This window comes from Streptomyces sp. NPDC005423 (genome assembly GCF_040606415.1).
Classification (GTDB): Bacteria; Actinomycetota; Actinomycetes; order Streptomycetales; family Streptomycetaceae; genus Streptomyces.
The window spans coordinates 113,704-162,387 of sequence record NZ_JBEXET010000016.1 but is presented as its reverse complement, the minus strand read 5'-3'; the positions used below and the strand labels follow the sequence as shown (position 1 = coordinate 162,387).

Here is a 48,684-nt window from a genome sequence, read left to right as displayed (position 1 = left end):
AACACCACCGGCTTGGTGTGCGGGTTGTCCACCCGGAAGATCCGCACCCCGTGCCCGGCCCAGAACCGCAGCACCCGCACACTCTCCGCGACCAGACCGTCCATGTCCTGGTCGAAGGCGACGGGATAGATGTCCTGGTACTTCTTCGGCGGGTTCTCCGCGTAGGCGATCGTCCCGTCGGCGCGGTGGTGGAACCACTCCGGGTGCTTCTCCACCCACGGATGGTCCGGCGAACACTGGAGCGCGAAGTCCAGCGCGATCTCCATGCCCAGCCCGTGCGCCCGCGCCACGAAGTCGTCGAAGTCCTCGATCGTGCCCAGCCGGGGATGCACGGCGTCGTGACCGCCCTCCGGCGAGCCGATCGCCCACGGCACCCCCACATCCTCCGCCCGCGCCGACAACGTGTTGTTGGGGCCCTTGCGGAACGTCGTGCCGATGGGATGGACCGGCGGCAGGTAGACCACGTCGAAACCCATCGCCGCGATCCCCGCCAGCCGCCGCGCCGCCGTACGGAACGTACCGTGCGGCTCCAGCACCGTCCCCTCCGAACGCGGGAAGAACTCGTACCAGGCCCCGTACAGCGCCCGCTCCCGCTCCACCAGCAGGGGCATCTCGGCCGAGGCGGTGACCAGTTCGCGGAGCGGGGCGCCGGCCAGCGCGGCGTCCACGGCCGGCGTCAGCGCGGCGGCGAAGCGCGTCCCGACCGGCAGGGTGTCGTCGCTCAGTGTCCGCGCGGCGGCCCGCACCGTCGCGCGCGCGGTCCTTCCGGCCGGCCCGGCGGCGGCCCGCGCGTACAGCTCCGCGCCCTCCTCCAGCATCAGCCCGGTGTCGATCCCCGCCGGGATCTTGATGCGGGCCGCGTGCCGCCAGGTGGCGACCGGATCGCTCCACGCCTCCACGCTGTACGACCACAGGCCCGGCGTGTCCGGGGTGACGTCCGCGCCCCAGCGGTCGCTGCCCGGCGCGAGCTCCCGCATCGGGGTCCACGGGCCCGGCCGGCCCGCGGGATCGCGCAGCACGACATTGGCGCCGATCACGTCGTGGCCCTCGCGGAAGACGGTGGCGGTGACCTGGAACGTCTCGCCCACCACCGCCTTCGCCGGACGCCTGCCGTGCTCCACGGCAGGACGGACGTCCCGTACCGGAATGCGGCCGATGGCGGCCGCCGGAGTCGCACGCATGGGTCTCACCTCCGCCGTGCTCACGGCCGGGCCGGGTCGGCCGGCCTCGGGTCCGGCCTGCGCCGGAAGAGTGCCTTACCTCGTGGCGGGGGAGCGCCGGTCGACGGTCTTCCCCCGATGGGTGACCACGGCCGTGCGCGGCTGTCCCTCGCGCTCCGGGCGGCGGCCGGCCCGTCCCTTGAGGAAGGCGCCCGCGCCGGAGAGCAGATAGCGCTCGGCCGCGTCCGCCGCCTCCCGCGCGCAGCGTTCGCCCATCAGGACGCAGAGCGTGTAGCCGGTGTCCTCGAAGGCGGTCCGTACGGTGCGGTCGGCCGGTGAGGCGAGCATCAGGCGTTCCCAGGCCCGGTAGCGGCGCAGCTGCCGGGCGACTTCGGCTCTGGCGGGTAGCAGCATGGCGTCGTTCACCTCCGCGGTCGTGTTTTCACTCATGGTGCACATCCGATGACCATGCGTCTTGTTGGTTTTTCAACCGTTGCGGTTGGTGCTCCTGGTGCTCGTGTTGCACGAATGGCGTAGCTCTCGCACTCTTGAGGTGACTCAGAAGCGTCGACCGTTCACGCTTCGTGTCCGGTGTCCGGCCCCGTCGGGGCGTGGAGAAGCGTCAGCTTCGCCGGTGAGGAGCCAACGAAGATGAAGACCGCAGCACCCTGCTACTACCACCTCGACGTGGAGATCAGCCCCGAACGGGTGGGACACGTCCGGCGCATCCTCGCCGCCCACCTCCGGTTCTGGGATCTCGAAGTCCTCGTGCACCCGGTCTGCCGTGGCACCGAACTGCTGTTGCGGGCCATCGACGAGCACGCCGCGGACAAGCACACGTCGATCGAGATGTGGTGGAACGGCCAGCACCTGATCACCGCGATCGGCGGCAACGACCGTGATCTCCGCCCCGACCCGGACCTGCGCGCCTGCCTGGCCCGGATCGCCGTGATGAGTGACGGGTGGGGCTGCTGTACCGCCGACACCGGAAGCAAGATCATCTGGTTCTCGCGGCGGGTCCGCAGCGGCGAGCGCGTGCCGCGCGTCCCCACCGCCCCCGCGCCGTCGCTGCGGGAGACGGTCCTGCCGCCCCGCGAAGTACCCGCCGCCGCCCCCGTCTCCCAGGGGCGCGGCATCCTGGAGGACGCCCGGTGACCGCGCGTCCGTCCGGCAAGGGGGTGCCCGTCTGGCGCGGGCACCCCTATCCGTTGGGCGCCGCCTTCGACGGGGCGGCCACCAACTTCGCCCTCTTCAGCGAGGTCGCCGAGCGCGTCGAACTCGTCCTCGTCGGCGACGACGGCTCCCACACCACCGTGCCGCTCACCGAGGTCGACGGCTTCGTCTGGCACTGCCGCCTGCCCGGCGTCGGACCGGGACAGCGCTACGGCTACCGCGTGCACGGACCGTGGGACCCGGACGCGGGCCACCGCTGCAATCCGGCGAAGCTCCTCCTCGATCCCTACGCCGGCGCCGTGACCGGGCAGATCGACAACCACCCTTCGCTGTACGAGCGTTCGGCCGCCGGCGCGGCCCCCGGCGACAGCGCCGCGCACACGCTGCTCGGCGTGGTGACCGACCCGGCCTTCGACTGGGGAGACGACCGCCCGCCCCGGCGCCCGTACGCCGACACCGTGATCTACGAGGCCCATGTGAAGGGCCTCTCCCGCACCCACCCCGAGGTTCCCGAGGAACTCCGCGGCACCTACGCCGGGTTGGCGCACCCGGCCGTCGTGGAACACCTCACCACGCTCGGGGTGACCGCTGTCGAGCTGATGCCCGTGCACCAGTTCGTGCAGGACGGCGTGCTCCAGGACCGCGGACTGGCCAACTACTGGGGCTACAACACCATCGGCTTCTTCGCGCCGCACAACGCCTACGCCGCCCACGGCACGCTCGGACAGCAGGTCGGCGAGTTCAAGTCGATGGTGAAGGCGCTGCACGCGGCCGGCCTCGAAGTCATCCTCGACGTCGTCTACAACCACACCGCCGAAGGCAACGAGAACGGCCCCACCCTCTCCTTCCGGGGCATCGACAACGGCTCGTACTACCGCCTGGTGGACGGCGACTGGGCCCACTACTACGACACCACCGGCACCGGCAACAGCCTGCTGATGCGGCACCCTTACGTCCTCCAGCTGATCATGGACTCGCTGCGGTACTGGGTCACCGAGATGCACGTCGACGGGTTCCGCTTCGACCTCGCGGCCACGCTGGCCCGGCAGTTCCACGAGGTGGACCGGCTCTCGGCGTTCTTCGACCTCATCCAGCAGGACCCGGTGATCAGCCGGGTGAAACTGATCGCGGAACCGTGGGACGTGGGCGAAGGCGGCTACCAGGTGGGCAACTTCCCGCCCCTGTGGTCGGAGTGGAACGGCAAGTACCGTGACGCCGTACGGGACTTCTGGCGCACCGGCGAGCACACCCTCGCCGAGTTCGCCTCCCGGCTCACCGGCTCCTCCGACCTGTACGCCCACTCACGCCGCCGGCCGCGCGCCAGCGTCAACTTCGTCACCGCGCACGACGGCTTCACCCTGCGCGACCTGGTCTCGTACAACGACAAGCACAACGAGGCCAACGGCGAGGAGAACCAGGACGGCGAGAGCACCAACCGCTCCTGGAACTGCGGCGCCGAGGGCCCCACGGACGACCCGGCCGTCCTGGAGCTGCGCGCCCGCCAGCAGCGCAACTTCCTTGCCACCCTGCTCCTTTCGCAGGGCATCCCGATGCTCGGCCACGGCGACGAGATCGGCCGCACCCAGGGCGGCAACAACAACGGCTACTGCCAGGACAACGAAATCTCCTGGATCGACTGGGAGTTGACCGCCGAGCAGCGCGGCCTCGCCGACTTCACCCGGTACGTCATCGGGCTGCGCGCCGCCCACCCCGTGCTGCGCCGCCGCCGTTTCTTCCGCGGCGAGACGCCCACGCACGCCGGACAGCCGCTGCCCGACCTGGTCTGGCTGCTGCCCGACGCCCGGGAGATGACCGAGGGCGACTGGGAGCGTTCCGACGCGCACAGCGTGGGGGTCTTCCTCAACGGCGACGCCATCGCCGAACGCGACCCGCAGGGCCGGCCCGTCATCGACGACTCCTTCCTGCTGCTGCTGAACAGCTACTGGGAGCCCGTCGACTTCCGGCTGCCCGGCGCCGCCTACGGCGAGCGCTGGACGACCCTGATCGACACCGCCGAACCGGCGGGCGCCCCCGACGGCACGGAGCACGGGGCCGGCACGGACCTCGCCGTCGAGGCACGCAGCCTGGTCCTGCTGACCCGGCCCGCCCGCCGGAAGGAGTCAGCCGGCCGAGCGTGACATCACGCTGAAGCGGGCGCCGTCGGGGTCGAGCAGCACGGCCTCGTCGGCGCTCGCCCGCAGGACGTCACCGCCGTTGGCCGCCGCCGTCCGCGCGCAGGCCGCCACGTCGGAGACGGCGAAGTGCACCTGCCAGTGCGGCCTGACCGTGGGGTCGGGAGCGGCCTCCAGGGCGCCCGACTCGATCCGGGCCACGACCCGCCCGCCGCTGCGCAGGACGACCTCCCCGCCCTCGTAGCGGACCTCGCAGCACTCCGGGCGCGCCGTCGCCCAGTCGAGGACCTCGCCGTAGAAGATCGCGGCGTCGAAGGCGTCGCGGGTGTGCAGCCGGATGAAGGCGGGCGCGGATCTGCGCCAGGTCTCCCAGCCGGCCGCCAGGACGCCCTCCCAGACGCCGAAGGTCGCGCCGTCGCGGTCGGCCAGCAGGGCCGCGCGGCCCGGCGGGAACGCGAGCGGTCCGACGGCCACCGTGCCGCCGCGTTCGCGCGTGCGAGCGGCGGCCTCGTTGGCGTTGGGCACGGCGAAGTAAGGCGTCCAGACCACCGCCGTCCGCCACATCGAGGCCACCGCGGCGAGGCCGGCGACCGGGACGTCGTTCGCCGTGGCGATCCGGAAGCGGTCGCCGAGCGTGGCCTGGCGCCACTTCCAGCCGAACACCGCGTGGTAGAAGCCCTCGGAGGTCTCCACGTCGTGGCTGGTCAGACTCACCCAGCAGGGTGCGCCGGAGACCGAACGGGTGGAGACGGCGTCCGGCTGCCGGGCGACGAACGGCTTGCTGTCCTGATCCATGGCAGTCGCGTCCCCATCTCGTGGACCGGCGGCCACCGGTCGTCCACTCCAGTCTCCAGCCGGGAACCGCCGGAGTGCCTGCCGGGCGCTCCGCTTGACCATCTTTTGGGATCGTTACCTCTGCTAAAGAGGTAATCTGTTCATATGGGAACGGAGACCTTTCCGGACGAGCTGGCCGACGCGCTGCTCGGTGTCCAGCGGCTGATCCGCCGCCGGCTGCGCAGCGAGATGACCCTGCCCAGACTGCGCGGCGCCGAGGTGGAACTGCTCCGTCTGGTCGAGGCCAGGCCGGGCATCGGCATCTCGGACGCGGCCAAGGAGCTGTACCTGGCGGGCAACTCGGTCTCCACGCTCGTCAACCAGCTGGCCCGGGACGGCCTGCTGATCCGCGAGACCGACCCCGCCGACCGGCGGGCCGCCCGTCTCGTGCTGACCGAGTCGGCCAGGACACGGCTCGACGACTGGCACGAGCGGCGCGCGGCACTCGTCCGCGCCCAGGTGGCCCGTCTCGACGACACGGACCGGGACGCGCTGCTCGCGGCGGTGCCCGCGCTGCGCAGGCTCGCCGCCCATCTGCACGAGGAGACCGAGGAGTCATGACGCCGGACACCCACACAGGCCGCCCCGAAGCCCTCAGCTGCACCGGCCTCACCCACGTCTTCGGTGAGACGAAGGCGGTGGACGGACTCGACCTGTCCGTGGGGGAGGGCGAGGTCTTCGGACTGCTCGGCCCCAACGGCGCCGGGAAGACCACCGCCATCCGCTGCGTCACCACCCTCCTGCCGGTCCCGGCGGGCATGGTGCGCGTCTTCGGCCACGACACGGCGAAGGAGCAGATGGCCGTCCGGCGGCTGCTCGGCTACGTGCCGCAGCAGCTCTCCGCCGACGGCGGCCTCAGCGGCCGGGAGAACGTGGCCCTCTTCGCCCGCGTCTTCGACGTGGCGCGACGGGAGCGCGCCGAACGCGTCGCCCAGGCGCTCGCCGCCGTCGACCTCACCGACGCCGCCGACCGGCTCGCCAACACCTACTCCGGCGGCATGGTCCGCCGTCTCGAACTCGCGCAGGCCCTGGTCAGCGCGCCCCGGCTGCTGATCCTCGACGAACCCACGATCGGCCTCGACCCGATCGCCCGGACCAGCGTGTGGGAGCACATCAACGCCGTACGGGAAGCGACGGGCATGACCGTCCTGGTCACCACGCACTACATGGACGAGGCCGACCAGTACTGCGACCGCGTCGGCCTGATGCACCGCGGCCGCATCCGCGCTCTCGGCACCCCCACCGAGCTCCGTGAGGGGCTCGGCGCCCGCCGCCGCGCCGAGGGCGCGTCCGCCGGCGAACCCCTGCCCAGCCTGGAGGACGTCTTCCGGGACGTCGCGGGCAGCGGGCTCGACGACCGTACTGGAGGTTTCCGCGATGTCCGAAGCACCCGCCGCACCGCGAACCGCGTCGGCTGACGGCGGCACCGGGCCGGACCTCAGTCTGCTGCTGACACCGCCGCGGCCCCGCGCGGGCTGGCGGCTGCTGCCCGCCCGCGTGGTCGCGATGTGCGCCGTGGAACTGCAGAAGCTGAGCCACGACCGCACCGAGCTGTACACCCGCGCCGTCCAACCGGCCCTCTGGCTGCTGATCTTCGGCCAGACCTTCACCCGCATCAAAGCGATCCCGACCGGCGGCATCCCCTACATCGACTATCTGGCACCGGGCATCATCGCCCAGTCCGCGATGTTCATCGCCATCTTCTACGGCATCCAGATCATCTGGGAGCGCGACGCCGGCATCCTCAACAAGCTCCTCGTCACCCCGACCCCGCGCTCCGCGCTGATCACGGGCAAGGCGTTCGCGGCCGGGGTGAAGTCACTGATCCAGGCCGTGGTCGTCATCGTCATCGCCGCGATCCTCGGGGTGGCGCTGACCTGGAACCCGCTGAAGCTGCTCGGTGTCGCCGCGATCGTGATCCTCGGCTCCGCCTTCTTCTCCTGTCTGTCGATGACCATCGCCGGCATCGTGCTCAGCCGCGACCGGCTGATGGGCTTCGGACAGGCGATCACGATGCCGCTGTTCTTCGGCTCCAACGCCCTCTACCCGGTGGCCGTGATGCCCGGCTGGCTCCAGGCGGTCAGCAAGGTCAACCCGCTGAGCTACGAAGTGGACGCGCTGCGTGGGCTGTTGCTCGGCACCCCGGCCCATCTCGGCGCCGACTTCGCGGTCCTGGTGGTGGCCGCCGTGCTCGGCGTCGCCGCGGCCTCCTCCCTGCTGGGCAGGCTGGCCCGCTGAGCCGCCCGTGGACGTGATGTGCGGCACGCCGTGCCGCGCCTGACGCGAGCCGTGCGGCGGATTCTTCCTGCGCACGGCTTGATCAGTGATCTAGGGGAGAAAATCCCTGGCCACGGCGCATTCCGCTCATTTGACAGTGCGCTGAGCACACAGATAGGAAGCAGCTCTCTGGGGTCGAGAGGTGCACTGTGTACGAGCCGAACGTGGTCGGGGACTGGCACGAGTACGACGAACATGCCGGTCTGCGGGTCCGCGTCCACCGTCTGATGCCGGCCGAGCCGCCGCGCGGACGGGACGACGCGGCCGAGGGTCTGACGTACTTCACGCTGCGCGTCACCGTGGAGAACCGGGGAGCCCGGCACCTCGGCATCCATCTGGAGGACGGGCAGGTCGACGTCCGGCTCGGCCCCGACGGGGAGAGCGCGTTCGTCGACTGGCGCAGTTCGCAGTTCATCGAGGGGTTCGACGTCTATCCGCTGCGCCGGGCCACCGCCGTCCTCTACGCGGCCGGTGCCGAGGCCGCCCTGGCCCAGGTGGCCGTCCAGGTCCAGCTGCGGGTCGAGGAGGAGTGGACCGAACGGCGGCTGTGGGCGGGCGGTGTCGGGCTGCACGAGGAGGTCGTCGCGGCCGGTCCGTGCGCCGCCGGCCGGGAGGGCCTGGCCCACCAGGTGAGCGACTACCTGCGGGACCAGGCGGAACCGGGCACCGCCTGACACCCCCGCGTCAGTGCGGGATGCCGTCGATGATCTCCCGGGCGCCCTGCCGCAGCAGCGCGACGGCGACCGATGTGCCGAGCGTGGCCGGGTCGAGGCGGCCCGCCCACTCGTGGGCGTTGAGCCGGGTCTTGCCGTCCGCGGTGAACACGCAGGCGCGCAGCGACAGTTCACCGCTCCGGTCGACCCGGGCGAACCCGGCGATCGGGCTGTTGCAGTGGCCCTGGAGAACGTGCAGGAACATGCGCTCCGCGGTGGCCTCGCGATGGGTCTCCGGGTGACCGAGCGAGCTGACCGTGTCGATGACGTCGGTGTCGCCCGCGCGGCACTGGAGGGCCAGGATGCCCGCACCGATCGGCGGCATCATCGTCTCGGGCGCGAGTACCTCGCTGATCACGTCACGCCGGCCGATCCGGTCGAGGCCGGAGACCGCGAGCAGCAGCGCGTCGGCCTCGCCCGCTTCCAGCTTGGCGAGCCGCCTGTTGGCGTTGCCGCGGAACGGTACGCACTCCAACTCGGGGTGGCTGGCGGCCAGTTGGGCGACCCGCCGGACCGAGGAGGTGCCGATCCGGGTGCCGGCCGGGAGTTCGTCGAGGGTGAGTCCGCCCGGGTGGACGAGGGCGTCCCGGATGTCGTCCCGCTCTAGGAAGGCGGCGAACGTCGTCCCGGCCGGCAGCGGCCGGTCGGCCGGCACGTCCTTGACGCAGTGCACCGCGAGATCCGCGACGCCGGCCAGCAGCGCCGCGTCGACCTCCTTGGTGAACGCCCCCTTGCCGTCGACCTGGGACAGCGCGCCCATCCACTTGTCGCCGGTCGTCCTCACCGGGACGACCTCGGTGCGCACCTGGGGATGGAGGACGGCCAACTCGGCCCGGACACGCGCCACTTGGGCCAGTGCCATGGGGGAGTCGCGGGAGACGATGCGGATCAGTTCGGGGACGGACATGCGGGACACGATAGACCTTCCGGCTCGTCCGCCGGTGGTGCACCGTTCAAGTCAGGTGCCGTCGGGGGAGAAGCGCGCGGGTGTCGGCCGGGCGCCGGTCGGCCTCCGCCGGCACGAGTCCGGGCCCGTGGTCTCCGCTACGGCCGGCCGCCGGCCGCGATCACAGGCTCCCGGAGTCCGCGTGACTCCGGGAGCCGTGGGAACGGCCGTCCCGCCGAGGAGGTGGCGGCTCAGGCGTTGGGGTCGAACGTGATCCCGGACGGTTTGGCCGAGGTGAGGTGGGCGGCGAAGTTGGCGTCCTTGAGGCCGAAGTTGGCGCTGCCGAAGTCGTAGGCGCTCAGCTTGTCGCGCACTCCGGCGGGGTAGCCGTTCCAGCCGACGAGCGGCGGGTACTGCCAGGTGTGCTTGGCGTTCTCCGGCGGCTCGTCGTTGGTGTTGGCCAGCCGGAAGTCATGCGTCCCGATGCCGTCCTTGTGGTAGACGATCTTCGCGTGGCTGCCGTCGAAGCGGACCTCGGACGCCGCGTGCACGGTGAACGACCCGTGGTTGGAGGTCGACACGTACTGGATCTGGCCGTTCTGCACCCACACGACCACGTGCTCCCAGTCGTTGCGGTGGCCGCCGATGCTGCTTCCCGCGATCGCCTGGTCCTTCTCGAAGTACAGGCCGTACAGGTAGGCGCACCAGCCGTTGTTGCACTTGTAGCGTGAGTAGCTGTTGGTGTTGTCGAGGTCCGAGGCGTCGTGACAGTTGCCGTTGAGGGCGCCGGTCGGGTTGAGGCCGCCGTTGACGGTTCCGTCGGGGCCGATGGCGGGCGTCGGGTAGCAGCCGTCCGTGTCGTAGTCGAAGGCGGGCTGGTACGTCTGCTCGGCCGGTTCGGCGTTGGCGGGCAGCGCCTGGGGCGGGGCGGCGAAGGCGGTGGCGGGGACGGCGATGACGAGCGCCGCGGCGCCGGCCAGGCCGGTCAGCCAGGTTCTCCGCCGGATTCGGGACGTGGGTGACGGCACGGCGTCCTCCTCGTGGGGCGCAGCCGGGGGGCTGTGGGGGCAAGGGGGTTCAGCTTCCCGGGTTTTCATGTACGCGCCAAGAGGGCGGTGGCGTCCCAACGATGAAGATCCGCCCAATAGTTGACGCGCGCGGCGATCTACGGTGACTGCGGTGAGCTGGGGCGCCTCACGGCCGCGGCAGGTCGGCCGCCGAGTCCTCGGGCGCGAGATCCGGGCGCAGCCGCAGCCAGGACGGCTGGCGCAGCATCCCGGCCCGGGTACGGGTGGTGCGGCGCACCTCGCCGACCAGTCGGGGCAGCACCCAGCGCGCGCCGGCCACCCGTGGCACCGGGTCGAAGGGGCACACGTCCGTCCCGGCCGCCACGAGCAGCGCGGTGAGTTCCGTCCGTTCCGCCTCGTTCCAGCCGGTGCCCACGTTGCCGACGTAGCGCAACCTGCTGTCCGCGCGCTGGCCCACGAGCACGGCGCCGAGCCGGCCCGACAGCCTGCCCCTGCCGGGCACCCATCCGCCGATCAGGACGTCCTCGGTGCGCAGGTTGCGGATCTTGATCCAGGACCGGGAGCGCGTCCCGGCCTCGTACACCGAGTCCAGCCGCTTGCAGACCAGGCCCTCCAGCCCGTGTTCGCGGGTGGCCCGCAGGGCCTCGCTGCCATGACCGGTCAGCGCGGCCGGAGTCGACCAGCACGGGCCGCCGAGACCGAGCCGCTCCAGCTCAGCCCGCCGCCGGACATAGGGGAGCCGGACGAGGGAGTGCCCGAGGTGGGGTACGTCGAACAGCACCAGATGGACCGGTGTCTCCGCGGCCCGCCGTACGGCCAGGGCCGGTGACCCGGCCAGCCCCATCCGGCCCTGGAGCAACTGGAAGTCCGCGCGGCCCTGCCCGTCCAGGACCAGCACCTCCCCGTCGAGGATCGCGGGCGTGCTGCCCAACTCCCTTCCCAGGAGCAGCAGTTCGGGGTAGGCGGCGGTGATGTCCGCCCCGGAGCGGGCGCGCAGCAGCACACTGCCGTCGCCGGGGAGGTACGCCATCACCCGCTGGCCGTCCTGTTTGGTCTCGTAGGCCCAGCGGGTGTCCTGCGCGGCGGGCGGCAGGGTCCCGGGGGTGGCGAGCATGGGCGGGATCAGCGGCAGGGTCACGGCACACATGTCGACGCACCCCGCTGCCGTCACGCCCCTTTCCCGGCCGGTTCCCCTGAACGGCCGCCGTCCGCGCGGCGCCTCACGCGTTCCGCAGATACGCCAGCACGGCCAGCACCCGGCGGTGCCCGCTGTCGCTCGGTGGCAGCCCCAGCTTCAGGAACACGTTGCCGATGTGCTTGCTGACCGCGCGCTCCGTGACCACCAGGTGCCCGGCGATCGTCGTGTTGTCGTGGCCCTCGGCCATCAGCGTCAGCACCTCGCGCTCACGCGGGGTCAGCGAGTCGAGCGGCGAGTCCCGGCGCCGGGTCAGCAGCTCGGTCACCACCTCGGGATCGAGCGCCGTACCGCCGGCCGCCACCCGCTCCAGCGCGTCGAGGAACTCGTCCACCCGGCCGATCCGGTCCTTGAGCAGATAGCCGACCCCGCTCGCGCCGAAGCCCAGCAACTCGGCGGCGTACGACTCCTCCACGTACTGCGACAGCACCAGCACCGGCAGCCCGGGGATCCGCTCCCGCGCGTCGAGCGCGGCGCGCAGCCCCTCGTCGCGGAAACCGGGCGGCATCCGTACGTCGAGCACGGCCACGTCCGGGCGGCGGTCGAGCAGCGCGGGCAGCACCTCGGGGCCGCTGCCCACGACGGCCACCACCTCGTGCCCGGCCGAGGTCAGCAACAGGACGAGTCCCTCCCTGAGCAGGGCGTTGTCCTCGGCTATCAGCACTCTCACGAGGGCCCCACTTCGGTCACCACACGCACGGCAGCTCCACTTCGATCACGGTCGGTCCCCCCACGGGGCTGGTCACGGCCACGGTGCCGTCGAGCGCGGCGATCCGGCGCCGCATGCCGAGCAGGCCCGAGCCACCGCCCGCCCCCGCGGAGCCGGGAACGGGGGAGGGGGTCCCGGCCCCGCCCCGGCCGCGGTCGCGCACCCGGACCCGCAGTCCGTCCCGGACCCTGGCCAGATGGACGTCGGCGTGCTCGGCGCCGCTGTGCCTGGCGGCGTTGGTCAGCGATTCGGCGATCACGAAGTACGCCGCAGCCTCGACCGCCGCCGGGGCGCGCGGTCCTTCGTGCCCGCCGTGCCTGTCGTGCGTGTCGTGCTTGTCCGTGAGTCCGTCCACGGTCACGCTCACGTCCAGCGCGCATCCGGCGGCCAGCGCGCGCACCGCGCCGACCAGCCCACGGTCGGTGAGGATCGGCGGGTGGATGCCCCGCACCACGTGCCGCAGCTCCGTCAGCGCGTCCTCGGCCAGGGTCTGCGCGTCGTCGAGCATCCGGCGCGCGGCGGCCGGATCGCTGTCGTAGACCCGCTTGGCGAGGCCGACGCGCATCGACAGGGAGACCAGACGGGCCTGCGTCCCATCGTGCAAGTCCCTCTCGATCCGGCGCAGTTCGGCCCCGTGCGCGGCGATCGCGCCGGCCCGGGTCTGGGTCAGCTCCTCCACCCGGACGGCGAGCCGCGCCTTCGGCGAGGGTTTCAGCAGGGCCGTCGACCAGCGCGCGTCGAGATCCGCGAGCCGGGCGATCAGCGGCAGTACGACGGCCCGTCGCCCCAGCAGGCCGCACCACACCCCGTCCACCACCAGACCCAGCGGCCAGAGCGGCACCATCAGCAGGGGCAGCGCGCCGTAGCCGTAGCCGGCGCAGAGCCAGCGCAGGTCGGTGGCGGTACCCGGATCGCGGACCGCCGTACGGACCCGCTCGCGGACGGTGCCGGTGAGCGGGGCGTAGGCCTCGGGAATCTCCCGGCCGGTCCAGCGGCTCACCTGGCGCCGCTTGGCACCGGCGATGCGGCGGATCAGCAGCACCGTCTCGGGCAGCATGAAGGCACCCACCACCGAGGCCGTGGCGATCATGGTGATCAGCAGCACGGTGATGAAGAGGTACGCGCCGAAGGTCATCGCGACGGCCAGGGCCAGCCGCACGCTCGCCCGCCCCGCCTGCCGCAGGGTGTCCCGCAGGCCGCCCGGGCCGGTCAAGGGCTCTGCTCGTCGAAGGTCACGACGACCTTCTCCGCGGCGCCCGGCGTCATGGCCAGTTCGAAGGCGTGCCCGGCCGCCGCGAACGGCACCCGGTGACTGATCAGCCGCGCGAACCGCTCGTGGTGCTCGACGAGTTCGGGCGTGACCTCGAAGATCTCGGTGGGGTAGCCCTGCGAGGCGATCAGCGTCAACTCACTGCGCAGCATGCCGCCGAGGTCGATCGCGTCGGACTTCTTCTGTACGGCGACCATCACCAACCTGGCATGCCACTTCGCGGAGTTCACCGTCGCGGTGAAGACGGCGGGCGCGCCGGCCGCGTCGATGTAGATGTCGGTGCCGGCGCGCGGCTGCCCGAGCGCGTTGGCGGCCTCGCCGTGCAACTCGGTCAGCCGGGCGGTCACGTCCTCCTCGGCCGGGTTCAGCACCGCGTCCGCGCCGACCGCCAGCGCGGTCTCCAGCCGTGAGGGGATGACGTCCGCGACGACCACGTGCTCGACCCCGCGCAGCTTCAGCCAGATCGCCGCGCCCAGCCCGATCGGTCCGGCACCGAAGACGACCACCTTGTCACCAGGTGCCGCCCCCGAGCGGTTCACCGCGTGCCGGGCGACGGCCATCGGCTCGTTCAGGGCGGCGACGTCGAAGGGCACCGTGTCGGGAAAGACGGCGACGCTCCTGCCGGGCACGGCGTTCTCGACGAGCAGGTACTCGCTCATCCCGCCGTACCGGCCGCCGCAGCCGATGATGCCGGTCGGGGCGTCCTGGGGGTTGACGACGACCCGGTCGCCCACCTTCAGACCGGTGACCTCGGCGCCCACCTCGACGAGCTCGCCGGCCGGCTCGTGTCCCAGCGGCACGGGCACCACCTCGCCGCCCAGGTGCGCCCGGGACGGCATCCCGCCCATGTGCAGGAAGGTGACGTCGGTCCCGCAGATGCCGCAGGCGCGGATCCGCACCAGCACGTCCTTCGGACCGGCCACCGGTCGCTCGACGTCCACGGTGTCGATCGTGCCGACGGCACCGGTCTGTACGGATTTCATGGTGACCACGGTGGGCTCGCTCTCTCGGGGGCGCGAAGAAGGGAATGTCCTCGGGGCCGGCGCCGGCCGGGGGAGTGGCCGGCCGCCGGGCCCGAGGACCGCGCCCGTCCCCGTCCCCACGGGTAGGGCGCTGGGGGCGCCTTCCGCTCAAGGCGTCCCCGGTCTTGCTTGAGTTAGGCAATCATATGAGACTTACTTGAGTCAAGCAATGATTGTCGGGCGAGGTGAGGCGAGGCGAGGGGTGAGGCGAGGTGAGGCGGGTGCGGGTGCGGGTGCGGGTGCGGGTGCGGGGCGCTGGTCGCGTCGCGGATCGGCGGGTCCAGCCGGTGACCGTCGAGCCGGTGATCGCCGTGGGGGCGTTGTCGCTCTGCCGTTCCGTCGCGCGCCACTGCCTCGGCCGGAACCCCGCGCGACCGGAACTCCAGGTCGGCTGTGGCACCCTCTACCGACGTATCCCGCCCCCGCGCCTCGCCGCCCCGGCCGAGCAGAGGAACAGAGGACACAGCCATGCGCGTGCAACTGCTGGAACTGCTTCACCTGCTGGAACCGGGCGGACCGAAGCGCGTCGGCGCCGGCCGAATCGGCCAGGACGTAGGGGAGTTCGAGGCGGCTGATCCGTCCGCGGTGGCCCGGCCGGTGCGGCTGTGAAGCGGGTCGTGATCGTCGGGGCCTCCGCCGCCGGGCTGGCGGCGGCCGAGACCCTGCGCCGTGAGGGCTACGCCGGCACGATCACGCTCGTCGGCGACGAGCCGCACCCGCCCTACGACCGCCCGCCGCTTTCCAAGCAGGTCCTGGCCGCGGACTGGGAACCGGAACGGGTGACTCTGCGCGCCCCGGCCGACCTGGCCGCACGCGACCTGGACCTCCGCCTGGGCTCCGCGGCGACCGGCCTCGACCTCGCCGGGCGCACGGTACGTCTCGCCGACGGCACGGAACTCCCGTACGACGGGCTGGTGGTGGCCACCGGGGTACGGCCGCGGCGGCTGCCGGGGGAGGGCGCGCACGTGCTGCGCACGCTCGACGACGCCGTGGCGCTGCGCGACCGGCTCGGGCCGGGCCGGCGGCTGGTCGTGGTGGGCGCGGGTTTCCTCGGCGCCGAGGCCGCCGCCGTGGCGTGGCGGCTGGGCGCGCGGGTGACGCTGCTCGAACCCGCTCCCGTACCGCTGGCCCACGCGGTCGGCGTCGAGGTCGGTCGCGTACTGGCCCAGGCGCACCTGGACCGGGGCGTGGATCTGCGCACCGGGGTCACCGTCGGCGAGGTGACCGACGAGGGGGTACGGCTAGGGGACGGTGAGGAGATCGCGGCCGACGAGGTGCTCGTCGCGATCGGGTCGCTGCCCAACACCGAGTGGCTGGCGGGCAGTGGTCTGACGGTCGGCGACGGCGTGGTGTGCGACGAGTACAGCGAGGCCGCGCCCGGTGTGTACGCGGCCGGTGACGTCGCCCGCTGGCACAACCCCCTCTTCGGGGTGTCGATGCGCGTCGAGCACCGCACCAACGCGGCCGAACAGGGCATGGCCGTCGCCCGCAACCTGCTCCACCCCGACGCCCGCAAGCCGTTCGCACCGGTACCGTACTTCTGGTCCGACCAGTACGACATGAAGGTCCAGGCGTACGGCTACCTGCGCGGCCACGACGAGGTCGCCGTGGTCGACGGCGACCTGGCCGAGGGGCGCTTCGTCGTCGCGTACCGCACCGGCGAGCGGGTCAGCGGAACCCTCGCCGTCGGTATGCCGCCCAAGGCGATCCGGGCGTGGCGGCAGACCATCGTGGACGGCGTGGCCTGGCACGTCGCGGTACAGCGCGAGGCGTCTCCCACGAAGAGCGCGCAGGGCGCCCCGACCGGCTGAGCGACCGCGCGCCTCCGTCCTGCGCCTGGCCGTGGTCGCGGCGCGAGACCAAGTCGCTTGCCCCGCAGCCGCGTTCGCGCGTCAGGAGCCGGCGCGGCGGCCGCTCAGGCGCGGGTGGCCAGTGCCGCGTCGATCAGGACGGCCGCCGCGGTCCGTGCCGCGAGGGCGGCGGAGGGGTCGCGGTCCATGCGGGCCGACACCCCGCCCCCGTCGTACAGGAGGTGCAACTGCTGGGCGAGCGCCGCGGGTTCGGGGGCGCCGGCGTCCCGCGCGAGGCCGGTGAACAGGTCCCGGATCCAGGTGCGGGAGGCGTCGGACGCCTCCTCGATGGCGCCGCCCTGTCTGGCCTCGGCGCTGGCCGCCACGAAGGCGCAGCCGCGGAAGTCCGGCCGGGAGAACTGCTCGCCCTGCGCCTCGAAGACCGCCAGGAGCCTTGCGCGCGGACCGTCGGCGCGGTCGACGGCGCCCAGCAGGCGCTCGGACATCCTGGCGTGCCGTGCGTCGAGATAGGCGTGGATGAGCTGTTCCTTGCCGCCGAAGGTGTTGTAGAGCGATGCCTTGGCGACCCCGGCCCGCTCGATGATCCGGTCGATGCCGACCGTGTGCACGCCCTCGGCGTAGAACAGCTCGTCCGCGGCCGAGAGCAGTCGCTCACGGGCAGTCGGACTCTTGGCGCTCCGCGTCTTCGTCATGCCGCTCACCTTCTCGACAGGGTCCCAGATTAGTCGTCGCCCGGGCCGGTCGGCCCCGACCGGGGGCCGTTGCCGCCCGCTCCGGCCGCCGCGGTCAGGAGACGCGTTCCGACAGCTCCTCCTCGGCCGCGGCCTGGCCGGTGCCGTCCGCCGGGGTCCGGCCGGCGGCCACCAGCACCCCCGGACCGGTGGGCGATCCGCCGCGCAGCAGCAGCGCCGCGAGCGCCAGCAGGGCCAGGGCGATGACGACGGCGCCGTACTCCTCGGAGGTCGGGACCAGGCCCCCGCCGTGCACCACGAGCACGCCGGCGATGACGGAGGGGACCCCCATGCCCAGATAGGAGACGACGAAGAGGAAGGACAGCACCCCGGAGCTCTCGTGCGGCCGGGTCAGCGGCAGCACGGTGCGGATGCCGCCCTGGAAGCCGCTGCCGAAGCCGAGGCCGGCCACGGCCGTGCCGACGAAGAACAGGACCGGCGCGTCCAGTCCGACGGCGAGCAGGGTGAGCGCCACACCGGCGATGAGCGCGGCGATGCCGGTGAACATCACGGTGGAGGCGCGGACCGTGCGGAGGGCCAGCACGGAGAGGGCGGCGACGAACGCGAGGACGAAGAGTCCGAGTCCCCCGAAGACCGCGGAGGAGGAGCCGACCAGGGTGCGGACGAGGGCGGGGCCGAGGGAGCCGTAGAAGCCGGCGAGGGCCCAGACGGCGAAGATGACGGGGGCGACCGCCAGGACCGGGCCGCGGACCGTCCGGGGGAGCCTGATCTCGGGCACCAGGGCGGCCAGCGCGCCGGGCTCGCGGGTGACGGTCTCGTCGATCAGCGTGATGGCGATCGCCTGGGCCGCGAAGACGGCGAGCAGACCGAGGTAGACGCTGTGGGTGGGGGCAGGCAGGTACTGCACGACGAAGCCGCTGACCAGGCTGCCCGTCGCGGTGCCGAGACCGGGGGTGAAGGCGTTGGCGAGGGTGCCGCGCGGCCGGTCGATGTCCATCATCGCGGCGCCGACCGCGCCCAGCGCCGCGCCGGTCGACAGTCCCTGGACGATACGGGCGAGGAGGAGTTCGCCGACGCCGGAGGCGGTGGAGAAGAGCAGCATCGCCGCCGCCTGCGCGATGATCGCGGTGATCAGGACGGGACGCCGGCCGACGTGGTCGGAGAGCTTGCCGAGGACCAGCAGGCCGGACAGGACGGCGATCGCGTAGATGCCGAAGACCGTCGTGGTGGTGAGCGGCGAGAATCCCCACTCGGCCTGGTAGGTCGCGTAGAGCGGGGTGGGCGCGCTGGAGGCGGCCAGGAAGGAGACCACGACGGACGCGAGGACGTAGAACGCCGCCCTCGGCGGTATCGGCCGGCTCGATGCCGTGCTGCGTTCCTGCTGTTCGAGGCGGTTCATCACAGACCCTTCGCGGGGACGGGGGCGAGGAGAGCCGGGCTCCGGCAGGCGGCTGCCGATGACGCCGAAGACGCCGGCTACTGCGACTCCTCAGTGAGTAGACCTGTCTGTCTACTCTGCTGACGGTCAACGCGGCGGGCGGCCACGTCTATTCCCGGCCGCGTGCCCGCAATACCGCAGACAAAATTGTTGACAATCTTGTTTCGCTAGATTTAGGTTCGACAGGCACTCACTCAGGGAGGGCAACGATGCCGAAAGAAGCCCGTCCGAGCACCGGAGAGCAGGCCAAGCAGCACGCGCTCGCGCAGCTGCGGCAGGCGATCCTGCACGGCGATATGGCCCCGGCACAGCGGCTGGTGGAGAACGAGCTGGCCGAGCAGTTCGATGTGACGCGGGCCAGCATCCGGGCGGCGCTGATAGATCTGGCGGCCGAAGGGCTGGTCGAGCGGATCCGCAACCGCGGTTCGCGGGTGCGGGTGGTGACCGTGGAGGAAGCGGTCGCCATCACGGAGTGCCGCATGGTCCTCGAAGGGCTGTGCGCCGCCAAGGCGGCCGTCGCGGCCAGCGACGAGCAGCTGACCCAACTCGTGGACCTGGGCGCGGCGATGACCAAGGCCGTGGCAGACGGTGAGCCGGTGACCTACTCCGAGCTCAACCACGAACTGCACGACCGGGTACGGGAGTTCTCCGGCCAGCAGACGGCGGTGGCGCTCCTGGAGCGGCTCAACGCCCAACTGGTCCGTCACCGCTTCCAGTTGGCGTTGCGTCCGGGGCGTCCGCAGCAGTCCCTGAGTGAGCATCTGGCGATGATCGAGGCGATCACGGCCAGGGACCCGCAGGCGGCCGAGACGGCCGTCCGCGCCCATCTCGTCAGCGTGATCGAGGCGTTGCGCGACTGACACGCGCGAGGCGGGCGCCCATCCGTCCAGCAAGGAGACTCAAGCATGACGCACGGCAACGCGCCCGCCACCCCACGATCGACCCTCGTCGTCACGGCCCACGCCGGGGACTTCGTCTGGCGGGCCGGCGGAGCCATCGCCCTGGCCGCCGCCCGCGGCGAGCAGGTCACCATCGCCTGTCTGACCTTCGGCGAGCGCGGCGAGTCCGCCAAGGCCTGGCGCGAGGGCAGGCAGTTGGAGGAGATCAAGGCGATACGCCGGGACGAGGCCGAGCGCGCCGCCGCCGTCCTCGGCGCCGGCATCCGCTTCTTCGACGCGGGCGACTACCCGCTGCTCGCCACCGCGGAGTTGACCGACCGGCTCGTCGCCGTCTACCGCGAGACCCAGCCGGACGTCGTGCTCACCCACCCCACCGAGGACCCGTACAACGGCGACCACCCGGCCGCCAACCGGATGGCGCTGGAGGCCCGCGTCCTCGCGCAGGCGATCGGCTACCCCGGCGAGGGCGAGATCATCGGCGCCCCGCCGGTCTTCTACTTCGAGCCGCACCAGCCCGAGATGAGCGGCTTCCGGCCGGAGGTCCTGCTCGACATCACCGACGTCTGGGAGACCAAGCGCAAGGCGATGGAGTGCCTCGGCGCCCAGCAGCACCTCTGGGACTACTACACCGACCTGGCCGTCCGCCGCGGCGTCCAGCTCAAGCGCAACGCCGGCCCCAACCTGGGCCTGGCCCACAAGACGATGGCCGAGGCGTACATGCGCCCGTACCCGCAGATCGCGAAGGAGCTGGCATAACCATGGGCGGCGTCATCGTCACCAACCCCCCGAAGGCAGACGCGAAGGACGTGGAGGCGCTGGCCGCCTTCGGCGTGGCCACCGTCAGCGAGGCCCTGGGCCGTACCGGTCTGCTCGGCCCGGAGATCCGCCCGATCCAGCAGGGTGTACGGGTCGCGGGCACCGCGGTCACCGTGCTCAGCTGGCCCGGCGACAACCTCATGATCCACGCGGCCGTCGAGCAGTGCGGCGAGGGCGACATCCTGGTCGTCACCACCACCTCCCCGTGCACCGACGGCCTGTTCGGCGAACTCTTCGCCACCGCGCTGCGACAGCGCGGGGTGCGCGGTGTCGTCCTCAACACCGGCATCCGCGACACCCAGGAACTGCGCGACATGGGCTTCGCCGGATGGTCGCGCGCCGTCTCCTCCCAGGGCACCGTCAAGGCCACCGGAGGATCGGTGAACGTGCCGATCGCCATCGACGGCCAGGTGGTCCGCCCCGGTGACGTCATCGTCGCCGACGACGACGGCGTGGTGGTCGTACCGCGTGAGCGGGCCGGCGAGACGGCGGAGCGGTCCGAGGCCCGCGAGGCGAAGGAGGCCGCCACCCGCGCCGCCTTCCTTGAGGGTCAACTGGGCCTGGACCGCTACGGGTTGCGCGACACCCTGGAGCGTCTCGGCGTCACCTACGCGACCCACGCGGAGTACGCGGAGCAGACCGGAGCCGGGTCGTGACCGGCGCCGGGGAAGTGCGCTGCGCCCTGCTGCGCGGCGGCACCTCCAAGGGCGCCTACTTCCTGGCCCAGGACCTCCCCGCCGACCGCGCGGACCGCGACGACCTGCTGCTGCGGGTCATGGGCAGCCCCGACCCGCGCCAGATCGACGGCCTCGGCGGCGCCCACCCGCTGACCAGCAAGGTGGCCGTCGTGTCCGGCTCGGACGACCCGGAGGCGGACGTCGACTATCTCTTCCTCCAGGTGGCGGTGGACCGCCCCGAGGTCACCGACCGGCAGAACTGCGGCAACATCCTGGCCGGTGTCGGCCCCTTCGCCGTGGAACGCGGTCTGGTCGCCCCCGGCGACGAGGAGACCACCGTACGGATAAGGATGCGCAACACCGGTGAACTCGCCGTCGCCCGCTTCCCCACCCCGGGCGGCCGCGTCGACTACATGGGCACGGCGGAGATCTCGGGCGTGCCCGGCACCGCGGCGCCGGTGGTGATCGAATTCCCGCCCGGCACCGGCCCGTTGCTGCCCACCGGCCGGGTCCGCGACGTGGTCGCGGGCACCGAGGTGACCTGCGTCGACAACGGGATGCCGGTCGTCCTCATCCCCGCCGCGGCGCTGGGCGTCACCGGGTACGAGACGCCCAAGGACCTGGAGGAGGACCTCGGCCTCGCCGACCGGCTCCGGGAGATCCGGCTCGCGGCCGGGAAGCTGATGGGCCTCGGCGACGTCGAGGGCACCACGATCCCCAAGCTCAGCCTGCTCGCACCGCCCAGGGACGGCGGCGCGGTCATGACCCGCACCTTCATCCCGGTGCGCTGCCACACCTCCATCGGTGTCCTGGGCGCCGCGAGCGTCGCGGCCGGGCTCCTCGTCCCCGGCGGGGTGGGGGAGGGCATCGCCGACACCGGCGGACCGGGCGACCGGATACGCGTCGAGCACCCGACCGGCTTCCTGGACATCGAGACCCGCGTGGAGGCGGGCGCCGACGGTGCCGCTCCCGTGGTCCGCCGTACCGCCGTGGTGCGTACCGCACGAAAGATCTTCGACGGAACGGTCTTCCCCCGGCCGCCCGCCGCGATCCCCACACCCGCACCCCCTCTTGGAGGCAACGATGGCTCCGCCTCTCGGTGACATCGCCCACATCGGTCACGCCCAGCTCTTCACCCCGGACCTGGACGCCAGCGTCGCCTTCTTCACCGACTACCTCGGGCTGACCGTCAACGGCCGCCGCGGCGACACCGTCTACCTGCGGACGTTCGACGACTACGAGCACCACAGCCTGGTCCTCACCGCCCGCGAGCAGCCCGGCCTCGGCCGGCTCGCCCTGCGCACCTCCAGCGAGGAGGCACTCCAGCGGCGGGTCAGGGCGGTCGAGGAGACGGGCGCCACCGGTACCTGGGTGGAGGACGAGCCCGGCCTCGGCAAGCTCTACGTCACCACCGACCCGGACGGCCACGAGCACGCCCTGTACTGGGAGAGCGAGCACTACCGGGCCCCCGACGAGCTGCGGCCCGCGCTGAAGAACCAGCCGCAGGCGAAGCCCAACCGGGGCGTGGGCGTGCGGCGTCTGGACCACATCAACTTCCTCGCCGCGGACGTGCTCGCCAACTCCGAGTTCCAGGAACACGTCCTCGGGGCACGCCCCACGGAGCAGATCCGCCTCGACACGGGGACGGTCGCCGCCCGCTGGCTGACCTTCACCAACAAGTCCTACGACGTCGTCTACACGTCGGACTGGACGGGCTCCGCGGGCCGGCTGCACCACATCGCCTTCGCGACCGACACCCGCGAGGACATCCTGCGCGCGGCCGATCTCGCCATCGACACGGGCGTGTTCATCGAGACGGGCCCGCACAAGCACGCCATCCAGCAGACGTTCTTCCTCTACGTCTACGAGCCGGGCGGCAACCGCATCGAGCTCTGCAACCCGCTCACCCGGCTGGTGCTGGCCCCCGACTGGCCGCTCATCACCTGGACCGAGGAGGAGCGGAAGAAGGGGCAGGCCTGGGGCCTGCGGACCATCGAGTCCTTCCACACCCACGGCACTCCGCCCGTCGCCTGAGGCCCCGCCGTCCAGGGGGTGTACGCGCATCTCCGTGTGCGTGCACCCCTCTTGTGCACGAGGTGCCTGAAAAGTGTCAACAAAAGTGTTGACACTTGTGAAACGGGTCCTTAGCGTCTAGCGCACCACCCGGGTCAGCCCGCCGGAACGAGCCGCGTCGACCCGATCACTGAGCCCCTCCAGGTCACTCCTCCTGGACGAGAGGAAAACAACGATGTCCTCCTCCCCGACGCTGTCCGCCCGCGGCAGCAGACTGGCCCTCCTGGTCGTCGGCCTGTGCTGGCTCGCCGTACTCTTCGACGGCCTCGACATGTTCATCTACGGCTCGGTGCTGCCCCACATGCTGGCGTCGAAGGCCCTCGGCCTCACCGCCGGCCGGGCCGGCGACCTCGGCAGCTACGCCACCTTCGGCATGCTCGTCGGCGCCCTGGCCGCCGGCACGATCGCCGACCGGATCGGCCGCAAGAAGCTGATGATCGCCTGCGTCACGCTCTTCTCGCTCGCCTCCGGCGTCTGCGCGCTGGCGGGCAGCGTGAGCGTCTTCGGCCTCGGCCGCACCCTTGCCGGCGTCGGACTCGGCGGCCTGCTCCCGACCGCGATCAGCATGGTCTCCGACTACGCCCCGCGCGGTCGCACCGCGCTCACCATCGGCGCCCTGATGACCGCCCACCACGCGGGCGGGATCCTCTCCGCCTATGTCGCCAAGTGGGTTGTGGAGCCGCACGGTTGGGCCTCCGCCTTCTGGATCTGTGTCCTCCCGCTGCTCTTCGTCCCGGTGTTCTGGAAGTTCCTGCCCGAGTCGCTGAGCTTCCTGCTCGCCAAGGGCCGCGTCGAGGAGGCCGGCGCCCTGGCGAGCCGCTTCGACGTCGAACTGCCCGCCCACAGCGGCCGGAAGACCCCCGCCGACCGCTGGAACTCCCTCCTCGCGCTCTTCCGCGACGGCGAGTGGATACAGACCCTGCTCTACTGGTGCGCCTCCTTCGGCGGCCTGCTCCTCGTCTACGGCGTCGCCACCTGGCTGCCCACCCTGATGCGCGGCGAGGGCTACAACCTCGGCTCCGCCCTGACCTTCGTCGTCCTGTTCAACCTCGGCGGCATCGTGGGCATGCTCGTCGCCGGCCGGGCCGCCGACCGCTTCGGCGCCCCGCGCATCTCGGCCGTCTGGTTCGCGCTCACCGCCGTCGGCGTCTTCCTGCTCAGCGTCCACATGCCGCTGACCGTCACCTTCGTCGTGGTCTTCCTCACCGGCGTCTTCCTCAACAGCGCCCAGACCATGATCTACGCGACGGTGTCCATCCGTTCCACCGCCGACAACCGCGCCACCAGCGTCGGCTGGACCTCCGGCATGGGCCGCTTCGGCGCCGTGTTCGGCCCCTGGCTCGGCGGCCAGTTGCTGGCGTCGGACCACGGCGACTGGGGCTTCACCGCCTTCGCGCTCGCCGGACTCTCCTCCATGGTGTTCATCGGCGTGGCCGCCGCACGCACGGCGAGGCGACCGGCGGACAGCGGCGCGCCCCAGACGCTGCTCGGCGCCCACTGACCCGGTACGGCAGGGAGAGGCACATGGCCGGACGCCGGCCGCCGCGTCCCGCGCGGCGGCCGGTGTCCGGCCGACGGTGTCCGGCCGTGGTGCCGGGGTCAGTCCCGGCCCATCCGGTCCTCGGGCGAGAGGTGCTCCACCGTCCTGCCGGTCTCGGTGAACGTCCGCGTCACGTACCCGGAGGAGTACACCCACAGGATGCGCAGCGGACCGTCGCCGACGTTGCGGAACAGGTGCGGGACCGGCGACGGGACGTAGGTGGTGTCGAACCGCTCCAGCCGCGTCACCTCGCCGTCGACCACGACCTCCGCCTCGCCCTCCAGGACCGTGACGTGCTCGTCGCAGTTGTGCGAGTGCAGCGGCGCCCCGGACCCCACCGGATACACGCTCATCCCACTGGTGATCCGGTTCTCCCCGCCCGCCGACGAGGTGGTGACCAGAGGTGTCGTCACGACCGCGCCGCCCCGGTCGAGCAGGGGCACGGAGGCGACCTTGATGATCGTGGTCATCCGGATTTCCTTTCACTTCTCCCATTGCTGCGTCTGTCGACGTTAGGTCGCGCGCGCGTCGGCCGGCGCCCTCCAACGTGCAGTTTTACGTTGCACGCGGAGGTGGGTGAGCTTTCCCGGCCCGGCTGTACGGTCGGCTCCTATCGCACGGATCAACGATCCGTGCCGGACGCACGCCGGAAAGACAAGGCAGGTATCGGTCCCATGAGGCTCCCCGTTCTCACCGAAGAGGAATTGGACCCCCGCCAGCGGGAGCTGGCCGCCCGCATCGCCGGCCGGCGCGGCGCGGTACGCGGCCCGTTCCGGGTCTGGCTGCACAGCCCGGAGATGTGCGAACGCGCGGAGTCCCTCGGCGCCTTCGCCCGCTTCGACTGCTCCCTCCCCGAGCACCTGCGCGAACTCACCCTGCTGATGGCCGCCCGCAACTGGGACGCGCAGTACTCCTGGAACGCCCACGTGCGCCAGGCGATCGAGGCCGGCATCCCGGAGGCCGCCGTCAAGGCCGTCGCCGAGAAGCGCGAGGCGGTCTTCGACGACGAGGCCGACCAGGCGTTCTACCAGTTCTGCCGGGAGATCCTCGACGAACACTTCGTCACCGACGGGACGTTCGCCGCCGCGCTCGCGCACTTCGGACCCAAGGGCCTGGTCGACACCATCGGCGCGCTCGGCAACTTCACCATGCTCGGCATGTGCCTGAACACCTTCCAGGTGGACCTCCAGGCCGACAAGGAGCCCCCCTTCCCGGACATCCGCGGTTACGGCCGGGTCGCGCCGGACGATTCCGACGAGGACGAACTCCGCGACGGCCGTCCATAAGACCGCGGTAAAGAACGCGATCGGTCCGCTGGACGGGCAAAGGTTGACAAGATTGCGAACATTCCTCTTTTGTTGGTCACCGAGGACAACGTGAGCAAGACCCCCCAGTCCGGCCCGAAGCAACCGGGCGGGCGCCGGTCTCCGGCGCACTCCCGAGCCGCCGTCCGGCACGATGCCGGAACGTCGCCGTAGAGCCGCTACGGATGTTCCGGCCCGGCCGGACCCATCACGTACGACCGGCACCGCCGCCGGGGCCCACCCCTGGCAGACGTGGGCCACCGGAGGAATCATGGATCGTCTGCTGCTCATGCACAGCTTCGTCACGGTCGCGCAGGCCGGCAGCTTCAGCGGAGCCGCCAAGAAGCTGGGCTCGTCGGGGTCGCTGGTCTCCCGCCACGTCGCCGAGCTGGAACGGCAGGTGGGCGTCCGCCTGGTCAACCGCACCGCCCGCTCGGTGAGCCTCACCGAACCCGGCCTGCGCTACGCGGAGTTCGCCGCCCGCATCCTCGACGAGATAGAGGCCGAGGACGCCGTCATCTCCCATCTGCACGACCGCGCCGAGGGCACGCTCAGCATCATCTGTCCCAAGTGGATCGGCAGCCTCGACCTCGGCGACGCCATCGCCGCCTTCTCCGCCGCCCACCCCAAGATCCAGGTCCGGTTCGAACTCGGCGGCATGTCGGACCGCACCTACGACTTCCTGGACAGCGGATTCGACGTCGCCTTCCACACCCGTGACCTGCGCGACTCCAGCGTGCGGCTGAAGAAGATCGCCTCGCTGCCGTTCGTGCTCTGCGCCTCCGACACCTACCTGGAGCGCGGCGGCCCGCTCACCGAGCCCAACGCGCTGGCCCACCACGACTGCCTGGTCCACGTCAACGACCCGGTCTGGCGCATCGGCCACGGCCACGCCAGCACCCTGCACAAGATCCGCAACATCGCCTTCTCGTCCAACTCCTACATCGCCCTCCAGAAGGCGGCCGTCCACGGACGCGGGATCGCCCTGCTGCCCCAGCGGCCGGCCTACGAGGACCTGATGTCCGGCGCCCTCAAGGTCCTGCTGCCCGAACTGGCGGTCCCCGACCGCCCCTTGTTCGCGATCTACGGCCCCGGCCAGGCCACCCCGCGCAAGGTCAGCGTGTTCCTGGACTTCCTCGCCGAATGGTTCGCACAGAATCCCATTCCGGCCATCCGGTCGTAGCCGCAAGAAACGATTGCGAATTCAGTCGAGCCCGGACCATTGAGGCCTTCCCGACCCGAAATCTAGGCTCGCCGGGCGACCCGCGAAACGAGGCACCCATGGGAATCCAGAGAATCGAATCGGTCACCTACGGCATCGACGACGTAGACGAATGCGCCCGCTTCTTCGGCGACTTCGGGCTGTTCCCGCTGGAACGGACCGACGAACACGCGGTGTTCGAGACCCTGACCGGACAGACCCTGCGCCTGGACACCGAACCAGGCCCCCTGCTGCCGCCCCCGGTGGAGCCGGGCCCGACCCTCCGCGAGGTGGTGTGGGGCGTGGACGCCCCCGGCGAACTGGCCCGGCTGGTCGCCGCCGCGGGCCGCGACCGCGAGGTGCGCGAGAGCGCCGACGGCGTCCACCACACCGTGGACGAGAGCGGTTTCGGCGTCGGACTCACCCTGGCCCGCCCGAAGCCCGCCGACGTCACGCCCCGGCCCGTCAACGCGCACGGCAGCGTCGCCCGCTGGAACACCGCCCTCGAACCGCTCACCCGCGCCCACCCCCTGCGCATGTGCCACGTCGCCCTCAACATCCGCAGGGAAGGCCGCGAGAGCGCCGTCGCCTTCTACACGGAACGGCTCGGCTTCCGGCCCACCGACATCGTCGAACCCATGGGCGTGTTCATGCAGGCGCCGGGCGACGACGACCAGCACACCATGCTGCTCTGCCACCGTCCCGACCGCGCCGGCGTCAACCACGTCGCCTACGAGGTGCCCGGCTTCGACGACGTCGTCGAGGGCGGCAACCACATGATCGACCAGGGCTGGCGGGAGGCCCGCAGACTCGGCCGCCACACGGTCGGCTCCAACGTCTTCCGCTTCCTGCACGCTCCGTGCGGAGGCCGCGTCGAGTACGCGGCGGACATGGACCGGGTCGACGACGGCTACCAGACCCGGGTCCACGAGACCACCCCGCCCCACCACATCTGGGCCCTGCGCACCAACCGCGACCAGGACGCCTCCGCCTCCTGACCCACCCTTCAGCCAATCGGCAAGCCTGAGAGGGCACCCACTGATGACCACCGACCACGGCTACCCCGCCGTCCGCATGTACATCGCGGGCGAGTGGTGCCAGGGCGGCACCGGACGTACCGCCCCGATCGTGAACCCGGCCACCGAGAAGGTGATCGGAGAGGTACCCCTCGCCACCCCGTCCGACCTCGACCGCGCCCTCGACGCCGCCGCCGAGGGGTTCCGTGTCTGGCGCTCCACCCCGGTGGCCGAGCGCTCCGCGATCCTGCACACCGCCGCCGGCCTGATCACCGAACGCGCCCCCGAGATCGCCCGCGTCATGGCCCAGGAGCAGGGCAAACCGCTCCGGGAGGGCACCACCGAGGCCCTGCGCACCGCCGACACCCTGCGCTGGCACATCGAGGACGCCCGCCGCGCCTACGGCCGTATCATCCCCTCCGCCCCCGGCACCCTGCTCACCGTGCGCCGCGAACCGGTCGGCCCGGTCGCCGCGTTCGTCCCCTGGAACTTCCCCGTGGGCGGCCCGAACCGCAAACTCTCCTCCGCGCTGTCGGCCAGCTGCTCGATCGTCATCAAGGCCGCGGAGGAGACCCCCGGCACCGCCGCCGCGCTGGTCGCCTGCTACGCCGACGCCGGGCTGCCGGCCGGGGTGCTCAACCTCGTCTTCGGTGAACCGGCCGACATCTCCGCCCAGTTGATCTCCTCGCCGACGATCCGGCTGGTCGCCTTCACCGGTTCCGTCCCGGTCGGCAAACTGCTCGCCGCCCGGGCCGGCGAGTTCATGAAGCCCACCCTGATGGAGCTGGGCGGCCACGCCCCCGTCATCGTCTGCGGCGACGCCGATCCGGTCCGGGCCGCCCGCAAGGCCGCCCAGGCGAAGTTCTTCAACGCCGGCCAGGTGTGCACCTCGCCGAGCCGCTTCTTCGTCCACGAAAGTCTGGTCGAGCCCTTCACCGCCGAGTTCGTGAAGGCCGCGCGGGCGGTCACCGTCGGCGACGGCCTCGACGCCGGCACCACCATGGGACCGCTCGCCAACGAGCGGCGGCTGAAGACCGTGGAACGCCTGGTCGCCGACGCCGTCGCGCGCGGTGCCGAGGTGCTCGTGGGCGGTCAACGCCTGGACCGGGACGGCTGGTTCTTCGCCCCGACCGTCCTCACCGGCGTCCCCGCCGACGCGGAGATGATGCACGAGGAACCGTTCGGCCCGCTCGCGCCCATCGTGCCGTTCACCGACCTGGACGCGACCCTCGCCGTCGCCAACGCCCTCCCCTACGGCCTGGCCGCCTACGGCTTCACCGAGTCCGCCGCCACCGCCGAGAAGCTCTCCGCCGGACTGGAGGCGGGCATCCTCTCCATCAACCACTGCGGCGGCTCCGTCGGCGAGGCCCCCTCCGGCGGCGTCAAGGAGAGCGGCTACGGCAGGGAGGGCGGCCCCGAGGCCCTCGACGCCTACCTCGTCACCAAGCGCGTCTCCCACCAGCTGGCGGGCTGAGGCGGATGAGGTACACCCGGGTCTCGGCCGGCGGACGGCCGGTGTGGGGCCGCGTGCGGGAGGAGGAGATCGAGCTGCTCTCCGGCTCCCCCCTGCGAGGCGACCCCACCGTCATCGGCACGGTGCCCGTCGCCACCGCCCAGTGGCTGCCCGTCGTCGTCCCGCCCGTGTTCTACGCGGTCGGCATGAACTATCCGCGCCACATCGCGCACGCCGGGGTCGAGACCCCCGCCCGGCCCGAGGTCGGCTATCGCGCCAACAACGCGCTCACCGGCCATCTCCGGCCCATCGTCAGACCGGCCGGCGTCGAGGGCCGGTTCGAGGCCGAACCCGAACTCGTCGCCGTCATCGGCCGCACCCTCAAACACGCCTCGCCCGCTGAGGCCCGCGACGCCGTCTTCGGCTGGACGATCGGCAACGACGTCAGCGCCCGCACCTGGCAGCACCAGGACCGCTCGTTCTGGCGCAGCAAGAACAGCGACACGTTCAAGCCGATGGGCCCCTGGATCGAGACCGACGTCGACGCGCTCGCGCAGACCACCACCCTCCGGGTGAACGGCGAGGTCCGCGCCTCGTTCGCCACCGGCGACATGGTCTTCGACCCCTACGACCACATCGTCGAGCTCACCAAGTACGTCACCCTGCACCCCGGCGACGTGCTGTGGATGGGAGCCGAGTCCGCCTGCCGGCTCGAACCCGGGGACACCGTGGACATCGAGATCAGCGGCATCGGTGTCCTGTCCAACCCCGTACAGAGCGAAGGAAACCCGTCATGAGCAGCGCACCCCGCTACATCCACCACGTCAACTTCCCCACCACCGACCCCGACCGGACCGCCGAGTGGTACACGAAGGTCTTCGGGATGAAGCGCATCATGCCCAAGTCCAACACCCGCGTGGTGCTGATGACCCGGGGCAACTTCGACCTGCACTTCACCCCCGTCGAGGAGATGGAGCGCATGGCGCCCTACCACTTCGCCGTCGAGGTCGAGGACTGGGACGACTTCCTCGCCCACCTCAGGGAGCTGGGCATCCGGCACACCCGGCCGGTCGAACGGCCGGAGAACCAGTCGAAGTTCTGCTACATCCACGACCCCGACCACACCATGATCGAGCTGGTCTTCCACGCCCGCCGCCCCAACTGAGCACGCACGTACAGGAGTTCACCCCCATGCCCCTCGCCGACTCCGACGGCACCGCCATCTACTACGAGCGCCACGGCAGCGGTCCGGCGATCCTCTTCGTGCACGGCAGCGGCGGCCACCACGCCGCCTGGTGGCAGCAAGTCGCGGCCCTGCGCCAGGAGTTCACGGTCATCACCGTGGACCTGCGGGGCTTCGGCAAGTCCGCCGCCCCCGCCGCCGCGAACTCCTCCACACCCGAGTTCGACGGCCAGGACTTCCCCGGTGACGTCGTCGCCGTACTCGACCAGGAGGACCTGACCGACGCCATGCTGGTCGGCCAGTCCATCGGCTCGGTCGCCGCCCTCCGCGCCGGTCTGCTGCGACCCGAGCGGGTCGGCTCCGTCGTGCTCGGCCACTCCCTGGGCGGCATCAGCCACCCCGAACTGCGCGAACTGGCCGCCGCCGACCGGGCCGAGGCGGTCAGGCTGCCCGTCATCGACCGGCTGCTCACCAAGGAGTTCCAGCGCGAACGAGCCGACCTCACCTTCCTGTTCCAGCAGATGGGCACCTTCAACGTCGCCAGGATGCAGGACCTGCGCAACCTCGACACCGACGGCCCGACCCTGGAGGAGATCCGCACCTCCGGCGTACGGGTGGCCTTCCTGGCCGGCGAGAAGGACGCGGTGCTCAGCGTCACGACCGTGACCCGCGCCCACGAACTGCTCGCCGGCTCGCACCTGGAGATCGTCGAGGGCGCCCCGCACTCCATGTACTGGGAGACGCCCGACAAGTACAACACCGCCGTCGCCCGCCTGCGCCGCACCCTCACCGCACAGAAGGAAGCAGCATGAGCAGCCTCTCCCTCGACGCCGCCGAAGAGCTCGTCGACGCCGCCCTCGAGCGCGCCCACGCGTTGGGGAAGGCGGTGAGCGTGGCCGTGGTGGACGCCGGCGGCTTCGTCGTCAGCGTCCGCCGCTCGGACGGGGCCCGCCCGCTCACCCCCGACATCGCCCGCGCCAAGGCCTACACGGCCGCGATCATGCAACGGCCCGGCAAGATGCTGAAGAAGTGGCAGGAGAGCCAGCCGGTGTTCTTCTCCCAGCTCTCCCAACTGCCCGGCGCGGCCCAGCCGATCATGGCCACCGAGGGCAGCGTCACCATCAAACGCGACGGCGAGGTCATCGGCGGCCTCGGTATCGCCGGCGGCACCGCGGACGAGGACCAGCAGATCGCCGACGAGGTCCTCCGATCGCTGGGCTACGAGCTGGACTTCGCGGCCTGGGGCGTGTCGGGCAAGCCGGCCGGAAAGGACAGCTGAACCATGGCGGACACGTTCAACTACCGCATCGACCACCACGGCAGCCTGGTCCGGCCGCCCGAACTGGCCGCCGCGCGCGCCGCGGGTGACCCGGAGGCCCTGCGCGCCGCCGAAACGGCCGCCGTGCGGGAGGCGGTGGCCCTCCAGCGCAGAATCCGCTCCACCGTCGTCACCGACGGCGACTTCCCCCGCGCGGACTTCCGCGGCGCGGTCCTCGACACGGTCTCCGGCTTCCGCCGTACCGGCGAGACGGACCCCGACGGACTCACCCGCTGGGTCGCGGAGTCCCTGCCCAAGGCCAACGGGCCGCTGCTCGCCGACCGGGCCGGCCGGCTCACCGCGCTCACGGTGGTCGCCGTCAAGGTCTCCCTGCCGTCCCCGGCCTATCTGGCCGCCACCACCTTCGACCCCGCGCTGGCCGCGTCCGGCGGCCCCGCCTCGGCCCGCGAACTCGGCGAGGCACTCGCGGAGATCATCCACGCGGAGGTGGAGTCGCTGGTCGCCCAGGGCGTCCGCCTGATCCAGCTGAACAACCCCCTCCTCGCCGGCCACCTCGCCGTCGACCCGGCCGCCGGCGCGCTCTCCTTCGAGGACACGCTCGCCGTCGAGGCCCTGGCGGTACGCCTGGACGAGCGTCCAGAAGGCGTACGCCTCGGCGTCTCCATCGGCCCGCGGGCCCCAGCCGCCGTGGACCGGGCCGCGGCCGAGCACCTGTACGGCGAGGTCCCCGCCGACCGCTGGATCCTGCCGTACGACCAGGGCACCGACGCCGAGGCCGACCTGCTCAGGGCGCTGCCGGAGGACCGGGACGCCTGCCTGGGCGTGGTCGACGCGACGACGGCCGAGCTGGAGGAGATCGACACGGTGATGGCCCGTATCGACGCCGCCGCCGAGCTGAAGGACCTGGAGGACATGGCGCTCTCGCCGTCCCGGGGCTTCGCCGACGTGGCGGACCGGCCGCTGCTCTCCGCCGAGGACCAGCGCCGCAAGCTGGTGCTGGTGGAGACGCTCGCCCGCTACTGCTGGGGCAACGAGTTCTGACGCACCGGCCGGGAAGCGCGTCCCCGCGCTTCCCGGCGGGTCCTCACAGCACCTCGGCGAAGGTGACCCTGCGGTCGGTCAGCAGCGGCCACACCGTCCGTACGATCAGCTCGTCGAAGTGACCGGCCGCCTTGTGGGCGTCGAAACCGGCCCGGTCGGCGTACCGCTCGTACAGCACGAAACTCCCCGGGGTGTCCGCCTCGGCATGCACCTCGTACGCCAGGTTCGCGGGCTCGGCCCGGGTGAGCTCGCGCACCTTCAGCAGGGCGGCGCGCACCGTTTCCTCGTCGGCGGGCTCGCAGAAGTAATGGGCGATGACTGCGTAGGCCATGTCTGGTCCTCTCTAAGCGGATCCTCGGCTCCCGACGGCCGTTCCCGGGCCGGCCGGCCCGCCGATTCCAGCACGGAAGAACCCTCCGCCGACCCGCGCACGGCGCAACCTATGACTGCCTCCGCGGGGCTGGTGGCACCGCCCCCACATGGTGTGTTGTCGCACACGGCCCCCTGCGGCCGTCGACTGCGCAGTACCGCGGCTCCGCACCGCGGCGGACGAAGGAAGTGATCTCCATGCGAAGCCTGGAAACCCTCGTGGGCGGGGAGTGGGTGACGAGCGGCGAGTGGATCGACGTGCACGACCCCGCCGATGTCCGCACCCCCTTCGCGCGCGTCCCCGCCCTCGCCGCCAAGGACGTCACCCGGGCCTACGACCACGCCGAGCGCGGCTTCGCCGGATGGAAGCGCACCAGCCCCTTCGAGCGGGCCCGCGTCCTCACCGAGGCCGCGAGGCTGATCCGCGCGCGCGTCGAGGAGATCGCCGCCGACGTCACCGCCGAGAACGGCAAGACCGGCGCCGAGGCCCGCGGGGAGACCCTGAAGTCCGCCGACTTCCTCGACTACTACGCCGGACTGGCCCGCCAGGGCTACGGCACCCTCCTGCACGACGCCCGCCCCGGCACCCGCACGCACACCCAGCGGGAGCCGATCGGCGTGATCCTGGTGATCAGCCCGTGGAACGACCCGCTGATCACCCCGGCCCGCAAACTCGCCCCGCTGCTGGCGGCCGGCAACGCCGCCGTGTTCAAACCGGCCACCGAGACGCCGTTGTCGGGCCTGCGCCTCGCCCGGGCCCTGCACGACGCCGGCCTGCCCGCAGGTGTCCTCAACGTGGTGACGGGCCGCACCGCCGAGATCGAGGGGGCGCTCCTGGACGATCCCCGGATCGCCGGAGTCACCTTCACCGGCTCCAACGAGGTGGGCGGCCGCATCCGCCGCCGCCTCGCCGACCGCAACGTCCGCTTCCAGGGCGAACTCGGCGGCAAGAACGCCTCCGTGGTCCTCCGTGACGCCGACCTGCCGGCCGCCGCGAAGGCCGTCGTCGCCGCCTCCTTCGGGCAGGCCGGCCAGCGCTGCACCGCCACCAGCCGCGTCATCGTCGACCGGCCCGTGCACGAGGAGTTCGTACGGCTCCTCGTCACCGAGGTCGAGGCCCTCACCGTCGGCCCGGGCAGCGACCCGGCGACCACGCTGTGCCCGCTGTCCAGCCCGAAGCAGCGCGACTCCGTCCTCGCCGACCTCGCCCGCGCGGTGGAGCAGGGGGCCACCGTTCTCACCGGCGGCGCCGCGGACACCGAGGGGGAGCGCGCCCACGGCTGCTACGTACAGCCGACCGTGCTCGCCGACGTCACCCCCGAGACGGCGGTCTGGCGCGAGGAGGTCTTCGGCCCGGTCCTCGCCGTCCGCGCCGTCGACGGCTTCACCGAGGCCGTCGACGCCGTCAACGACTCCGAATTCGGCCTGGCCGCCGCCGTCTTCACCCGCGACCTCGCCTCCGCGCTGCGCTTCGCCGACGAGGCCGAGTGCGGCCAGATCGCGGTGAACACCACCACCACCGGCTGGGACGTGCACCTGCCCTTCGGCGGGTTCCGCGACTCCGGCACGGCCTACAAGGAGCAGGGCGACGAGGTCCTGCGCTTCTCCACCCGGGTCAAGACGGTCGCCATCCACATCGGCGCCTGAGCGCCACCGCACGTCGCAGAAGAGTCGCAAGCACGTCGTAAGAGAGGAGGATGCCGATGGCCGACGAGACGATCGGCATCGTCGGCGCCGGCATCGTGGGGCTGGCCACGGCCCGCGAGATCGCGCTGCGCCGGCCCGGTACCCGCGTCGTGGTCCTGGAGAAGGAGCGCCGGGTCGCGGTCCACCAGACCGGCCACAACTCCGGCGTCGTGCACGCCGGCATCTACTACCCGCCGGGCAGCCTCAAGGCCGACCTCTGCGTACGAGGCGTGTCGGTGCTGCGCGAGTACTGCCAGGACCGGGGAGTGCCGTACCAGGAGATCGGCAAGCTCGTCGTGGCGGTCCGCGAGGACGAGCTGGGCCGGATGGAGAACCTGTACGAGCGGGCCAGGAACAACCATGTGCCCGAGCTGCGCAGGATCTCCAAGGAGGAGATCCGGGAGCTGGAGCCGCACGCGGGCGGGGTCGCCGCCCTGCACTCCCCGCGCACCGCGATCACCGACTACCCGGCTGTCGCCCGGGAGTTCGCCAAGGACGTCGAGGCCGCCGGCGGCGAGGTGCGGCTGGGCTTCCCGGTCACCTCCGTCACCTCCGTGCCCGGTGGCATCGAGGTCGGCTCGGGCCCGGAGCGGGTCCGCGTCGACCGGCTGATCCTCTGCGCCGGCCTGCACTCGGACGCCGTGGCCAGGCTCGCCCAGGACAGGAAGGAGCCGCGGATCGTTCCGTTCCGGGGCGAGTACATGCTTCTGCGGCCGGACCGCACCCACCTGGTCCGCGGCCTCATCTACCCGGTACCGGACCCCCGATACCCCTTCCTCGGCGTGCACTTCACCCCCCGCGTCGACGGCTCCGTCGAGGTCGGCCCCAACGCCGTACTGGCCCTCGCCCGTGAGGGCTACACCCTCGGCCGGATCTCCCCGCGGGACCTCGCCGGACTGGCCCTCTACCCCGGCTCCTGGCGCATGGCCGCCCAGCACTGGCGCACCGGCGTCAAGGAGTACCGTGGCTCGCTCTCCAGGGCGTCCTTCATGAAGGACGCGGGACTCTACGTCCCCGGGGTCGGCGTCGGCGACGTCGTGCGCGGCGGCGCGGGCGTCCGGGCCCAGGCACTCGACCCGGACGGCACGCTCGTCGACGACTTCCGCATCCACCAGGTGGGCCGGATCACGGCCGTCCGCAACGCGCCCTCACCCGCCGCCACCGCCTCCATGGCGATCGCCGAGCACATCGTCGGCGCCGTCTTCGGCGACGCCTGAGACACCCCGGGAACGCCCCGCGAACAGCGGTGATCCGCGCAACTACTGCTTGCATCCGCAGCTCTCGGCAAGGCCCCGCGACCCGCCTAGCGTTCCTTCCACACCACGCGGCACCCACCGCGGCACCTCCGCACCCCGCTCCTCAAGCACGTCGAGAGAAAGAGTTCAGGACATGTTCGTCGTCGACACGCAGATCCACATCTGGAAGGAAGAGACCCCGGACCGCCCCTGGGTCCCAGGCGCGCGGGAGCGCATCCGCCTCAACGGACACCGCGAGGACCCCTTCTCCTACGAGGAGGCGCTGGAGCTGATGGACGAGGCCGGCGTCAACCGCGCGCTGATCCTGCCGCCGTCCTGGGAGGGCGACCGGATCGACTACGCCCTGGAGGCCTGCGAGGCGTACCCCGACCGCTTCGGCATCATGGCCCGCATTCCGCAGAACAAGCCCGAAGAGGGCACGGCGATGCTGAAGGACTTCGCGCAGAACCCTCACGTGAAGGGCACCCGGCTCACCTTCCACCGGCCGCAGGACCGCAACTGGATGATCGACGGCACCAACGACTGGTACTGGCCGATCGCCGAGCAACTCGCCGTCCCGACGATGGTCCACGCCCCGATCTGGAAGCGCGAACTCGGCGAGATCGCCACCAGGCACCCCGAGTTGAAGATCATCATCGACCACATGGGCATCATGGCCCGCTGTGTCGACGACGCGATCGGCTACTGGGTCCAGGAGACCGCCGACCTCGCCCCCCACCCCAACATCTACGTCAAGGTCTCGGCGCTCCCCGGCTACTCGACACAGCCGTTCCCCAACAACAACATCCAGAAGTACGTGCGCGAGATGGTCGACAAACTGGGCCCGCAGCGCTGCTTCTACGGCACCGACATCACCCGGCTGCTGGGCCACGGCATCACCTACACCGACACGATCGAGCAGTTCACCAAGCACTGGGACTTCACGCCCGAGGAGCTTGAATGGATCATGGGCCGCGGTATCTCCGAGGTCCTGAACTGGCCGATCGAGGGCTGAGGGAACACGAGAGATGACCGACACCACCAACTCCCCGGGCGCCGACGGCGGCGATGCTCTCGTTTCCGCCTTCAACGCCGTCGGCGCCGACTACCTCTTCTGCTCCTCGGGCTCCGAATGGGCCCCGGTGTGGGAGTCCCTCGCCCGCCGCCACCGCGACGGACTGCCCTGTCCGCGGTATCTGGACCTGACCCACGAGACGGTCGCCGTCGGCATGGCCACCGGCTACGGCCTGCTCACCCGCCGGCCGCAGGGCGTACTGCTGCACGCGGCCCCCGGTCTGCTCCAGGGCTCCATGGCCGTCCACGGGGCGCTGCTCGCGGGCGTCCCCATGGTGGTCAGCTCCTCGGAGTCGACCACGTACGGCGACGGCCCCGGCCAGGACCCCGGCGGCCAGTGGTACCGCAACCTGTCGATCGTGGGCGGCCCGCACCAGATCGCGCAGCCCTTCACCAAGTGGTCCAACGAGGCGGCCAGCGTCCACACGCTGCCCACCATGGTCACCCGCGCCGCCGAACTGGCGTGGCGGGCCCCGGCCGGACCGGCGTACCTCAACATCCCGCTGGAGATCCTGCTGGAGGAGTGGGACGGCCGTGAGGCCAAGCCCGTCGTCGCACCGGGCTCCACCCACAGCTCGCCCGAAGAGGTCGACCCCGTCGCGCAGTTGATCCGCGAGGCGGCCAACCCGGTCATCGTCACCGAGACGGCGGGCCGTGAGACGGGCGGCTTCGAGGCCCTCGTCGCCTTCGCCGAGGCGTGGCACCTCCCCGTCGTCGAGCCCGACTCGGCGGTCTGCGGCAACTTCCCGCGCGACCACCCCCTGCACGCGGGCAGCGACATCGGCCCGTGGATGGACGAGGCCGACCTCATCCTCCTCGTCAACTGCCGTGCCCCCTTCTATCCGCCCTCCCGCCGCCCCGCCAAGGCGACGGTCGTCGTCATCGACGAGGTACCGCAGCGTCCGCACGTCACCTACCAAGTCCTTTTCGCCGACGCCTACTTGGAAGGCAACGTCGCCAACACCCTGCGCCAGCTGACGAAGCGGGCGAAGGAACTGGACCCGGACACCGTCGCCGTACGCCGCGCGGCCCAGGAGCGGCGGCACGCCGACGAACAGGCCGCGATCGCCGCCGCCGAGACGAAGGCCCGCGACGCGGCGGGCATCGACCCGGTCCTGGCCGCCGCCACCCTGCGGGGCGTGCTGGCAGGGCGGGACGCGATCGTCGTCGACGAGACCATCACCCACAGCCGCGTCGTCAAGCGCCACCTCCGCACGGCCGGCCCCGACTCGTACTTCTACGTACAGGGCGGCCTCGGCCAGGGCATCGCGGTCGCCCTCGGCGTCAAACTCGCCGCCCCCGAACGGCCGGTGGTGCTCACCATCGGCGACGGCGCCTTCACGTACAACCCCGTCATCCAGTCCTACGACGCGTCCAACGCCTACGAACTCCCGCTGCTCATCGTGGTGTTCAACAACCGCGTCTACAAGTCGATGAACCTCAACCACCGCAGGTTCTACCCCGACGGCGCCGCGGCCGACACCGGCGAGTGGCTCGGCACCGATCTGCACCGGCTGCCCCGGCTCGCCGCGTTCGCCGAACCGTTCGGGATGCACACCGAGACCGTCGACACCCCCGATGCCCTCGCGCCCGCACTGGAGCGCGCGCTCAAGGCCGTGGCGGAGGGCAGCACCGCCGTCGTCGACGTCCTCGTCACCCGCTGAACCAGGAAGGCACCCGCCACCATGTCCGACACCGCAACGCCCAAGCCGGGCAAGGTACTTGTCGCCGCCGACGACCTTCGCGCCTTCTCCGCCGCCCTGCTGGAGAAGGGCGGCCTCGACGCCGAGCAGGCCCGCACCACCGCCGACGTCCTCGTGTGGGCCGCGCTGCGCGGCGTCGACTCGCACGGCATCGCCCGCGTCCCCGCCTATCTGGAGCTGCTGGCCAAGGGTGTGGCCAACGCCGGCGCCGACATCAGGGTGGAGTCCAGCACCCCCGCCGCGGCCGTCCTGGACGCCGACCGCGCCCCCGGCCCGGTCGCCCTCACCGCCGCCGCCGAGCTGGCGGTGACCCGGGCCAGGACCAACGGCGTCGCCGCCGTGGGAGTACGCCGTACCGTCCACACCGGAGCCATCGGGTACTACGTCGCGAAGATCGCCGAGCAGGGACTCGTCGGCATCGGCTACGTCGCCGGGATGCCCAACATGGGCTACACGGGCGTGAAGGGCGCCGCCGTCGCGACCAGCCCGCTCGCCGTCGCCGTACCGACCGCCGGCTCCTCGGGCCATGCGCCGGTGCTGCTCGACATGGCCACCGCCACCATCGCCCTGGGCAAGATCAAGCAGGCGAGGGCGAGCGGCACGCCGCTGCCCGAGGGAGCGGCGGCCACCGAGGACGGAACGCCGACGACCGACCCGGAGAAGGCGGTCATGCCGCTGCCGCTGGGGGGCGCCAAGGGGTCGGGGATGTCGTTCGCCTTCGAGCTGCTCACCAGTGTGCTGGTCGGCGCGCCGATCTTCGCCGCGTTCCACTCCGACGACCCGCAGGGCCGCAAGCACCGGCAGAACGCCCTGCTGATCGCCCTCGACCCGGCCGCGTTCGGTGACCCGGCCGCGTTCACCGCGGCGGTCGACGAGACCCTCGACACCCTCAAGCGGCTCCCGGCGGCGGACGGCGCGGAGGGCGTGTTCTATCCCGGTGAGCGCAGTGCGGCCGTCGCCGAGCGGCGCGGTGCGCGGGGCATCCCGGTGGCACCCAAGGTGTGGCGCGAACTGACCGAGGCGGCGGGCCGGTTCGGCCTCACCCCGCCGGAGCCCAAGCCGTCGGCCTGACGCCCGCGGCGGTCACCGGACGTCACCGGTCGCCCGGGGCGGCCGGTGAAGTGGGCGGTGCGTACGGCCGGTTCAGACGCCGGGAGCGGAGGGGCCGACTGCCTCCCGCAGGTGACGGGCGATCAGGGCGTACACCTGAAGGGCGCGTTGGTCGTCCTTGCCGTCGTAGCCGTGGTCGGCCCCGGTCACGTCGAAGTGCTCGACCAGGGCACCCGCCGCCGCCAGCCGGTCGGCGTACCGCACGCCCTCCGCCCTCAGCAGGTCGTACTCGGCCGTGATCACCAGGGCCGGAGCGATGCCCCGCAGGTCCGCGGTGTCCGACGGATGGGCGGGCGACACCAGCCGGTCGGCACGCGCCGTCACCTCCGGCACGTACGACGTGTCGAAGACCTCCGCCATCCAGGGCCGCAGCACCGGCTTGGGGATGGCGGCCCGCTTCTCCTTGGCGGAGGTCGCGAGGTCCAGCGGCGGATAGTGCAGCACCTGGAGCGCGATCGCGGGACCCCCCTCCTCCAGGGCCTGGCGCGCCACCGCCGCCGCGAGTCCGCCCCCGGCGCTCTGGCCGCCCACGGTGAGCCGGGCGCCGTCCCAGCCCTGTTCGGCGCCGTGCCCGGCGATCCAGCGGACCACGTCGTAGGCCTGCCGGGGCGGGGCCGGGAAGGGATGCTGCGGGGCGACCACGTAGTCGACGTTGACCACCGCCACCCCGGCCTCCGCCGCGAGGAAACGGCACAGGGGGTCGTCGAGTTCGGTGAGCGGCATGACGTAACCGCCGCCGTGGAAGTTCACGTGGACCGGCGGGGGAGGCCCCTCGGCGGCCGGCAGGTAGACCGTGACGCGGGCCGGCGCGATCGCGGTCCGGACCGTCAACTCCCGGATACGGCGCGGGAATTCGGGGAGGCGGGCATGGGAGGAGGCCGCCGAGCCGGGTCCGCTGGGCCGCCGGTCGGCCCACCGGGACAGGCGCTGCATGGACTTGGCGACGAAGGCGGCCACCGGGGGCCGGGCCAGGACGGACATGCGGCTCCGATCCGTGGAGTGCGCGTGACGGGGCGGACCGATCGTCGGGAACCCTGCGACGACAGGAACACAATCATCAGGATTCCTGGCGATGGTCGGGGCCGACGATAGCACGCGCCCCGGCGCGGAGGACGCCCTGCTCAGCTCGGTTCCGCGAGCTCCTCGCGCAGGTCGGCGGCGGTGCGGAGGAGCTCGGGACGCGGGCCGTGCCCAGGCATCCCGGGGGGTGCCGGAGCGGGTGTCGAAGCGGGTACGGGGGCTCGCGTCGGCATGAGCGGAGCCCGCGCGGCCGAGGCCTCGGCCCGCTCGTGGGTCGCGTGGTGCGCGGTGTCGATCATCTGCTCGCTGTCGAACGCGGCGTGCGTCAGACTTCCGCAGCAGACGAGGAGCAGCGCGGCGCCCGCGACGAACGGCAGGCGCCGGCGCGGGGGAGGGGGGCCCAGCAGCGCCCGCACCCTTCGCGGTACCGCGCCTCCGGTCATGGCCAGCACGGACCGCGACCGGTTCGCGGACGCGGCCAGCGCCGCCCGGCCCACCGCGTGGGCGACGACCACGCGGTCGCCGACGCGCGCCGCGGCCTCCTCGTCGGCCCACCGCTCCAGGGCGAAGCCGCCCGCACCGGCCAGCGGACGCAACAGCGGATTCACGGCCGCGCTCAGCCGCCACACCGTCTGGAAACGATGGTGCCGTCCGCGCAGGTGGGCCCGCTCGTGCGCCAGCAGCGCCTCCCGCTCCCGGCCGTCGAGACAGCGCAGCATGCCGCGCGACACCACGATCCGCCCGGGCGTCCCCGGCAGCGCGAAGGCGTCCGGCGACTCCTGGTCGAGAACGGCCAGTTCGGTGCCGCCGGGCAGCCGCCGGCACTCCCGGCGCGCCCAGCGCAGCTGCCGGGTCTGCCGGACGGCCGCGACGGCCAGTCCGGCGACGGAGGCCGGCAGGGTGACGGCGGCGGCCATGGCGACGGTGAGGGAGACCGGGTCGGCCGCGCGTACGGCCGCCACCGACCACTGCCCCTCGGCGGCGACCTCCGGGAGCCGCACCAGCCCGGCGAATGCCAGCAGCGCGAGGGAACCCAGCCAGCCCAGCGCGGTCACCGGCGCCGCACAGGCGAGGAACCAGGCGGCCGGGCGCGGGGCCAGCCGGGGCGCGGCCCACGGAACGGCCACCGCGAGGACGACGGTCACCATGAGCGGGACGTACACGCTGATCAGCACCGGTTCACGGGCCTTTCGCCGGCGCGGCTCCGCGGTCCGGACGTCCCGCCGGCCCTGTCGCTGTTCCGCTCCCGCACCACGCACATCCCGCCTTCCAGCACCCGGCGTCCCAGCCTACCCGCCGGCCTGTCGAGGCCCGCGGAAAGCTGTGGTCACCGGACGACCGGGCCTTCCCGCGCGATGCGTCGGAGTTACTTGAGTTACGCAACAATATGGTAATCTGGTGTCCATGCCCTCGCCATCGCTGCCCACCTCCCCCGCGTCCCCGGAAGTGATCGAGATCGAGCGGGCCCTGACCCGCATCACTTATCTGAGCACGCGCGCCCGCCAGCACGACCGGCTCATGGCCCTGGCCGGTGTGCCGCTGGACCGCGCGGCGGTGGCGCTGCTGCGGCAGGTCGCCGACTCCGAGCCGCTGCGGCCGGGGGAACTGGCGAACCGGCTCGGCGTCGAGGCCTCGCACGTGACGCGTACGGTGCAGCAGCTCCAGAAGGCCGGTTACGTCACCCGGGTCGCCGACCCCGACGACCGCCGAGCCCAGCGCATCGAACTCACCGCGGCCGGGCGGAAGGCCGTCGACCAGGTCCGGGACGCCGGTGCCCGGGGGATGCAACTTGCGCTCGCCGACTGGTCGGCGGACGAACTGCGGCAGCTGGCCGGGCTCTTCCACCGCATGGTCGACGACTTCCTGACCCACTCGATCGAGGAAGAGGCCGAGCCGGGCGTCATCGCCGCACCGGGCGAGGCCTGAGCCGGAAATACCGCCATCCCGGCCGGGCCCAGACTCCATGCCCGGCACAGTGCGCCCGGGAAGTGCTGAGGCGCGGGGGTGAGCGTCCCTCGCGGAGGGAGCCGGCCAAGCCCCGAACCAGGGGCGGTGCGCCTTGCCGGCCGTCCTCTACCGTCGAGTAATATCGCGCCGCAGACCTTCAGAGGAGGAACCGTGCCACGGTCCGAACGCTCGTCCCTGCTGCTCGCCGGTCTGCTGGCGACCGCCGGAGTCGCCCACCTCACCTCGCCCCGCTCCTTCGACGCGACGGTGCCCCGCGCACTGCCGGGGACGCCCCGGGCCTGGACCTACGCGAGCGGTGCCGTCGAGCTGGCGCTCGCGGCGGGCGTGGCGCTGCCCCGCACCCGGCGTACGGCCGCGCTCGCCACGGCCGCGTTCTTCGTCGGCGTCTTCCCCGCGAACGTGAAGATGGCCCTGGACTGGCGGGACAAGCCGGCTCCGCTGAAGGCGGCGGCCGTCGGGCGGCTGCCGCTGCAGATCCCCCTCGTATGGTGGGCCAGGAATGTCGCGAGGAACGCGGAGGGGCAGGCATGAGCAGCAGTCCGAACATCGGTGACCAGGTGGAGGACTTCACGCTCCCGGACGAGACCGGAGCGGAACGCCGCCTCACGGAACTGCTCGGTGAGGGGCCGGTGGTGCTCTTCTTCTACCCCGCCGCCCTGACCGCCGGCTGCACCGCCGAGGCCTGCCACTTCCGCGACCTGGCGGCCGAGTTCGCCGCCGTCGGGGCGCGGCCGGTCGGGATCAGCGGCGACGCCGTCGACAAGCAGCGGGAGTTCGCCGGGAAGCACAGCCTCGGCATGCCGCTGCTCTCCGACGCGGACGGTGCGATCCGGCAGCGGTTCGGCGTGAAGCGGGGCTTCTCGCTGGCGCCCACCAAGCGGGTCACGTTCGTCATCGCCGAGGACCGCACGATCCTGGAGGTCGTCTCCAGCGAGCTGCGCATGAACACCCACGCCGACCGGGCGCTCGCCGCGCTCCGCGCCCACCGGGCCTGACACCGCGGACACGGCTACGACGAGGGGCGGCGCGCACCGCCGCTCGTCGTAGCCGGGCGCCGGGGCAGCCGGCGGACGCGTGGACGAGGACCTCTCGGCACCTCTCGGCTGGGGGCGCGGGCATCCGCCGCCAACTCGCTCGCAGAGCACGGCGGTTGGGGCGGAAGGCCGGGTCCGGTCAGAACTCCTCGTGGGTTTCCGGGTCCCCGCCGAGGCGCTCGGGAGTATGGTCGGAGAGGGCGGCCAGCTGCGCGGGGCCGAGGGAGAAACCGAAGATGTCGAGGTTGGCGCGCTGCCGTCCGGGGTCGGCGGACTTGGGGATCGGGACGGCGTCGATCTGGGTGTGCCAGCGCAGCACCACCTGGGCGGGGGTGACACCGTGCGCCTCCGCGATGGTGACGACGGCGGGGTCGTCGAGGATGGCGCTGCCGCGGCCGAGCGGGCTCCAGCTCTCGGTGCGGATGCCCTTCTCGGCGTGGAAGGCGCGCAGTTCGTTCTGCTGGAACAGCGGATGCAGCTCGATCTGGTTGACGGAGGGCAGTACGCCGGTCTCCTTCTCCAGCCGTTCGATGTGGCCGGGCGTGAAGTTGGAGACGCCGATCGAGCGGACGAGACCGTCCTCGCGCAGTTTGATCATCGCCTTCCACGAGTCGACGTACTTGTCGACCCGCGGCAGCGGCCAGTGGATCAGGTACAGGTCGACGTACTCCACGCCGAGGCGCCGGCGGGACTCCTCGAAGGAGGCGAGGGTGTCCTCGTAGCCGTGGTGGCGGCCGGGGAGCTTGGTCGTCACGAGGATCTCCTCGCGGGGGACACCGCCGTGCGCGATGCCGCGGCCGACACCGGTCTCGTTGCGGTAGTTCGTCGCCGTGTCGAGCAGGCGGTACCCCGCGCCGAGGGCGTCGGCGACGGCGCGCTCGGCCTCGGCGTCGTCCATCGGCCAGGTGCCGAGCCCGATGGCGGGCAGGCGCGTACCGTCGTTGAGCGTGTGCGCCGGGATGCTGATCAAGATCGGACCTTCCCTTGACTGTGCGGTACACCCAGTATGGGCGGGGCGGGTGTGACCTGTCGCCACGTGCGGCGATCGCTGCCACGATCTTCACCCGAGCCGGTTCGGACGACCAACGGAGCGCACATGACGACGGACAGGACCCCCGCGGACGAGGCGGTACGGGCGGCCGGGCTGGACCTGCGGCCGGCCGCCGGACACATCGGGGCCGAGATCACCGGCGTGGATCTGGCCGGCCCGCTCGACGACACCGTGGTAGCCGCGGTACGGGCCGCGGTGCTGCGCTGGAAGGTCGTGTTCTTCCGCGACCAGCGCCTCGACCACGCCGGACAGGTGGCGTTCGCGCGCCGGTTCGGCGAGCCGGTCGTGCTCGGCCGGCGCGGCGGCGCGTCGCCCGCGGACTTCCCCGAGGTCGAAACCACCGCCGACCGGCTGGAGTTGGGCGGGCGGTTCGGCATGGAGCAGGACGAGTGGCTCCAGCGCCGCCGGCACACCCTGCTGCGCGGCTGGCACTGCGACCACGGCGCACGTGTCGACCCGCCGGCCGCGACGATCCTGCGCGCGGAGACCGTACCGCCGTACGGCGGCGACACCACGTGGTCGAACCTGGCGGCCGCCTACGCCGGACTCTCGCGGCCGGTGCGGGAGTTCGTCGACGGGCTGCGCGCCGAGCACCGGCTCGGCGTCGGCTACCAGCCCCGTCTCGGCGACGACGCGTACGTACGGCATCTGATGGACCATCAGGTCGCCTCGGTGCACCCGCTGGTACGCGTGCACCCCGAGACGGGGGAGCGGGTGCTCTCCGTCAACGGCTACTACCTGGAGCAGATCGCCGGCCTCTCCCGCGCGGAGAGTGCCGCGATCCTCCAGATGCTCCTGGAGCAGGCGACCCGGCCCGAGTACACGGTGCGGTTCCGCTGGGAGCCGGGCTCCGTCGCCTTCTGGGACAACCGGGCCACCATCCACCTGGCGCCCGCCGACAGCGCGCACCTCGGCTTCCCCCGCGTCATGCACCGCGTGATGCTCGCCGGCGACATCCCCCGCGGCGTCGACGGCAAGCCGTCGGAACCCCTCGTCGGCACCGCGCCGGGCCGCTGGTGACCGAGGGAGGCACGCCCGGGCTGCTCCGCGCGGCCCGAGCGCCCCGTCTCAGCCCGCGGGCCGCCACCCGAGCGCCGGTCCGAGCTTCGTCGCCATGTCCGTGAGAATCTGAACGTAGTCCTCGTGCTCGAAGGTGAACGGCAGCGCGAACGCCACCTCGTCGATCTCCCTGAACGCGGCGTGCGCGTGCAGGAGTTCGGCGAGCTCCTCCGAGGTGCCCACCAGGTCCGGCGCGAACATCAGCCGGGCCGGGCCCTGCGGTGCCGTCGTACGAGGGGTGCGCTTGCGGGCGAACTCCGCGTACTTGGCGCGCTGTTCGGGCGAGGCGGAGTCGGTCGGGATGACGACCAGGCCCTGTGAGACGCGGGCGGCGTCGCCGTCGGGGTGGTGGGCCCGGAAGGTACGGATGTGGGAGAGCTGGATCTCGGCGAAGTCCCGTGCCTCGTCCGGCTGTTCGGCCTTGACGACACTGCTCGTCAGGAAGTTCATCCCGTGCTCGCCCGCCCATCGGGCCGACCCCGCGCTGCCGCCGCCGTACCAGAGGCGGCGTCCCAGACCGGGAGAGTGCGGCTGGACCCGGTCGGAGAACACCTCGAAGCCCTCGACCCCGCTGAAGTCGGTGGCCGGCTCGCCCCGCACGAAGCCCAGCAGTCGGCGCACCCGTTCGTAACCGAAGTCCTCGGTGTCGGCCGTGTCGGGGTACAGCGCCTCCTTGACCCGGTCGTACCGCATGGGCGGGCCGACGCTGACGCCCGGGTTGACGCGCCCCCCGGAGAGGATGTCGACGGTCGCCAGGTCCTCGGCGAGCCGGAGCGGGTTCTCCCAGCCGAGCGGGATCACCGCCGTGCCGAGTTCGATACGGCTGGTGCGCTGCGAGGCCGCGGCCATGAGGGCGACGGGGGAGGAGATGCCGTACTGAAGGTGGCGATGGCGCAGCCACGCGCTGTCGAAACCGAGGCGCTCACCCAGTTCGATGATCTCCAGCGTCGACTCGTGACCCCGGCGGGGATCGGCCTCGTCGAACAGGCCGATCGTCAGGAAGCCCAGCTTCCGCAACGGGCGTGAGGTGGGCGGCACGGGCTCCTCCGGCGGTCGTACGTCAGCTCTGTCCCGATTGTGTCAGGCGGACATTGCGGGTGTGTGATCACTTCAGCGGGATGGTCACCTCGTCCTCGACCGGCGGGTCCAGCTCCTGCGCCCGGTTGCCGGTGGCGGCGAAGCAGCGCAGGCGGACCGCGTCCGGGGTGACGTCCAGCCGCAGGAAGCACTTGAAGAACGGCGGGCTGTACGTCGCCGAGCCGGGCGAGAAGAGCTGGGTGTAGAGCTTGCGCACCGGAAGGCGCACGCGCGAGGTGCGGTCGGGGCTGCCGCCGGCGCCGAGCAGGCTCGCGATCAGCCGCACCCGCCGGCCGACCCGGACGGGCGTACCCGGATCACGGGTCGGCGGGATGCCGAGGCGCTCGGCGACCACGGCCGTGGCCTCCGCCTCGGTGAGGGTGAAGAGGCGGCGCAGCCGCAGCCGGCGGCCGTAGAGCCTGCTGTAGAAGGCGAGGGAGTCGCCGCGCAGCGGATAGCAGCGGAAGTCCCGCTCGGTGACGCCCGCGACGGAGACGCGCGGGATGGTGTGCGTGGCGTGCATGAAGGCGCCGCCACCGCCGGCCACCACGTACTGCAGGGTGCGGCCGTCCGCCAGACCGACCGGGTAGCGCTGGTAGTTGTGGATGTCGCCGCCTATCGACGCCACGTAGTGGTGGTCCGGATCGCGGACGATGGCGTCGACCGTGCCGCCGCCCTCGATGGCGCAGGGGTGGTGCTCGCCGTCCACGTAGAGCGGCGACCCGGTGACGAGGATCTTCGGCCGGGGACCCCGGGACACCTCGCGCAGCCAGGCGCCCTGTTCGGCGTCGATCGTGCCGAGCAGACCGGTGTCGATGCCCACGATCCGCACGGGTCCGGCGTCGATCGCCCAGTACGGGCCCGGCTGGACCGCCTGTTGCTCCATCGAGAAGCGCAACTTCCGTGCCTCGTCGAGGTGGTGGCCGTCGGACGGGCGCGGCCGGTGCCACAGCAGGGCACGCCACCAGGCGCGGGACGCCGGACGCGGGGCGGGCGGCGGCGTGAGCGGGGGAGCGTCGTCGCAGAAGACGCGCATGAACCCGCCGAGGCCCTCGTACCAGTCGTGGTTGCCGGGTATCGCGTAGATCGGTGCCCGGTACTCCTGGTACGGCCGGAAGAACTTCGTGTCGTAGTCGTCCGCGCTGCCCACGGGGTAGATCACGTCGCTCGCGACGAGGGCGAAGCTGGTGTCCTGACTGACCTTCAGAAAGCCTGGTACGACGGCGTATTGGGGATCGTCGCCCTCGCCGGTGTCGCCGATCACCATGAAGGAGAACCGGTCCGGGTCGGCCCGCCGGATCACCTTGTCGGCGGGGGCTCCGGCGGCCTCCCGCTGGGCCACCCAGCGACCGCGGGTGCTGCCGGTGGGGTCCCCGAACCAGGACGCCAGCACGCCGTTGCGCGCGGCCCACAGTGTTCTCGGGTCGAGCCAGGAGACCTTCTGGACCTTGGCGGGCATCAGCCGGGTGTACGCGC

50 protein-coding genes (1 of these 50 only partly in view) are annotated in these 48,684 nt (G+C 72.1%); 32 read left to right on the top strand and 18 right to left on the bottom strand.

Going from position 1 to position 48,684, the window contains the following annotated elements; translation table 11 throughout:
* Positions 1 to 1,181: maltotransferase domain-containing protein (locus tag ABZT12_RS19290; protein WP_356385465.1), on the bottom strand; the 1,181-nt coding region annotated here is incomplete at its 3' end.
* A 75-nt stretch (positions 1,182 to 1,256) separates the two neighbouring features.
* Positions 1,257 to 1,574, bottom strand: a complete 318-nt coding sequence (locus tag ABZT12_RS19285; RefSeq protein ID WP_356385485.1) for a DUF5133 domain-containing protein — start codon at positions 1,572 to 1,574, stop codon at positions 1,257 to 1,259.
* Between the two features lie 237 nt (positions 1,575 to 1,811).
* Here ABZT12_RS19285 and ABZT12_RS19280 point away from each other — a divergent pair, with 237 nt between their 5' ends.
* Positions 1,812 to 2,315, top strand: coding sequence for a pep a2 (locus ABZT12_RS19280; protein WP_356385461.1), 504 nt, complete (start codon positions 1,812 to 1,814; stop codon positions 2,313 to 2,315).
* Complete coding sequence (gene glgX / locus ABZT12_RS19275; protein ID WP_356385458.1) at positions 2,312 to 4,471, top strand: glycogen debranching protein GlgX; 2,160 nt, start codon at positions 2,312 to 2,314, stop codon at positions 4,469 to 4,471. The genes ABZT12_RS19280 and glgX overlap by 4 nt, the downstream gene beginning before the upstream one ends.
* Here the strand turns inward: glgX and ABZT12_RS19270 are convergent.
* Positions 4,454 to 5,260, bottom strand: a complete 807-nt coding sequence (locus ABZT12_RS19270) for a VOC family protein (protein ID WP_356385455.1) — start codon at positions 5,258 to 5,260, stop codon at positions 4,454 to 4,456. The genes glgX and ABZT12_RS19270 overlap by 18 nt on opposite strands.
* Positions 5,261 to 5,404: 144 nt before the next feature.
* On the opposite strand from ABZT12_RS19270, the gene ABZT12_RS19265 reads away from it, so the two are divergent.
* From ABZT12_RS19265 to ABZT12_RS19250, 4 genes are all read left to right on the top strand, one after another.
* Positions 5,405 to 5,860 (top strand): MarR family transcriptional regulator, encoded by a 456-nt coding sequence (locus tag ABZT12_RS19265; RefSeq protein ID WP_356385452.1) that lies wholly within the window; start codon positions 5,405 to 5,407, stop codon positions 5,858 to 5,860.
* A complete protein-coding gene (locus ABZT12_RS19260) occupies positions 5,857 to 6,717 on the top strand; it encodes an ATP-binding cassette domain-containing protein (protein ID WP_356385449.1) in 861 nt (286 codons plus the stop codon). The genes ABZT12_RS19265 and ABZT12_RS19260 overlap by 4 nt, the downstream gene beginning before the upstream one ends.
* Positions 6,677 to 7,537: an ABC transporter permease gene (locus tag ABZT12_RS19255; protein WP_356385446.1), complete on the top strand. Its 861-nt coding sequence runs from the start codon at positions 6,677 to 6,679 to the stop codon at positions 7,535 to 7,537. The genes ABZT12_RS19260 and ABZT12_RS19255 overlap by 41 nt, the downstream gene beginning before the upstream one ends.
* 188 nt (positions 7,538 to 7,725) lie before the next feature.
* Positions 7,726 to 8,250 (top strand): hypothetical protein, encoded by a 525-nt coding sequence (locus ABZT12_RS19250; protein ID WP_356385443.1) that lies wholly within the window; start codon positions 7,726 to 7,728, stop codon positions 8,248 to 8,250.
* A 10-nt stretch (positions 8,251 to 8,260) separates the two neighbouring features.
* On the opposite strand, the gene hemC is transcribed toward ABZT12_RS19250, so the two are convergent.
* From hemC to ABZT12_RS19220, 6 genes are all read right to left on the bottom strand, one after another.
* Positions 8,261 to 9,196 carry a hydroxymethylbilane synthase gene (gene hemC / locus ABZT12_RS19245; protein ID WP_356385440.1) on the bottom strand — a complete coding sequence of 312 codons (936 nt, stop codon included), beginning with the start codon at positions 9,194 to 9,196 and terminating at the stop codon, positions 8,261 to 8,263.
* 230 nt (positions 9,197 to 9,426) lie between these two features.
* The gene (locus tag ABZT12_RS19240) at positions 9,427 to 10,203 is read right to left on the bottom strand and encodes an NPP1 family protein (RefSeq protein WP_356385437.1); all 777 of its coding nucleotides are present in this window, start codon (positions 10,201 to 10,203) and stop codon (positions 9,427 to 9,429) included.
* Positions 10,204 to 10,369: 166 nt separating this feature from the next.
* Positions 10,370 to 11,341 carry an ATP-dependent DNA ligase gene (locus tag ABZT12_RS19235; RefSeq protein ID WP_356385482.1) on the bottom strand — a complete coding sequence of 324 codons (972 nt, stop codon included), beginning with the start codon at positions 11,339 to 11,341 and terminating at the stop codon, positions 10,370 to 10,372.
* Positions 11,342 to 11,423: 82 nt separating this feature from the next.
* Positions 11,424 to 12,068 carry a response regulator transcription factor gene (locus tag ABZT12_RS19230; RefSeq protein WP_356385434.1) on the bottom strand — a complete coding sequence of 215 codons (645 nt, stop codon included), beginning with the start codon at positions 12,066 to 12,068 and terminating at the stop codon, positions 11,424 to 11,426.
* Between the two features lie 16 nt (positions 12,069 to 12,084).
* Positions 12,085 to 13,302 (bottom strand): histidine kinase, encoded by a 1,218-nt coding sequence (locus ABZT12_RS19225; protein WP_356385479.1) that lies wholly within the window; start codon positions 13,300 to 13,302, stop codon positions 12,085 to 12,087.
* Positions 13,303 to 13,316: 14 nt separating this feature from the next.
* Complete coding sequence (locus ABZT12_RS19220; RefSeq protein WP_356385431.1) at positions 13,317 to 14,369, bottom strand: zinc-binding dehydrogenase; 1,053 nt, start codon at positions 14,367 to 14,369, stop codon at positions 13,317 to 13,319.
* A gap of 498 nt (positions 14,370 to 14,867) precedes the next feature.
* Here ABZT12_RS19220 and ABZT12_RS19215 point away from each other — a divergent pair, with 498 nt between their 5' ends.
* Positions 14,868 to 15,008: a hypothetical protein gene (locus tag ABZT12_RS19215; RefSeq protein WP_356385429.1), complete on the top strand. Its 141-nt coding sequence runs from the start codon at positions 14,868 to 14,870 to the stop codon at positions 15,006 to 15,008.
* Positions 15,005 to 16,210 (top strand): FAD-dependent oxidoreductase, encoded by a 1,206-nt coding sequence (locus ABZT12_RS19210; protein WP_356385426.1) that lies wholly within the window; start codon positions 15,005 to 15,007, stop codon positions 16,208 to 16,210. Before ABZT12_RS19215 ends, ABZT12_RS19210 begins: the two co-directional genes overlap by 4 nt.
* A 104-nt stretch (positions 16,211 to 16,314) precedes the next feature.
* On the opposite strand, the gene ABZT12_RS19205 is transcribed toward ABZT12_RS19210, so the two are convergent.
* Complete coding sequence (locus tag ABZT12_RS19205; protein WP_356385423.1) at positions 16,315 to 16,902, bottom strand: TetR/AcrR family transcriptional regulator; 588 nt, start codon at positions 16,900 to 16,902, stop codon at positions 16,315 to 16,317.
* Between the two features lie 94 nt (positions 16,903 to 16,996).
* Positions 16,997 to 18,301: an MFS transporter gene (locus ABZT12_RS19200; protein WP_356385420.1), complete on the bottom strand. Its 1,305-nt coding sequence runs from the start codon at positions 18,299 to 18,301 to the stop codon at positions 16,997 to 16,999.
* Between the two features lie 248 nt (positions 18,302 to 18,549).
* Between ABZT12_RS19200 and ABZT12_RS19195 the strand changes: the two genes are divergently transcribed.
* The 6 genes from ABZT12_RS19195 (at position 18,550) to ABZT12_RS19170 (ending at position 24,306) form a co-directional block, all read left to right on the top strand.
* The gene (locus ABZT12_RS19195) at positions 18,550 to 19,200 is read left to right on the top strand and encodes a GntR family transcriptional regulator (RefSeq protein WP_356385417.1); all 651 of its coding nucleotides are present in this window, start codon (positions 18,550 to 18,552) and stop codon (positions 19,198 to 19,200) included.
* Between the two features lie 45 nt (positions 19,201 to 19,245).
* Positions 19,246 to 19,995 (top strand): PIG-L deacetylase family protein, encoded by a 750-nt coding sequence (locus tag ABZT12_RS19190; RefSeq protein WP_356385414.1) that lies wholly within the window; start codon positions 19,246 to 19,248, stop codon positions 19,993 to 19,995.
* Between the two features lie 2 nt (positions 19,996 to 19,997).
* A complete protein-coding gene (locus ABZT12_RS19185; protein ID WP_356385411.1) occupies positions 19,998 to 20,711 on the top strand; it encodes a 4-carboxy-4-hydroxy-2-oxoadipate aldolase/oxaloacetate decarboxylase in 714 nt (237 codons plus the stop codon).
* Positions 20,708 to 21,835: a 4-oxalomesaconate tautomerase gene (locus ABZT12_RS19180; RefSeq protein ID WP_356385408.1), complete on the top strand. Its 1,128-nt coding sequence runs from the start codon at positions 20,708 to 20,710 to the stop codon at positions 21,833 to 21,835. The genes ABZT12_RS19185 and ABZT12_RS19180 overlap by 4 nt, the downstream gene beginning before the upstream one ends.
* On the top strand, positions 21,816 to 22,766 hold the full coding sequence (locus ABZT12_RS19175; RefSeq protein ID WP_356385405.1) for a catechol 2,3-dioxygenase: 951 nt from the start codon (positions 21,816 to 21,818) through the stop codon (positions 22,764 to 22,766). Before ABZT12_RS19180 ends, ABZT12_RS19175 begins: the two co-directional genes overlap by 20 nt.
* Before the next feature lie 214 nt (positions 22,767 to 22,980).
* Positions 22,981 to 24,306 carry an aromatic acid/H+ symport family MFS transporter gene (locus tag ABZT12_RS19170; RefSeq protein WP_356385402.1) on the top strand — a complete coding sequence of 442 codons (1,326 nt, stop codon included), beginning with the start codon at positions 22,981 to 22,983 and terminating at the stop codon, positions 24,304 to 24,306.
* A 98-nt stretch (positions 24,307 to 24,404) separates the two neighbouring features.
* Here ABZT12_RS19170 and ABZT12_RS19165 read toward each other — a convergent pair whose 3' ends face one another.
* Complete coding sequence (locus ABZT12_RS19165) at positions 24,405 to 24,815, bottom strand: cupin domain-containing protein (protein WP_356385399.1); 411 nt, start codon at positions 24,813 to 24,815, stop codon at positions 24,405 to 24,407.
* Between the two features lie 204 nt (positions 24,816 to 25,019).
* On the opposite strand from ABZT12_RS19165, the gene ABZT12_RS19160 reads away from it, so the two are divergent.
* The 9 genes from ABZT12_RS19160 to ABZT12_RS19120 all read left to right on the top strand — a co-directional run bounded on the left by ABZT12_RS19160 (position 25,020) and on the right by ABZT12_RS19120 (position 32,822).
* The gene (locus tag ABZT12_RS19160) at positions 25,020 to 25,631 is read left to right on the top strand and encodes a carboxymuconolactone decarboxylase family protein (protein WP_356385397.1); all 612 of its coding nucleotides are present in this window, start codon (positions 25,020 to 25,022) and stop codon (positions 25,629 to 25,631) included.
* Positions 25,632 to 25,920: 289 nt separating this feature from the next.
* Complete coding sequence (locus tag ABZT12_RS19155) at positions 25,921 to 26,832, top strand: LysR family transcriptional regulator (protein WP_356385395.1); 912 nt, start codon at positions 25,921 to 25,923, stop codon at positions 26,830 to 26,832.
* Between the two features lie 98 nt (positions 26,833 to 26,930).
* Positions 26,931 to 27,848, top strand: coding sequence for a VOC family protein (locus tag ABZT12_RS19150; protein ID WP_356385393.1), 918 nt, complete (start codon positions 26,931 to 26,933; stop codon positions 27,846 to 27,848).
* Between the two features lie 43 nt (positions 27,849 to 27,891).
* Complete coding sequence (locus ABZT12_RS19145) at positions 27,892 to 29,340, top strand: NAD-dependent succinate-semialdehyde dehydrogenase (RefSeq protein ID WP_356385390.1); 1,449 nt, start codon at positions 27,892 to 27,894, stop codon at positions 29,338 to 29,340.
* A gap of 5 nt (positions 29,341 to 29,345) precedes the next feature.
* Entirely contained in the window at positions 29,346 to 30,116 is a 771-nt protein-coding gene (locus ABZT12_RS19140) for a fumarylacetoacetate hydrolase family protein (protein ID WP_356385387.1), read from the top strand.
* On the top strand, positions 30,113 to 30,484 hold the full coding sequence (locus ABZT12_RS19135) for a VOC family protein (RefSeq protein ID WP_356385385.1): 372 nt from the start codon (positions 30,113 to 30,115) through the stop codon (positions 30,482 to 30,484). Before ABZT12_RS19140 ends, ABZT12_RS19135 begins: the two co-directional genes overlap by 4 nt.
* Before the next feature lie 26 nt (positions 30,485 to 30,510).
* The gene (locus tag ABZT12_RS19130) at positions 30,511 to 31,314 is read left to right on the top strand and encodes an alpha/beta hydrolase (RefSeq protein WP_356385382.1); all 804 of its coding nucleotides are present in this window, start codon (positions 30,511 to 30,513) and stop codon (positions 31,312 to 31,314) included.
* Positions 31,311 to 31,781: a heme-binding protein gene (locus ABZT12_RS19125; RefSeq protein ID WP_356385379.1), complete on the top strand. Its 471-nt coding sequence runs from the start codon at positions 31,311 to 31,313 to the stop codon at positions 31,779 to 31,781. The genes ABZT12_RS19130 and ABZT12_RS19125 overlap by 4 nt, the downstream gene beginning before the upstream one ends.
* 3 nt (positions 31,782 to 31,784) lie before the next feature.
* Positions 31,785 to 32,822, top strand: coding sequence for a methionine synthase II (cobalamin-independent)-like protein (locus ABZT12_RS19120; protein WP_356385376.1), 1,038 nt, complete (start codon positions 31,785 to 31,787; stop codon positions 32,820 to 32,822).
* Between the two features lie 43 nt (positions 32,823 to 32,865).
* Here the strand turns inward: ABZT12_RS19120 and ABZT12_RS19115 are convergent, their stop codons facing one another.
* A complete protein-coding gene (locus ABZT12_RS19115) occupies positions 32,866 to 33,153 on the bottom strand; it encodes a putative quinol monooxygenase (protein WP_356385373.1) in 288 nt (95 codons plus the stop codon).
* 236 nt (positions 33,154 to 33,389) lie between these two features.
* Between ABZT12_RS19115 and ABZT12_RS19110 the strand changes: the two genes are divergently transcribed.
* From ABZT12_RS19110 to ABZT12_RS19090, 5 genes are all read left to right on the top strand, one after another.
* Positions 33,390 to 34,838: an aldehyde dehydrogenase family protein gene (locus ABZT12_RS19110; RefSeq protein WP_356385370.1), complete on the top strand. Its 1,449-nt coding sequence runs from the start codon at positions 33,390 to 33,392 to the stop codon at positions 34,836 to 34,838.
* Positions 34,839 to 34,894: 56 nt separating this feature from the next.
* A complete protein-coding gene (gene lhgO, locus ABZT12_RS19105) occupies positions 34,895 to 36,094 on the top strand; it encodes an L-2-hydroxyglutarate oxidase (RefSeq protein ID WP_356385367.1) in 1,200 nt (399 codons plus the stop codon).
* 172 nt (positions 36,095 to 36,266) lie between these two features.
* Positions 36,267 to 37,127, top strand: coding sequence for an amidohydrolase family protein (locus ABZT12_RS19100; RefSeq protein ID WP_356385364.1), 861 nt, complete (start codon positions 36,267 to 36,269; stop codon positions 37,125 to 37,127).
* A 13-nt stretch (positions 37,128 to 37,140) separates the two neighbouring features.
* The gene (locus ABZT12_RS19095; protein ID WP_356385361.1) at positions 37,141 to 38,850 is read left to right on the top strand and encodes a thiamine pyrophosphate-dependent enzyme; all 1,710 of its coding nucleotides are present in this window, start codon (positions 37,141 to 37,143) and stop codon (positions 38,848 to 38,850) included.
* A gap of 21 nt (positions 38,851 to 38,871) precedes the next feature.
* A complete protein-coding gene (locus ABZT12_RS19090) occupies positions 38,872 to 39,960 on the top strand; it encodes an Ldh family oxidoreductase (RefSeq protein ID WP_356385358.1) in 1,089 nt (362 codons plus the stop codon).
* A 72-nt stretch (positions 39,961 to 40,032) separates the two neighbouring features.
* On the opposite strand, the gene ABZT12_RS19085 is transcribed toward ABZT12_RS19090, so the two are convergent.
* Both ABZT12_RS19085 and ABZT12_RS19080 read right to left on the bottom strand, forming a co-directional pair.
* The gene (locus tag ABZT12_RS19085; protein WP_356385355.1) at positions 40,033 to 40,980 is read right to left on the bottom strand and encodes an alpha/beta hydrolase fold domain-containing protein; all 948 of its coding nucleotides are present in this window, start codon (positions 40,978 to 40,980) and stop codon (positions 40,033 to 40,035) included.
* 140 nt (positions 40,981 to 41,120) lie between these two features.
* On the bottom strand, positions 41,121 to 42,194 hold the full coding sequence (locus tag ABZT12_RS19080) for a M56 family metallopeptidase (RefSeq protein ID WP_356385352.1): 1,074 nt from the start codon (positions 42,192 to 42,194) through the stop codon (positions 41,121 to 41,123).
* Positions 42,195 to 42,423: 229 nt separating this feature from the next.
* Here ABZT12_RS19080 and ABZT12_RS19075 point away from each other — a divergent pair, with 229 nt between their 5' ends.
* From ABZT12_RS19075 to ABZT12_RS19065, 3 genes are all read left to right on the top strand, one after another.
* Positions 42,424 to 42,945, top strand: coding sequence for a MarR family transcriptional regulator (locus ABZT12_RS19075; RefSeq protein ID WP_356385349.1), 522 nt, complete (start codon positions 42,424 to 42,426; stop codon positions 42,943 to 42,945).
* Between the two features lie 192 nt (positions 42,946 to 43,137).
* Positions 43,138 to 43,518, top strand: coding sequence for a MauE/DoxX family redox-associated membrane protein (locus ABZT12_RS19070; RefSeq protein ID WP_356385346.1), 381 nt, complete (start codon positions 43,138 to 43,140; stop codon positions 43,516 to 43,518).
* Complete coding sequence (locus ABZT12_RS19065; protein ID WP_356385343.1) at positions 43,515 to 43,982, top strand: peroxiredoxin; 468 nt, start codon at positions 43,515 to 43,517, stop codon at positions 43,980 to 43,982. The genes ABZT12_RS19070 and ABZT12_RS19065 overlap by 4 nt, the downstream gene beginning before the upstream one ends.
* 178 nt (positions 43,983 to 44,160) lie before the next feature.
* On the opposite strand, the gene ABZT12_RS19060 is transcribed toward ABZT12_RS19065, so the two are convergent.
* Complete coding sequence (locus ABZT12_RS19060) at positions 44,161 to 44,991, bottom strand: aldo/keto reductase (protein WP_356385341.1); 831 nt, start codon at positions 44,989 to 44,991, stop codon at positions 44,161 to 44,163.
* 126 nt (positions 44,992 to 45,117) lie between these two features.
* Here ABZT12_RS19060 and ABZT12_RS19055 point away from each other — a divergent pair, with 126 nt between their 5' ends.
* Positions 45,118 to 46,092: a TauD/TfdA family dioxygenase gene (locus ABZT12_RS19055; protein ID WP_356385338.1), complete on the top strand. Its 975-nt coding sequence runs from the start codon at positions 45,118 to 45,120 to the stop codon at positions 46,090 to 46,092.
* A gap of 48 nt (positions 46,093 to 46,140) precedes the next feature.
* Here ABZT12_RS19055 and ABZT12_RS19050 read toward each other — a convergent pair whose 3' ends face one another.
* A complete protein-coding gene (locus ABZT12_RS19050; protein ID WP_356385335.1) occupies positions 46,141 to 47,169 on the bottom strand; it encodes an LLM class flavin-dependent oxidoreductase in 1,029 nt (342 codons plus the stop codon).
* Positions 47,170 to 47,236: 67 nt separating this feature from the next.
* On the bottom strand, positions 47,237 to 48,684 hold the 3' portion of the coding sequence (locus tag ABZT12_RS19045) for a metallophosphoesterase (RefSeq protein WP_356385332.1). 58 nt of this gene lie beyond the right edge of the window; 1,448 of the gene's 1,506 nt are visible here — the last part of the coding sequence; the start codon falls outside the window, past its right edge — the gene reads right to left on this strand; its stop codon occupies positions 47,237 to 47,239.

Bases quoted from the DNA above. Each gene is read 5' to 3' on its own strand.
- ABZT12_RS19280 (WP_356385461.1), top strand. From the start codon at position 1,812: ATGAAGACCGCAGCACCCTGCTACTACCACCTCGACGTGGAGATCAGC.
- ABZT12_RS19135 (WP_356385385.1), top strand. From the start codon at position 30,113: ATGAGCAGCGCACCCCGCTACATCCACCACGTCAACTTCCCCACCACC.
- ABZT12_RS19090 (WP_356385358.1), top strand. From the start codon at position 38,872: ATGTCCGACACCGCAACGCCCAAGCCGGGCAAGGTACTTGTCGCCGCC.
- ABZT12_RS19205 (WP_356385423.1), bottom strand. From the start codon at position 16,902: ATGACGAAGACGCGGAGCGCCAAGAGTCCGACTGCCCGTGAGCGACTG.
- ABZT12_RS19265 (WP_356385452.1), top strand. From the start codon at position 5,405: ATGGGAACGGAGACCTTTCCGGACGAGCTGGCCGACGCGCTGCTCGGT.
- ABZT12_RS19155 (WP_356385395.1), top strand. From the start codon at position 25,921: ATGGATCGTCTGCTGCTCATGCACAGCTTCGTCACGGTCGCGCAGGCC.
- ABZT12_RS19140 (WP_356385387.1), top strand. From the start codon at position 29,346: ATGAGGTACACCCGGGTCTCGGCCGGCGGACGGCCGGTGTGGGGCCGC.
- ABZT12_RS19190 (WP_356385414.1), top strand. From the start codon at position 19,246: ATGACGCACGGCAACGCGCCCGCCACCCCACGATCGACCCTCGTCGTC.
- ABZT12_RS19110 (WP_356385370.1), top strand. From the start codon at position 33,390: ATGCGAAGCCTGGAAACCCTCGTGGGCGGGGAGTGGGTGACGAGCGGC.
- ABZT12_RS19150 (WP_356385393.1), top strand. From the start codon at position 26,931: ATGGGAATCCAGAGAATCGAATCGGTCACCTACGGCATCGACGACGTA.
- hemC (WP_356385440.1), bottom strand. From the start codon at position 9,196: ATGTCCGTCCCCGAACTGATCCGCATCGTCTCCCGCGACTCCCCCATG.
- ABZT12_RS19200 (WP_356385420.1), bottom strand. From the start codon at position 18,301: ATGAACCGCCTCGAACAGCAGGAACGCAGCACGGCATCGAGCCGGCCG.
- ABZT12_RS19170 (WP_356385402.1), top strand. From the start codon at position 22,981: ATGTCCTCCTCCCCGACGCTGTCCGCCCGCGGCAGCAGACTGGCCCTC.
- ABZT12_RS19255 (WP_356385446.1), top strand. From the start codon at position 6,677: ATGTCCGAAGCACCCGCCGCACCGCGAACCGCGTCGGCTGACGGCGGC.
- ABZT12_RS19160 (WP_356385397.1), top strand. From the start codon at position 25,020: ATGAGGCTCCCCGTTCTCACCGAAGAGGAATTGGACCCCCGCCAGCGG.
- ABZT12_RS19145 (WP_356385390.1), top strand. From the start codon at position 27,892: ATGACCACCGACCACGGCTACCCCGCCGTCCGCATGTACATCGCGGGC.
- ABZT12_RS19130 (WP_356385382.1), top strand. From the start codon at position 30,511: ATGCCCCTCGCCGACTCCGACGGCACCGCCATCTACTACGAGCGCCAC.
- ABZT12_RS19285 (WP_356385485.1), bottom strand. From the start codon at position 1,574: ATGCTGCTACCCGCCAGAGCCGAAGTCGCCCGGCAGCTGCGCCGCTAC.
- ABZT12_RS19085 (WP_356385355.1), bottom strand. From the start codon at position 40,980: ATGTCCGTCCTGGCCCGGCCCCCGGTGGCCGCCTTCGTCGCCAAGTCC.
- ABZT12_RS19055 (WP_356385338.1), top strand. From the start codon at position 45,118: ATGACGACGGACAGGACCCCCGCGGACGAGGCGGTACGGGCGGCCGGG.
- ABZT12_RS19100 (WP_356385364.1), top strand. From the start codon at position 36,267: ATGTTCGTCGTCGACACGCAGATCCACATCTGGAAGGAAGAGACCCCG.
- ABZT12_RS19120 (WP_356385376.1), top strand. From the start codon at position 31,785: ATGGCGGACACGTTCAACTACCGCATCGACCACCACGGCAGCCTGGTC.
- ABZT12_RS19215 (WP_356385429.1), top strand. From the start codon at position 14,868: ATGCGCGTGCAACTGCTGGAACTGCTTCACCTGCTGGAACCGGGCGGA.
- ABZT12_RS19260 (WP_356385449.1), top strand. From the start codon at position 5,857: ATGACGCCGGACACCCACACAGGCCGCCCCGAAGCCCTCAGCTGCACC.
- ABZT12_RS19075 (WP_356385349.1), top strand. From the start codon at position 42,424: ATGCCCTCGCCATCGCTGCCCACCTCCCCCGCGTCCCCGGAAGTGATC.
- ABZT12_RS19175 (WP_356385405.1), top strand. From the start codon at position 21,816: ATGGCTCCGCCTCTCGGTGACATCGCCCACATCGGTCACGCCCAGCTC.
- ABZT12_RS19065 (WP_356385343.1), top strand. From the start codon at position 43,515: ATGAGCAGCAGTCCGAACATCGGTGACCAGGTGGAGGACTTCACGCTC.
- ABZT12_RS19165 (WP_356385399.1), bottom strand. From the start codon at position 24,815: ATGACCACGATCATCAAGGTCGCCTCCGTGCCCCTGCTCGACCGGGGC.
- ABZT12_RS19195 (WP_356385417.1), top strand. From the start codon at position 18,550: ATGCCGAAAGAAGCCCGTCCGAGCACCGGAGAGCAGGCCAAGCAGCAC.
- ABZT12_RS19270 (WP_356385455.1), bottom strand. From the start codon at position 5,260: ATGGATCAGGACAGCAAGCCGTTCGTCGCCCGGCAGCCGGACGCCGTC.
- ABZT12_RS19115 (WP_356385373.1), bottom strand. From the start codon at position 33,153: ATGGCCTACGCAGTCATCGCCCATTACTTCTGCGAGCCCGCCGACGAG.
- ABZT12_RS19125 (WP_356385379.1), top strand. From the start codon at position 31,311: ATGAGCAGCCTCTCCCTCGACGCCGCCGAAGAGCTCGTCGACGCCGCC.
- ABZT12_RS19095 (WP_356385361.1), top strand. From the start codon at position 37,141: ATGACCGACACCACCAACTCCCCGGGCGCCGACGGCGGCGATGCTCTC.
- lhgO (WP_356385367.1), top strand. From the start codon at position 34,895: ATGGCCGACGAGACGATCGGCATCGTCGGCGCCGGCATCGTGGGGCTG.
- ABZT12_RS19185 (WP_356385411.1), top strand. From the start codon at position 19,998: ATGGGCGGCGTCATCGTCACCAACCCCCCGAAGGCAGACGCGAAGGAC.